The 55926-nt window shown below is 63.4% G+C and carries 55 protein-coding genes (2 of these 55 running past the window's edge); 27 read left to right on the top strand and 28 right to left on the bottom strand.

Going from position 1 to position 55926, the window contains the following annotated elements; genetic code table 11:
* Window positions 1-584, bottom strand: the 5' portion of a protein-coding gene (locus tag AC1D05_RS22455; RefSeq protein WP_477443942.1) for a LysR family transcriptional regulator. The gene continues 376 nt to the left of window position 1, outside the view; only the first 584 of its 960 coding nucleotides appear in the window; it begins with the start codon at window positions 582-584; the stop codon falls past the left edge of the window.
* 110 nt (window positions 585-694) lie between these two features.
* On the opposite strand from AC1D05_RS22455, the gene AC1D05_RS22460 reads away from it, so the two are divergent.
* A complete protein-coding gene (locus AC1D05_RS22460; protein ID WP_477443943.1) occupies window positions 695-1327 on the top strand; it encodes an FMN-dependent NADH-azoreductase in 633 nt (210 codons plus the stop codon).
* A 53-nt stretch (window positions 1328-1380) separates the two neighbouring features.
* Here AC1D05_RS22460 and AC1D05_RS22465 read toward each other — a convergent pair whose 3' ends face one another.
* The 3 genes from AC1D05_RS22465 to AC1D05_RS22475 form a co-directional block, all read right to left on the bottom strand.
* Entirely contained in the window at window positions 1381-2589 is a 1209-nt protein-coding gene (locus tag AC1D05_RS22465) for an ROK family transcriptional regulator (RefSeq protein WP_477443944.1), read from the bottom strand.
* A gap of 141 nt (window positions 2590-2730) precedes the next feature.
* Window positions 2731-3753: an SIS domain-containing protein gene (locus tag AC1D05_RS22470; RefSeq protein WP_477443945.1), complete on the bottom strand. Its 1023-nt coding sequence runs from the start codon at window positions 3751-3753 to the stop codon at window positions 2731-2733.
* Window positions 3754-4677: a BadF/BadG/BcrA/BcrD ATPase family protein gene (locus AC1D05_RS22475; RefSeq protein WP_477443946.1), complete on the bottom strand. Its 924-nt coding sequence runs from the start codon at window positions 4675-4677 to the stop codon at window positions 3754-3756.
* 152 nt (window positions 4678-4829) lie between these two features.
* On the opposite strand from AC1D05_RS22475, the gene AC1D05_RS22480 reads away from it, so the two are divergent.
* The 5 genes from AC1D05_RS22480 to AC1D05_RS22500 are packed head-to-tail and all read left to right on the top strand — an operon-like array spanning window position 4830 to window position 9897.
* A complete protein-coding gene (locus tag AC1D05_RS22480) occupies window positions 4830-6080 on the top strand; it encodes an extracellular solute-binding protein (RefSeq protein WP_477443947.1) in 1251 nt (416 codons plus the stop codon).
* A gap of 1 nt (window position 6081) precedes the next feature.
* A complete protein-coding gene (locus AC1D05_RS22485; RefSeq protein ID WP_477223424.1) occupies window positions 6082-7017 on the top strand; it encodes a carbohydrate ABC transporter permease in 936 nt (311 codons plus the stop codon).
* A complete protein-coding gene (locus AC1D05_RS22490; protein ID WP_477443948.1) occupies window positions 7014-7862 on the top strand; it encodes a carbohydrate ABC transporter permease in 849 nt (282 codons plus the stop codon). The genes AC1D05_RS22485 and AC1D05_RS22490 overlap by 4 nt, the downstream gene beginning before the upstream one ends.
* A 31-nt stretch (window positions 7863-7893) precedes the next feature.
* The gene (gene kce, locus AC1D05_RS22495; RefSeq protein ID WP_477443949.1) at window positions 7894-8826 is read left to right on the top strand and encodes a 3,5-dioxohexanoate:acetyl-CoA acetone transferase; all 933 of its coding nucleotides are present in this window, start codon (window positions 7894-7896) and stop codon (window positions 8824-8826) included.
* Window positions 8827-8838: 12 nt separating this feature from the next.
* A complete protein-coding gene (locus AC1D05_RS22500; RefSeq protein WP_477443950.1) occupies window positions 8839-9897 on the top strand; it encodes an ABC transporter ATP-binding protein in 1059 nt (352 codons plus the stop codon).
* A gap of 33 nt (window positions 9898-9930) precedes the next feature.
* Here the strand turns inward: AC1D05_RS22500 and AC1D05_RS22505 are convergent, their stop codons facing one another.
* Window positions 9931-10230, bottom strand: coding sequence for an AzlD family protein (locus AC1D05_RS22505; protein ID WP_477443951.1), 300 nt, complete (start codon window positions 10228-10230; stop codon window positions 9931-9933).
* Window positions 10227-10967, bottom strand: a complete 741-nt coding sequence (locus AC1D05_RS22510) for an AzlC family ABC transporter permease (RefSeq protein WP_477443952.1) — start codon at window positions 10965-10967, stop codon at window positions 10227-10229. Before AC1D05_RS22510 ends, AC1D05_RS22505 begins: the two co-directional genes overlap by 4 nt.
* A gap of 171 nt (window positions 10968-11138) precedes the next feature.
* Between AC1D05_RS22510 and AC1D05_RS22515 the strand changes: the two genes are divergently transcribed.
* Window positions 11139-11597, top strand: a complete 459-nt coding sequence (locus AC1D05_RS22515; protein ID WP_477443953.1) for an Lrp/AsnC family transcriptional regulator — start codon at window positions 11139-11141, stop codon at window positions 11595-11597.
* Between the two features lie 36 nt (window positions 11598-11633).
* On the opposite strand, the gene AC1D05_RS22520 is transcribed toward AC1D05_RS22515, so the two are convergent.
* Window positions 11634-12557 carry a hypothetical protein gene (locus tag AC1D05_RS22520; protein WP_477443954.1) on the bottom strand — a complete coding sequence of 308 codons (924 nt, stop codon included), beginning with the start codon at window positions 12555-12557 and terminating at the stop codon, window positions 11634-11636.
* 154 nt (window positions 12558-12711) lie between these two features.
* Between AC1D05_RS22520 and AC1D05_RS22525 the strand changes: the two genes are divergently transcribed.
* Window positions 12712-13914, top strand: coding sequence for an MFS transporter (locus AC1D05_RS22525; RefSeq protein WP_477443955.1), 1203 nt, complete (start codon window positions 12712-12714; stop codon window positions 13912-13914).
* Window positions 13915-14050: 136 nt separating this feature from the next.
* Here the strand turns inward: AC1D05_RS22525 and mocR are convergent, their stop codons facing one another.
* Window positions 14051-15520, bottom strand: coding sequence for a rhizopine catabolism transcriptional regulator MocR (gene mocR / locus AC1D05_RS22530; protein WP_477443956.1), 1470 nt, complete (start codon window positions 15518-15520; stop codon window positions 14051-14053).
* A gap of 97 nt (window positions 15521-15617) precedes the next feature.
* Between mocR and AC1D05_RS22535 the strand changes: the two genes are divergently transcribed.
* From AC1D05_RS22535 to AC1D05_RS22565, 7 genes are all read left to right on the top strand, one after another.
* Window positions 15618-16730, top strand: a complete 1113-nt coding sequence (locus tag AC1D05_RS22535; RefSeq protein WP_477443957.1) for a Gfo/Idh/MocA family protein — start codon at window positions 15618-15620, stop codon at window positions 16728-16730.
* Window positions 16727-17629 carry a myo-inosose-2 dehydratase gene (iolE, locus tag AC1D05_RS22540; RefSeq protein ID WP_477443958.1) on the top strand — a complete coding sequence of 301 codons (903 nt, stop codon included), beginning with the start codon at window positions 16727-16729 and terminating at the stop codon, window positions 17627-17629. Before AC1D05_RS22535 ends, iolE begins: the two co-directional genes overlap by 4 nt.
* Before the next feature lie 282 nt (window positions 17630-17911).
* Window positions 17912-18868 carry a rhizopine catabolism ABC transporter substrate-binding protein gene (locus AC1D05_RS22545; RefSeq protein WP_477223433.1) on the top strand — a complete coding sequence of 319 codons (957 nt, stop codon included), beginning with the start codon at window positions 17912-17914 and terminating at the stop codon, window positions 18866-18868.
* Between the two features lie 58 nt (window positions 18869-18926).
* Window positions 18927-20024, top strand: coding sequence for an ABC transporter permease (locus AC1D05_RS22550; protein WP_477443959.1), 1098 nt, complete (start codon window positions 18927-18929; stop codon window positions 20022-20024).
* Entirely contained in the window at window positions 20024-20818 is a 795-nt protein-coding gene (locus AC1D05_RS22555; RefSeq protein WP_477443960.1) for an ATP-binding cassette domain-containing protein, read from the top strand. Before AC1D05_RS22550 ends, AC1D05_RS22555 begins: the two co-directional genes overlap by 1 nt.
* Before the next feature lie 341 nt (window positions 20819-21159).
* Complete coding sequence (locus tag AC1D05_RS22560; protein WP_477443961.1) at window positions 21160-21750, top strand: ankyrin repeat domain-containing protein; 591 nt, start codon at window positions 21160-21162, stop codon at window positions 21748-21750.
* A 12-nt stretch (window positions 21751-21762) separates the two neighbouring features.
* A complete protein-coding gene (locus AC1D05_RS22565) occupies window positions 21763-22266 on the top strand; it encodes a YHS domain-containing (seleno)protein (protein WP_477443962.1) in 504 nt (167 codons plus the stop codon).
* A 12-nt stretch (window positions 22267-22278) separates the two neighbouring features.
* On the opposite strand, the gene AC1D05_RS22570 is transcribed toward AC1D05_RS22565, so the two are convergent.
* Window positions 22279-24456 (bottom strand): adenylate/guanylate cyclase domain-containing protein, encoded by a 2178-nt coding sequence (locus AC1D05_RS22570; protein WP_477443963.1) that lies wholly within the window; start codon window positions 24454-24456, stop codon window positions 22279-22281.
* A gap of 335 nt (window positions 24457-24791) precedes the next feature.
* Window positions 24792-24935, bottom strand: coding sequence for a hypothetical protein (locus AC1D05_RS22575; RefSeq protein WP_477443964.1), 144 nt, complete (start codon window positions 24933-24935; stop codon window positions 24792-24794).
* Between the two features lie 287 nt (window positions 24936-25222).
* On the opposite strand from AC1D05_RS22575, the gene AC1D05_RS22580 reads away from it, so the two are divergent.
* Window positions 25223-26806, top strand: coding sequence for a cation:proton antiporter (locus AC1D05_RS22580; protein WP_477443965.1), 1584 nt, complete (start codon window positions 25223-25225; stop codon window positions 26804-26806).
* Between the two features lie 475 nt (window positions 26807-27281).
* On the opposite strand, the gene AC1D05_RS22585 is transcribed toward AC1D05_RS22580, so the two are convergent.
* From AC1D05_RS22585 to AC1D05_RS22595, 3 genes are all read right to left on the bottom strand, one after another.
* Window positions 27282-29624, bottom strand: a complete 2343-nt coding sequence (locus AC1D05_RS22585; protein WP_477444022.1) for a GcvT family protein — start codon at window positions 29622-29624, stop codon at window positions 27282-27284.
* A gap of 226 nt (window positions 29625-29850) precedes the next feature.
* On the bottom strand, window positions 29851-30147 hold the full coding sequence (locus AC1D05_RS22590) for an HlyU family transcriptional regulator (RefSeq protein ID WP_477443966.1): 297 nt from the start codon (window positions 30145-30147) through the stop codon (window positions 29851-29853).
* 56 nt (window positions 30148-30203) lie between these two features.
* Window positions 30204-30845, bottom strand: coding sequence for a TetR/AcrR family transcriptional regulator (locus tag AC1D05_RS22595; protein ID WP_477443967.1), 642 nt, complete (start codon window positions 30843-30845; stop codon window positions 30204-30206).
* A gap of 184 nt (window positions 30846-31029) precedes the next feature.
* On the opposite strand from AC1D05_RS22595, the gene AC1D05_RS22600 reads away from it, so the two are divergent.
* Together AC1D05_RS22600 and AC1D05_RS22605 are read left to right on the top strand one after the other, a co-directional pair.
* Window positions 31030-31707, top strand: coding sequence for a PspA/IM30 family protein (locus AC1D05_RS22600; RefSeq protein ID WP_477443968.1), 678 nt, complete (start codon window positions 31030-31032; stop codon window positions 31705-31707).
* A 63-nt stretch (window positions 31708-31770) separates the two neighbouring features.
* A complete protein-coding gene (locus tag AC1D05_RS22605) occupies window positions 31771-32031 on the top strand; it encodes a YiaA/YiaB family inner membrane protein (RefSeq protein WP_027030482.1) in 261 nt (86 codons plus the stop codon).
* Window positions 32032-32104: 73 nt separating this feature from the next.
* Here the strand turns inward: AC1D05_RS22605 and AC1D05_RS22610 are convergent, their stop codons facing one another.
* The 5 genes from AC1D05_RS22610 to AC1D05_RS22630 all read right to left on the bottom strand — a co-directional run bounded on the left by AC1D05_RS22610 (window position 32105) and on the right by AC1D05_RS22630 (window position 35106).
* Entirely contained in the window at window positions 32105-32791 is a 687-nt protein-coding gene (locus AC1D05_RS22610; protein ID WP_477443969.1) for a PadR family transcriptional regulator, read from the bottom strand.
* Window positions 32792-32948: 157 nt separating this feature from the next.
* Complete coding sequence (locus tag AC1D05_RS22615) at window positions 32949-33341, bottom strand: thiol-disulfide oxidoreductase DCC family protein (RefSeq protein WP_477443970.1); 393 nt, start codon at window positions 33339-33341, stop codon at window positions 32949-32951.
* Between the two features lie 13 nt (window positions 33342-33354).
* Window positions 33355-34413 carry a DMT family transporter gene (locus AC1D05_RS22620; RefSeq protein ID WP_477443971.1) on the bottom strand — a complete coding sequence of 353 codons (1059 nt, stop codon included), beginning with the start codon at window positions 34411-34413 and terminating at the stop codon, window positions 33355-33357.
* A gap of 26 nt (window positions 34414-34439) precedes the next feature.
* Window positions 34440-34703, bottom strand: coding sequence for a putative hemolysin (locus tag AC1D05_RS22625; protein ID WP_477443972.1), 264 nt, complete (start codon window positions 34701-34703; stop codon window positions 34440-34442).
* A gap of 109 nt (window positions 34704-34812) precedes the next feature.
* Window positions 34813-35106 carry a GYD domain-containing protein gene (locus tag AC1D05_RS22630; protein ID WP_475458285.1) on the bottom strand — a complete coding sequence of 98 codons (294 nt, stop codon included), beginning with the start codon at window positions 35104-35106 and terminating at the stop codon, window positions 34813-34815.
* Window positions 35107-35381: 275 nt separating this feature from the next.
* On the opposite strand from AC1D05_RS22630, the gene AC1D05_RS22635 reads away from it, so the two are divergent.
* A complete protein-coding gene (locus tag AC1D05_RS22635; RefSeq protein WP_477443973.1) occupies window positions 35382-36437 on the top strand; it encodes a TauD/TfdA family dioxygenase in 1056 nt (351 codons plus the stop codon).
* Window positions 36438-36537: 100 nt separating this feature from the next.
* On the opposite strand, the gene rpoD is transcribed toward AC1D05_RS22635, so the two are convergent.
* The 3 genes from rpoD to AC1D05_RS22650 all read right to left on the bottom strand — a co-directional run bounded on the left by rpoD (window position 36538) and on the right by AC1D05_RS22650 (window position 41405).
* Window positions 36538-38562 (bottom strand): RNA polymerase sigma factor RpoD, encoded by a 2025-nt coding sequence (rpoD, locus tag AC1D05_RS22640; protein WP_477443974.1) that lies wholly within the window; start codon window positions 38560-38562, stop codon window positions 36538-36540.
* Window positions 38563-38929: 367 nt separating this feature from the next.
* Window positions 38930-40885, bottom strand: a complete 1956-nt coding sequence (gene dnaG, locus AC1D05_RS22645; protein ID WP_477443975.1) for a DNA primase — start codon at window positions 40883-40885, stop codon at window positions 38930-38932.
* A gap of 142 nt (window positions 40886-41027) precedes the next feature.
* A complete protein-coding gene (locus tag AC1D05_RS22650) occupies window positions 41028-41405 on the bottom strand; it encodes an RcnB family protein (RefSeq protein ID WP_477443976.1) in 378 nt (125 codons plus the stop codon).
* A gap of 388 nt (window positions 41406-41793) precedes the next feature.
* Between AC1D05_RS22650 and AC1D05_RS22655 the strand changes: the two genes are divergently transcribed.
* The 3 genes from AC1D05_RS22655 to AC1D05_RS22665 all read left to right on the top strand — a co-directional run bounded on the left by AC1D05_RS22655 (window position 41794) and on the right by AC1D05_RS22665 (window position 45042).
* On the top strand, window positions 41794-43458 hold the full coding sequence (locus AC1D05_RS22655; RefSeq protein WP_477443977.1) for a Na/Pi cotransporter family protein: 1665 nt from the start codon (window positions 41794-41796) through the stop codon (window positions 43456-43458).
* Between the two features lie 92 nt (window positions 43459-43550).
* Entirely contained in the window at window positions 43551-43760 is a 210-nt protein-coding gene (locus AC1D05_RS22660; RefSeq protein WP_096449072.1) for a DUF2061 domain-containing protein, read from the top strand.
* A gap of 97 nt (window positions 43761-43857) precedes the next feature.
* Window positions 43858-45042 carry an MFS transporter gene (locus AC1D05_RS22665; RefSeq protein ID WP_477443978.1) on the top strand — a complete coding sequence of 395 codons (1185 nt, stop codon included), beginning with the start codon at window positions 43858-43860 and terminating at the stop codon, window positions 45040-45042.
* Window positions 45043-45046: 4 nt separating this feature from the next.
* Here AC1D05_RS22665 and AC1D05_RS22670 read toward each other — a convergent pair whose 3' ends face one another.
* A complete protein-coding gene (locus AC1D05_RS22670) occupies window positions 45047-45943 on the bottom strand; it encodes a LysR family transcriptional regulator (protein WP_477443979.1) in 897 nt (298 codons plus the stop codon).
* A gap of 95 nt (window positions 45944-46038) precedes the next feature.
* On the opposite strand from AC1D05_RS22670, the gene AC1D05_RS22675 reads away from it, so the two are divergent.
* Window positions 46039-46869: an SDR family oxidoreductase gene (locus tag AC1D05_RS22675; RefSeq protein ID WP_477443980.1), complete on the top strand. Its 831-nt coding sequence runs from the start codon at window positions 46039-46041 to the stop codon at window positions 46867-46869.
* A gap of 32 nt (window positions 46870-46901) precedes the next feature.
* Here the strand turns inward: AC1D05_RS22675 and AC1D05_RS22680 are convergent, their stop codons facing one another.
* The gene (locus AC1D05_RS22680) at window positions 46902-49154 is read right to left on the bottom strand and encodes a heavy metal translocating P-type ATPase (protein ID WP_477443981.1); all 2253 of its coding nucleotides are present in this window, start codon (window positions 49152-49154) and stop codon (window positions 46902-46904) included.
* A gap of 107 nt (window positions 49155-49261) precedes the next feature.
* Here AC1D05_RS22680 and AC1D05_RS22685 point away from each other — a divergent pair, with 107 nt between their 5' ends.
* A complete protein-coding gene (locus AC1D05_RS22685) occupies window positions 49262-49678 on the top strand; it encodes a MerR family transcriptional regulator (protein ID WP_477443982.1) in 417 nt (138 codons plus the stop codon).
* 27 nt (window positions 49679-49705) lie between these two features.
* On the opposite strand, the gene AC1D05_RS22690 is transcribed toward AC1D05_RS22685, so the two are convergent.
* From AC1D05_RS22690 to AC1D05_RS22700, 3 genes are all read right to left on the bottom strand, one after another.
* Window positions 49706-50335: a LysE family translocator gene (locus AC1D05_RS22690; protein WP_477443983.1), complete on the bottom strand. Its 630-nt coding sequence runs from the start codon at window positions 50333-50335 to the stop codon at window positions 49706-49708.
* 121 nt (window positions 50336-50456) lie between these two features.
* Window positions 50457-51014, bottom strand: coding sequence for a GNAT family N-acetyltransferase (locus AC1D05_RS22695; RefSeq protein WP_477443984.1), 558 nt, complete (start codon window positions 51012-51014; stop codon window positions 50457-50459).
* Window positions 51015-51060: 46 nt separating this feature from the next.
* On the bottom strand, window positions 51061-51771 hold the full coding sequence (locus tag AC1D05_RS22700) for a DNA helicase (protein WP_477443985.1): 711 nt from the start codon (window positions 51769-51771) through the stop codon (window positions 51061-51063).
* Window positions 51772-52159: 388 nt separating this feature from the next.
* On the opposite strand from AC1D05_RS22700, the gene AC1D05_RS22705 reads away from it, so the two are divergent.
* Window positions 52160-53152: a hypothetical protein gene (locus tag AC1D05_RS22705; protein ID WP_477443986.1), complete on the top strand. Its 993-nt coding sequence runs from the start codon at window positions 52160-52162 to the stop codon at window positions 53150-53152.
* A 48-nt stretch (window positions 53153-53200) separates the two neighbouring features.
* On the opposite strand, the gene AC1D05_RS22710 is transcribed toward AC1D05_RS22705, so the two are convergent.
* On the bottom strand, window positions 53201-53992 hold the full coding sequence (locus tag AC1D05_RS22710) for an alpha/beta fold hydrolase (protein ID WP_477443987.1): 792 nt from the start codon (window positions 53990-53992) through the stop codon (window positions 53201-53203).
* Window positions 53993-54093: 101 nt separating this feature from the next.
* On the opposite strand from AC1D05_RS22710, the gene AC1D05_RS22715 reads away from it, so the two are divergent.
* Window positions 54094-55020, top strand: a complete 927-nt coding sequence (locus tag AC1D05_RS22715; RefSeq protein ID WP_477443988.1) for a LysR family transcriptional regulator — start codon at window positions 54094-54096, stop codon at window positions 55018-55020.
* 33 nt (window positions 55021-55053) lie between these two features.
* Here AC1D05_RS22715 and AC1D05_RS22720 read toward each other — a convergent pair whose 3' ends face one another.
* Window positions 55054-55503, bottom strand: a complete 450-nt coding sequence (locus AC1D05_RS22720) for a GatB/YqeY domain-containing protein (protein WP_477443989.1) — start codon at window positions 55501-55503, stop codon at window positions 55054-55056.
* Window positions 55504-55759: 256 nt separating this feature from the next.
* Between AC1D05_RS22720 and carA the strand changes: the two genes are divergently transcribed.
* A protein-coding gene (gene carA, locus AC1D05_RS22725; RefSeq protein WP_477443990.1) for a glutamine-hydrolyzing carbamoyl-phosphate synthase small subunit crosses the window boundary here: on the top strand, window positions 55760-55926 show its 5' end (the start). Its footprint extends 1039 nt past the window's final position; only the first 167 of its 1206 coding nucleotides appear in the window; the start codon lies at window positions 55760-55762; the stop codon falls past the right edge of the window.

Consider the following 55926-nt stretch of genomic DNA (forward strand, 5'->3'; position numbering starts at 1 on the left):
TGCTCGCGCGCGTCCTCGATCGCCACCGGTTTGGGCAGCAGCGCCAGCGGGTGGGTGGGCGCGGCAGCCAGAACGATCGACATGAAGCCGATGCGCACGAGGTGAATGTCGTTGACCTCGCCAAGCAGGCCGCCAATACCGAGATCGGCCTGGCCGCTGACGACATGATCGGGGATCAGCCCGAGCGTGCCGATATGCAGGCGCAGCATCACGGTCGGAAACTGCGCCTCGAACGCCTTCAGCACCCGCACCAGCACTGGCGAGGGCAGCGCCGAGTCGACCGACAGCGCGACCTCGGCCTCCAGCCCCTGATGGTGGCCGTCGACGCGCGAGCGGATGCGCTGCAGCACGCCGATCATGCGGCGCGCGTCCTCCAGCATCGCCCGGCCGATCTCGGTCAGCTGCGGCTCGCGCGTGCCCTCGCGCTCGAACAGCTTCAGCCCAAGCTGCGCCTCGAGATTGGCGATGCCGTAGCTGATGACGGACTGCGCCCGGTTGAGCTTGCGGCCCGCGGCCGAGAAACTCCCGGTATCGGCAACGGCGACAAATATCTGAAGCTGGTCGAGGGTCGGGTTGGGTTGCATCGGCGTATCTATTTTGTGGATGGATCCTATAGACAATATACCAGTTTATCTGATGGATCGATAGCCCCATATGTGGCGGGACAATTCAATTCCCATTGGAGAGACCCGCTATGTCCATTCTTCTCGTTACCTCGAGCCCGCGCGGCGCTGCCTCGCACTCGACCCGCATCGCCACCGAATTCGCCGAAAAGCTCGTCGCCGCCGACCCGTCGAACACGCTTGTCGTGCGCGACCTCGTCGCCAACCCGCTGCCGCATATCGATGCCGACTACTCGACCGGCATCTACACGCCGGCTGAAGCCCGCACCCCGCGCCAGGCTGAAGTCGTCGGCGTCTCCGACGTCGTGCTCGACGAGCTGTTCGCCGCCGACACCGTGATCCTCGCCACCGGCTTCATCAACTTCAACATCTCCTCGACGCTGAAGTCGTGGGTCGATCACATCGCCCGCTCCGGCAAGAGCTTTGCCTATGGCGAAGGCGGCCCCAAGGGCCTCGTCACCGGCAAGAAGGTCTATATCGTGCTGGCTTCGGGCGGCATCTATTCGGAAGGTGCGGCCGTGCAGTTCGATCACGCCATTCCCTATCTGCGCGGCGTGCTCGGCTTCCTCGGCATGACCGATGTCGACGTCATCCGCATCGAAGGCGTCGGCATGGGCCCTGACGCGGTGACCGCCGCACTCGCCAAGGCGACCGCCAAGGTCGACGCCGTGGTCGCCAGCCAACAGGTCGCTGCTGCCGCGTAAGGCTGCCGATCATCTGAACTTCAAAGGCAGGCGCCGCGCCTGCCTTTTTCTTATCAAGCGTCCCTTGCTTCGTCCTGCTGCGTCTCGGACAGCGGCGGCAACACAACAGCCGGATGGCGGCCTTCGCGCAGCATCAGCCCGAGACTGTAGTCGACGGCCAGCTTCATGGCACCGAGCGCCGTGCCGCCGTCTTCCAGCGAGCTGACGGCGATCCGTGTCGGCCAGGCGAGGTCCGCCGCGACGTGCTCGACCTTTTCCGTCATCAGCGGATTTCTGCCGACGCCGCCGCCAAGCACGATCAGACCGGGGTCAAGCATGCCGATGCAGCCGGCCGCCAGCCTGCCAATATCGGCGCCATGGCGCGCGACGGCCGCTACCGCCGGCGGCGAGCCCTCAAGCGCGCGCGCAAACAGATCCTTGGCCGAGTCGGGCGGCGCGCCTTCCCCGGCGGGCCAGTCGACACGGCAGCGCTCGATCAGCGCCCGCGAGCCGAGATAATGTTCGAGCCCTTCACGATAGGGCGTCTCGCTGGCCGACCACGGAAACGGCATGCGGCCGATTTCGCCGGCAGCACCGCCGGCGCCGCGAAACAAACGCCCCTCGGTGATGAAGCCGAGACCGACCCGCACGCCAACCTGCAGAAAAGCGAAGGTCTGGTGGCCTTGCGCGGCGCCAAAATGCATCTCGCCAATGGCCGCGCAGTTGACGTTGTTTTCCAGGATGATTGGTACGTCGATACTGCGGCGCAGCAGGCCAAGCACGGCGGACGGCCCACCGGGCCGGTCGAAGCGATCGTTGGCGACGATGCGCGGCACCGCCACCGCAATGGCGCGCAACGCGCGAAAACTCTTGGCCACCCTGGCCATGGTGGCACGCGCCACCGACAGCACGACGGCGCCGACCTCGTCGGCATCGCCGGCTATCGCTTCCGGTATCGGCTCTTCCGCCGACGCCAGCTTCTCAGCATCCATCGAATAGGCGACCGCGCGCACCTGGGCGGCGCCGACATCGATACCGATCGCGTAGCCGGCGCCAGGACCGATACCGTAGATCGTCGCCGTGCGGCCAATGGCGCCGCGTTCCAGCCCGCGCGAGGCAACGAGGCCGAGCGCGCTCAACTCCGACACCGCCGCCGACATCGTCGGCTTCGACAGGTCGAGCATGGCGCCGAGCTTCGGCCGTGTTATCGGCCCGTGCGAGGCGAGCAGGCGCAGAACCGCCCGGGCGCTGTCGGTCAGATTGGGGATTTCCGCAGCCGCCATCTCAGCCGTTCGACCTTTGCCCTGAAATCCTGTCTCCGGTCGGTGAAGCGCAAGCGCAGCCCCGACTCGAAAGCCGCATCCCGTCCTCAATGCCTCATTGCCGACCGGTTTGGCAATTTCCGCGATGTCCGGACAAGGACGTCAGACTTCGGTCGGCGACCACGGCTTCAGCTTGATGTCGGTCTGGCGGTAGCGAAACACGATGTCGGTGAGGCCGGCCGCGTCCTGCATGTCGCCGACAATGAGCTGGATGGCGATGATCTCCAGTATGGCGTCGGCGATGGCGTTGCCGAGCGCCGGAATGGAGATCACCACCAGGCCATCGGCTGGAGCGACATCGCTGCGCCGCGTCACCAGCACCGAGGGACAGCCGAGGGCGGCAACATCCTGCGCGATCTTGACCTCGCGGCCATCGCCGATGGCGATCAATCCGGTCGCCGCATCCTGCGATTCCATCGGCCCGTGCAGATAGTTCAGCGTGTCCCATCCCGATGCCGGCACCCGAACCGCCTCGCGGATCAGCATCACCGCCTCGCCGGCATTGGCGAAACCGACACCGGCGCCGACGATATCGATGGATGTTCTGCCTTGCAGCAGCCGCGCCGCCTGCCCGGCAGCCTGTTGCGCACCGGAAAGGACGGTGGCGGCAGCAGGTGGCAAACGCGTCCAGTCGAAGCTGTTGCCGGCAAGCCTGTCGATCAGCATGCCAAGCGCCAGCAAGGTCCCGGTATAGCCGGTGGAACTCGCGCCATTGTCGGCGCCCGAATCCGTGGCAAGCACCGCACCGGTGAGATCAGCCAGCGGATTGTCGCTGCCACGGCAGACCGCCAGGCGCGGCGACGCTGATGCCTCGCGCATGACGTCGGAGATCTCGCGGCTCTGCCCGGAGGCCGAGAGCGCGATAAAGGCATCTGCGGCTGCATCCGAGCGGCCGTAGAGATCGGTTGGCGTATAGGCAAAAGCCTTGATACCGGAGGCGCGCAGGTAAAGCGCGCCGGCCAGCGCCGCCTGATAGCTGGCGCCGATCCCGGCAAGCCCTATCGTCTTGCCGGCAAAGGCGCTGAGATCGAGGGCGTCGAGTGCCGCGGCCACCGAACGACGGCCGATCTCGAGGCTTTCCGTCTGGCGCGCCACCGCCGGGCGATAGCCGATACGCTTCATCATTCAAATGGCTCCAATTTCTGACGACAGCCCTTGGCCGACCAGCAGCCGCCTGGCCAAGGCGACCGCACCCAGCACCGGCGGCTCGCGCAGCAGCAGCACCTGGCTTGACGGCGACACTTTCGCCATGGCCTCGACAAATGCCGTCATCAGCATCGGCTGCTCCGAGATGACACCGCCGCCAGCCACGACAAGGGCGGGATTGGCGCCGCGTTCGATCAGGAGTTCGACCAGCGCGGCAAGCCCTGCGCCGCCTTCGCTGATGACGCGGATGGCGAGAGCCGAGCCGGCGATCGCCGCGTCGAACACGGCATTGGCATAGCGGCCCCAGACCGCCGCACCACGCGTTTCGTTGAGCAGGATGCCAAGCTTGGTCTGGTCGTCGGTATCGAGTTCGCGCATCAGCGCGGCAATCAGCGGATCGTCATCCTGGCCCCGGTCGAGGCTGTGCCGGATCGCCTTGGCCGCCTCGCGCACCAGGGCCGGCGCGCTGCCCTCATCACCGAGAATCCAGCCCCAGCCACCGGCTGCCAGCATCTTGCCATCGGCCGTGCGTGCCACCGCGATGGAACCGGTGCCTGCGACGACGCCGATGCCGTCGATGTAGCCAGCGGCGGGCACCATCAGTTCGGCATCGTTGACCACCTGCACCGCACCACCGGTCCTGCTGGCCAACAGCGCTTGGAAGCGCAGGCATTGTTCGCCTGTGTCGCAGCCATGCGCGCCGACGGCGAGCTCAGCGGGCGCGACGCCGCCGCACAATCCAGCGACGATCCCGACCAGCGTCTCGGCATCGGTCTCCATCTGCCGGATGCGCCAGCTCTCCGTCACCAGCACCTCGTCGGCGATCATGCGTTCGCCCTGGCACGCCATGATGCGTGTCTTGGTGCCGCCTATATCCACGCCTGCAATGATTTTCTGGGTCACCGATATCCACCGCGCAAGCCGGGACGAAGCCGGGTTGCCGCGTCCAATCCACATTAGTTAGGAAACTTTACAAACTATCTTCCCAGACGGCAAGAACTATGATTTGATAATCGTCGTAAAAAGCGCATCAAGCGCGATTGGGAGATTGCAACATGAGCAGGAGAAGGATTGGGCTGGCCCTCGCGGCCGCGTCTTTCGCATGGGGATTGGCAGCCACCGTGGCGCATGCCACCGACATCTCGTTCTGGACCTGGCGCCAGGAAGACAAGGCCGCCTACAACGAACTTTTCGCCGATTTCACCAAGGCCAACCCGGACATCCATGTGAAGTTCGAGTCGTTCCCGGACGAGAACTATCCGACCATCGTCTCGACGGCGCTGGCCGCCGGCAAGGGCGGCGACGTTATCCACACCCACGCCTATGGCTGGCTCGAGCAGTTCGTGAAGGCCGGCTATTTCGAGCCGCAGGATCTGACCACGGTGCCTTCACTCGCCAACCAGCCCGCTGATGCGCTGGTGGCCGGCACCTACCGCGCCGACAAGAAGGTTTATTCCCTGCCCTTCGCTTCACAGACGCTCGGCCTGTTCATCAACAAGGACGTCTTCACCAAGGCCGGGCTGACCCCGCCAACCACATGGGATGAGTTCATAACCGTCAGCAAGGCGCTGAAGGACAAGGGTATTTACCCCCTGGCCAACGGCATGGGCACCAGCTGGTTCAACGAGATGTTCGTCGCCATCTTCACCAACCCGTTCCTCGGCCAGGATTTTGTCGGCGACCTGACGTCGGGCAAGACCACCTTCAAGGACCCGCGCTATGTCGCGGCACTCGGCAAGCTGCTCGAACTGCGCGACTACATGCCGCCCGGCTTCGAAGGCATCGACTATGACACCGCCGGCCAGCTGTTCATCAGCGGCAAGGCGGCGATGCTGGCCGGCGGCAGCTTCGACATCGCCAGCTACCGCACCCAGAACCCGGCTATCAACATGGATTTCGTCGCCCCGCCAATGGCCAAGGCCGGCGATACGCCGCAGGTGACCAAGTTCTTCGACGGCGGCTATGCGGTCAACGCCAAGTCGGCCAACAAGGAGGCCGCGCTCAAGCTGGTCAACTGGATGGGCACCAAGGAGTTCGGCGACAAGTTCTCGGCGTTGCTCGGCAACATCTCGCCGATCAAGGGCGTCGTCATCAAGGACGAGCTGCTCGCCCACGTCGCCAAGTTGAACGAAACCGCCATGCCGCATATCAATGTCGTCTACTTCCGTTTCGAGAAGCCGACGGGATCGGAGCTGCTGCAGGGCGACATCACCAAGATGATGTCGGGTTCGATCACCCCGGACCAGCTGGCCGCCGACCTGACCAGCGGCCTCGCCAAATGGTACAAGCCTTTCCAGGGCAAGTGACATGAACATCGGCCGGCGCCACACCACAAAAGCCTTTCCGTGGCGCCGGTCCCTCTGGATCGCGTCCCTGCTGACACCGGCCCTGGTGGTCATGGTGCTGTTCGTGCTCTGGCCGCTGCTGTCGGCCTTCCGCCTTGCCTTCTATGAGTTCAACGGCTTGCAGCCGACCGGATTCATCGGCTTTGAAAACTTCCGCAAGGTGCTGTTTGAACAGCCTTATAGCGACTGGACCTACAATGCGTTGAAGCACAACATCATCGCCTTCGTGGCGCTGATGGTGTTCGAGAACGGCACCGCCTTCCTGCTCGCCTATGCCTTGTTGAAAGCCCTGCCCGGCCACCGCATCCACCAGGTCATCGTCTTTCTTCCTGTCGTGCTGTCGGCCGTCATCGTCGGCTTCCTGTGGAAACTGTTCCTGCATCCGTTGTTCGGGTTGGTGAACCAGACGCTGGCGCTGGTCGGCATCGGCGCCATTCCGTGGCTCGGCAATGAACACACAGCACTCGGCAGCGTCCTGTTCGCCAATGTCTGGCACTGGCTCGGCTTCCCCACCCTGGTGCTGCTGGCCGGCATGCAGCGTGTCAGCAAGGAAGTGATCGAGGCCGCCCGTCTCGACGGCGCTGGCGACTATGTGCTGATGACCAGGATTATCTGGCCGCTGATTGCGCCGAGTGTCACCATCGTCACCATCCTGACCTTCATTGGCAGCTTCAACTGGTTCGAAATCCCCTACGTCATGGCCGGCCTAACCGGCTCGCCCGGCGGCGCGACCGATGTCCTCGGCCTCTATTTCTACCGCACCGCCTTCGGCTCGACGACGACCGGCATCCAGGATTTCGGCCAGGGCAGCGCGCTGGCCGTGATGATGTTCATCATCGTTGCCGGCGTCACGGCAATCGCGCTTCGCTACCTGCGCCGTCGCGAGATCGAACTGTGAGCGCGACAGCAGGCACCGGGCAACCCCGCGAGATGTTGAAGAACGGCGCCATCCAGCTGATGCTGGCGATCAACGCCATCATCATGATCTATCCGCTGTTCGTCATGGTGATGTCGTCCTTCAAGACCAATGCCGAGATCTTCAGCTCGCCCTTCGCTTTGCCGGCGCACTTCTCGCTGGCCAATGCCGAGCGGGTGTGGAGCGAAACCAACTTCGTCCGCTACCTCGCCAATTCCGTCGGCATCACCATGGCCGCGGTGGCGCTGATCCTTCTGTTCAGCACCATGGCGGCTTACGCGATTGCCCGCTACCAGTTCAGGCTGAGCGCGCTGGTGCTGATGTTTTTCCTCAGCGGCATGACCGTGCCGCTGAAACTGGCGATCATTCCGCTGTTCATCCAGCTGGATTCGCTTGGGCTGGTCGACAGCTATGCCGGCCTGGTGCTGGTCTATGTCGCCATGGGCATCCCGTCGGCGGTGTTCATCATGACCGGCTTTCTCCGGACCTTGCCGCGCGAACTGGAAGAGTCCGCACGCATGGACGGCGCCAGCGAATTTCGCATCATGCGCTCGATCATGCTGCCGCTGGCGCGGCCGGCGCTGGTCATCGTCGCCATCCAGAACGCCGTGCCGATCTGGAACGACTTTTTCTTCCCGCTGGTGCTGATCACCTCGGACAATCTCAAGACGCTGCCGCAGGGCCTCACCGTCTTCGTCGGCGAATTCACCACCGACTGGGGCGTGCTGTTCACCGGGCTGACACTGGCGGCGCTGCCGATCACCCTGCTCTACATCGTGCTGTCGAAGCAGTTCATCTCCGGCATCACCCAAGGCGCGGTGAAATAAGCCGCGGTCAAACTGACGAGGATTCTTTCAAGTGGCGAACCAGAACAAGATCATCATCACCTGCGCGGTTACCGGCTCGATCCACACACCGTCAATGTCGCCGCATCTGCCGGTGAGCGCGCAGGAGATCGCCGATGCCGCGATCGGCGCGGCCGAGGCTGGTGCGGCGATCGTTCATCTGCATGCGCGCAATCCCGCCGATGGCCGGCCCGACCAGTCGACCGAGGCCTTCGCGCCGTTCCTGAAGGTGATCAAGCAGCGCTCGGACTGCGTCATCAACATCACCACCGGCGGTGCCGCGACGATGAGCGTCGAGGAGCGCGTCAAGCCGGCGGCGACCTTTGCGCCGGAAGTCGCCTCGCTCAACATGGGCTCGATGAATTTCGGCCTCTATCCGATGCTGGAGCGCTTCAAGACCTTCGAGCATGATTGGGAACGCCCCTATCTCGAAGGCTCACGCGACCGCATCTTCCGCAACACTTTTGGCGACATCGAGCACATCCTGCGCACCTGCGCGCAAAACGGCACGCGCTTTGAAATCGAGTGTTACGACATCGGCCATCTCTACACGCTCGCCCATTTCGTCGAGCGCGGCCTGGTCAAGGCGCCGTTCTTCGTCCAGAGCGTGTTCGGCATCCTCGGCGGCATCGGCACCCATCCGGAGGATGTTGCGCATATGAAGCGCACCGCCGACCACCTGTTCGGGCATGACTACCACTGGTCGGTGCTGGGCGCCGGCCGCAGCCAGTTGCCGATCGCCACCCAGGCGATTGCGCTCGGCGGCAATGTGCGCGTCGGGCTGGAGGACTCGCTGTGGATCGGCAAGGGCCAGTTGGCGAAATCCAACGCCGAGCAGGTGCGCAAGGTGCGCCAGATCATCGAAGGGCTCGGCGCCTCGGTGGCCACCCCTGACGAGGCGCGGCAGATCTTGCAGCTCAAGGGCGGCGACAAGGTCTCATTCTAAGGAAAAACGCCAATGAGTGCGCTCACCATATCAAGCGTCGAGAAAGCCTATGGCAAGGCCAGGGTTATCCGCGGCGTGTCCGTCGACATCGCGTCGGGTGAATTCGTCATCCTGGTCGGCCCGTCCGGTTGCGGCAAGTCGACTTTGCTGAGGATGATCGCCGGGCTGGAAGACATTAGCGCCGGCGAGATCGCGCTCGAAGGCAAGGTCATCAACGATGTCGCGCCGAAGTCGCGCGACATCGCCATGGTGTTTCAGAACTATGCGCTCTACCCGCACATGACGGTGCGCGAGAACATGGCCTTCGCACTGACGCTGAAGAAGACCGATAAAAGCGAGATCGACGCCAAGATCATGCGCGCCGCGATGATCCTGGGACTGCAGGACCTGCTGGACCGCTATCCGCGCCAGCTTTCCGGCGGCCAGCGCCAGCGCGTCGCCATGGGCCGCGCTATTGTGCGCGATCCCAAAGTCTTCCTGTTCGACGAGCCGCTCTCCAATCTCGACGCCAAGTTGCGCGTGCAGATGCGCTCCGAGATCAAGGCGCTGCACCAGCGCCTGGGAACAACCATCGTCTATGTCACCCACGACCAGGTCGAGGCCATGACCATGGCCGACAAGATCGTCGTCATGAATGGCGGCATCGTCGAACAGGTCGGCGCCCCGCTAGACCTCTACGACCGGCCGGCCAATCTGTTCGTTGCCCAGTTCATCGGCTCGCCGTCGATGAACATCCTGCAGGGCCGCACCACGGCGGACGGTTTTGCCGCCAGCGACGGCACGGTGTTTCCATTGCCGGTGCTGGAACAGGGCGAAAGCGCGCTTGCCTGGGGCATCCGGCCAGAGCATCTCAGGCTCTCCGACAGCGGCGTGCCGGCGGTGGTCGAAGTGGTCGAGCCGACCGGCGCGGAAACCCTTGTTCTGGCCAAAGCCGGCAACAACACGCTGAGCGCGCTGCTGCGCGAACGGATTTCCGTGATGCCGGGCCAGAAGGTTTTCCTGGCGCCGGACCTCACCCAGTTGCATCTGTTCAACGCCAAGGGTCAGCGCATTACGCCTAGGGTCCAGTAAACGCGGACGCCCCGCCTGACTTCCTGTTGCAGGCTATCCGAGGAAATGTCTGAGCAGGCCTGCCGCGCCGACGCCGATTAGCACGGTCGGCAGCATGGACAGCCGTGTCGCGGCGACGAAGGTGATGGCCAGCGCCAGCAGGTCGGCCGGATGTCTCGACACGAAAGCCGGCGCGATGACCGAGATCAGCACGCATCCCGGTGCCGCCTCCATGGCCGCCGTGGCGCGCGCGCTGAGCACGCGGTTGCGCAGCACGACATAACCGCCGATGCGCGTGAGATAGGTGACGCCGGCCATCAGCACGATGGTGAGAAGGGTTGCCATGTCGATCATGCATCACCTGCCATCAGCCAGGCCGCAACCAGCCCCGACACCGCGCCCGCCGCGACATACCAGGCCCCGGGGACGAAGAGATAGACCAATGCCGCAACGACCAGGCTGACCAGCCAGGGCCGCGCCGCCGCCATCCCCTTCCACATGCCGCGCATCAGCACCAGGAAGACGGCAGGAAACGCCATGTCGAAACCATAGTGCTGGACATCGCCGAGCATCGGGCCAAGCAGCGCGCCCGCCGCCGTGAAACCCACCCAGGCCAGGTACATCGCCAGGGCCGCGCCCATGTAGTAGCGCGGGCTGAGGGCCGGGGTGATGCCGGCGCTGGCACGCTGTTTGGCGTCGGCCAGGCCGAGCGCCCAGCTTTCGTCGCAGAGGAAGAACAGTGCCGGAAACACCTTGCGCTGCGGCAAATGCCCCAGGAATGGCGCAAGCGCCGCCCCCATCAGGAAGTGGCGGCTGTTGACCAGGAAGGTGATGGCGACGATCAGCGCGATGTGCGGCGGCGATGTCCAGAGCTGGATCGCCGCGAATTCCGAACCTCCGGCGAAATTCAATCCGGTCATGAGAGGCAGTTCGACGGCGCTGAGGCCTTTCTGGGTCGCCTGCGCGCCCAACACCAACGCATAGGGGATGGTGCCGAGCAGGACCGGCAGGCACGACATGACCCCGCGCCGGAACTCCGAGCCCGATCCGCCGTCAATAGCCTCGGGCAATGTTGCTTCAGAAACGCTCATGATTTTCCACAGGCTGGCTCGCGGCCACCGTTTCCGGTTACGCGTCAAATGGTGATGGTGTCGGCGCAACCATATAAAGTTGGCCTCGCAATTTGGTTGCGAAGATTGTTGTCTTTGCCATTATTTTGGCATTCAATGCCTCGATTCATTGAAAAGATGGAATTCTCAGCCGTGAAACTCGATGACATCGACAGGCGCATCCTGCGGGCGCTGCAACGTGACGGCCGCATGGCCAACAATGATCTGGCCAATGAGGTCGGCCTGTCGCCCTCGCCTTGCCTGCGGCGCGTGAAGCTTCTGGAGGAAGCTGGGGTCATCGACCGCTATGTCGCCGTGCTCAACCCGGCCAGCATCGGCAAGGGCCTCACCTTCTTCACCCGCATCTGGCTGAAGACGCAGGACGAGGACACGATCGAGCACTTCGCCACCGAAGTGGCCAAGCTGCCCCAGGTCATGGAATGCTATCTGATGCTGGGCGACTGTGACGCCATGGTGCGCATTGTGGCGGCCAGCATCGACGACTATCGCCGCTTCCAGTCGGAGTATCTCAGCCGCATCAAGGGTGTGCAGAACGTCAAGACCGACGTCCCCAGCCAGACGATCAAATACACGTCGGAACTGCCTATCTGATCCCTGTCACAGCACCTTGGCGTCTGCCTTCCGCTTTCAGGGTGAACCATTCTCGCGCGAGATGTTCGGGTTGAGCTGAGTGACAGCAACCGAAGCAATCAACGGAGTGGTCCCGACAAGAGGAGCGGCGCGTGTGCAGAGATAGATCGCACTGGTGGTTGCCATGCTCGCCAGCGTAGCGAACACATAGGCAAACGCTAGCGAGCGGTCGGACAGCGCCAAAGCCACGACCGTGAAGAAGGCCGCGAAAGAGAACGACCCGACGATAACGCCACGCAGCAGATTGGCGGCTGCCGGCGCTCCCCGCTGATGATGCGTGAACATCGCCAGGACAAGGACGAAGACGGGGAACGGCGCCACAAGCCCACTGAGCTGCGGCCCAAGGTACCTGGTCGACAAGGTGATCAAGAAGACGAAGCCTGTCGAAACGACCATCCTGGCGGGAAGGTCCCATTTCGGCGCTATCCCGGCAAGCGCTTCCATATTCACCGGTTTGGTGAGGAAGGTCAGAAGCAACAACGTCACCAGGAGCAGCCCGATGGCCTCAGCGAATGTCCAGCTGGCCAGGTTCCAGACAAAGGTGGCGAGAAAGAAGGCGCAGACTCCCGCGATCATGCTGATCCAGCAGTTGCAGCGCCTTGCCGCGCGGGCGTAGACGAAGCAGAAGATGCAGGTCGAGACCTGGCCGACCAGATTGCCAACCGCCGCGTGCCTAGCGAATGCCGCACCATTTTCCAACGCGGTGAAGACAGAAACGGGGCCGGTCACCAAGGGAATCCCCATCAGCAGCCCGCCCACCGCCGGCCCGAAACGCCGGCTCAGCAATGTGAGACAGAGGATGAGGAGCGGCGTGCTGAGAAGCTTGAAGACCAGGATCATGAAGCGGATGTCTTGGCCTTGTCCGGCCGCCTTGAAGAAGGATCGGCCGATCGAATACCGCAGCAAGTCAGCCAATGCCATACCGATCACGACAAGCGCCCACGAAAAGCGACAGGCGAAACGGTCCATTCCAGACTGGATAAAAAATGCAACCGGATTGTAGGACGGGCCTCGGTGCCAGCGTCCTTCGGACGCAAGCAGCGCTGAGCGCTGCCCTCTGGCATGGGAGATTTGCATGAACCTTTCCTATCGTTGGGTCATCGTCGCGGCAGGCGCGCTGATGTCCTGTGTCGCCATCGGCACGATGTTTTCGCTGGCGATTTTCCTTGAACCGATGGCGCTCGACACGCAGTGGTCGCGCGCCGGCATTTCGAGCGCCATGACGCTCAACTTCCTCGTGATGGGCCTTGGCGGCTTCGCCTGGGGCGCGCTTTCCGACCGCTTCGGCGCCCGCATCGTCGTGGCGATCGGTGCGGTGCTGCTCGGGCTGGCGCTGGTGGTGGCGAGCCGCGCCGGCTCACTGCTGACCTTCCAGATCAGCTATGGCGTGCTCGTTGGACTTGCGGCGAGCGCCTTCTTCGCGCCGATGATCGCGCTGACCACGGCCTGGTTCGAGACCAATCGCGGCCTTGCCGTGTCGTTGGTCTCGGCCGGCATGGGGGTTGCCCCGATGACGATATCGCCCTTCGCCCGCTGGCTGATCTCGGCCTATGGATGGCGCGCCGCCATGTTCGACATCGGCATCATGGCCTGGGTGCTGCTGTTGCCGGCGGTGCTCTTGGTCCGCCAGCCGCCTAAACCCGCTATTGCCGATGCGGCTTCCGCGCCGGTCGCCGAGGGCGCCGGCATGAGTGTGGCCCAGGCGTTGCGCTCGCCGCAGTTCATCGTGCTCGGGCTGACCTTTTTCGCCTGCTGTGCGGCGCATTCCGGGCCGATCTTCCACATGGTGAGCTATGCCATGCTGTGCGGCGTCGCACCGATGGCGGCGGTCACGATCTACAGCGTCGAGGGTCTCGCCGGCTTGGGCGGCAGGCTGCTCTACGGCGTGCTGGCTGACCGGCTCGGCGTCAAGCCGGTGCTGGTTGCGGGCCTGGCGATCCAGGCGATCGTCATTGCCGCCTATCTCTCGGTCAGCCAGCTCGACCAGTTCTATATGCTGGCCGTAATTTTCGGCGCCACCTATGGCGGCGTCATGCCGCTCTACGCGGTGCTGGCGCGCGACTATTTCGGCCAGCGCATCCTCGGCACCGTGTTCGGCGCCGCCACCATGCTGTCCAGTCTCGGCATGGCGCTCGGACCGCTCGCCGGCGGCATGATCTTCGATGCTTATGCCAGCTACCACTGGCTGTTCATCGGCTCGGCCCTCATCGGCCTGGGGGCCGCGGGCATAGCGATCGCCTTCCCGCCGCTGCCGCGAAGGGAATTGCAGGCAGCCTAGAGCAATTCCAGGAAAAGTGTGAAACGGTTTTCCGTCCGGAATTGCGTCAAAACAAAGGGTTAGAGCAGTTCACTGTTTCTGTGAAACGGTGAACTGCTCTAGCAGCACGCTTCACGACAACGAACGATCCCGGGATTTATCCGGGATCGTTCGTTGGCGAAAAATGGCTTTGCAGCACGGCGCGAAACTTTTGCATCGTCTTTTCGGTTGTCGGTGCATCGGCGGCCGCGAAGCCCATGACGAGGCCATTCTGCTCCGTGCCGTGACGGTATTGGATCGACAGCGCCGAGACGTTGATGCCCTGCTGGAGTGCTGCCTCGGCAACCGCCCTGTCGCTGCATCTCCCGCGAAAGATGCCGACGACCTGGATGCCGGATTCGGTGGCATGGAAATCCAGCCATTCCCCGAGATGCCGTTGCGCACTTTCCAGGAAGAAAAGCCGCCTCTCCGCATAGAGCCGCCGCATGCGTCTGAGATGGCGGGTGAAATGCCCCTCGTTCATGAAGTCCGCGAGCGCGGCCTGGGTCAGCAAGGGGGCGAACTGGCCGCTGACGCTCAGCGCCGAGACGATCGTATGGTCTATCGCCTTGGGCGCCACCATAAAGCCGAGGCGCATCGCCGGGAACAGGATCTTAGCGAAGGTGCCGACATAGACCACACGGTCTGACGCGCCGATGCCTTGCAGCGCCGGAATGGGCTGTCCCTGGAAACGGTACTCGCCGTCATAGTCGTCCTCGATGATCCAGGAGCGCCAGGTCTCGGCCATGTGCAAGAGATTGAGCCGCTGTTCCATCGGCATGGTGATGCCGAGCGGGTGATGGCAGGAGGGCGTCACGAAGATCAGGCGCGGGATGACAGGCGGCGGATCAAGGTTCCAGCCGGCATTGCTGACGCGCAGCGGTGCCAGTTTCGCCCCGGCCGAGACAAAGGCAGACCCCGCGCCGTAATAGCCCGGCTCCTCCATCCACACCGTGTCGCCGTCGTCGATCAGCAGCCGGGCCAGCAGATCGAACGCCGACTGCGCGCCATTGGTGACGACGATCTGCTCGGCGGTGCACTTCACGCCGCGCGAGGCGGTGAGATAGCGGGCTATCGCCTCGCAAAGCGGCGGATAGCCTTTGACGTGATAGGTGCCGAAAAGATCGATATGCGCGAATTTTGCGCGGCGGCTGAGCAGTTTCGACCAGGTGTTGAACGGAAAATTGTCCGGGTCCGGCATGCCGGGATGAAAGGCAAGCATGCCAGGCCGGCCATGATGATAGGGTTGGGCAAGCATCGTCTGCCCGCGCCGCGATATAGGATTGGCGTCTTCGACCGATACATCTTCCGCCGCCACCGAACGTGTCGGCAGGTCCATGACCACTGAGGGCCTGCGCGGCCATATCGCCAGATAGCCTTCCAGTGCCAGCTGGTCGCAGGCTGCAATCACGGTGTTGCGTCCCACATTCAGGTCCCGCGCCATGACCCGTGTCGAGGGCAGTGCGTGGCCGCTCGGCAGCACGCGCCGTTCGATCAGGCCGCGCAACTGGACATAGAGCTGCCGGTGCAGATTGGCGGGACTGTCGCGATCGAGCGCAATGCCGTCGACGGGAAAACTGGTCTTCATCTGGTTCCGAAAAATCAATCGAATCTGGCTCTCACAATGGAACCAAAGGCGGCCTAGGCTCAAGAAAAAAGCGTTCAGGTTCAGATGGGGCTGGCCGATGCAGTGCATAAGGGTGGGAGTGATCGGTGCGGGCGGCGTCGCCCAGGTCGAGCACATCCCGAACCTGCTCAAGCTGCACCGGCAGTTCAAGATCGTTGGCGTCTACGATCCGTCGCGAAAAGTTCGCGCCTTCGTCGGCGAGGAATTCGGCCTCGAAACATTCTCCGATCTCGACGCGCTGCTCGCCATGCCGCTTGACGCCGTGGTCATCGCCTCGCCCGATGCGCTGCATCGCGAGCAAAGCCTCGCCGCCTTCGCCAGGGGCCTGCATGTCTTCTGCGAAAAACCGCTTTGCTACAGCGCAGGCGACATTGACGAATTGATCGGCGCCAGGGATCGCGCCGGAAAGGTGCTGCAGGTCGGCTATATGAAGCGCTTCGATCCGAGCTACGAGGCGGCATTGAAAATGCTGCCGGGCACGGCGCGGACGCTTCGCTACATTTCGGTCGAGGTCAACGATCCCGACGCCTGGCCCTTCATCCGGCACGCCTCCACGTGCCGGGGTGACGATGTCGCGGCGGGGTTGATTGCCTCGACCGAAGCCAGGCAGCACGAGCAGGTGGCGCGCGCGGTGCCGGGGCTGGACAATCCCGACGCCTTTCGCGGCTTTGTCGGCGCATATTGTTCCTCGATCGTGCACGACGTGAACGCCGTCCATGGCTTGCTCGATGCGCTCGGTGTCGCCGATGGTGAAATCGTCGGCGCCTCGCTCTTCGCCAAAGGCGAAGGCGGCCAGGGCGCTGTGCGTCTGCTCGGCGGCCAGGCGCTGTGGAGCATGGCGCATGTCGCCACGCCGGGCGTGCCCGACTATCGCGAGCGCATCACGCTCTACTTCGACGACGCCGCGCTCGAGCTGGAATTCCCCTCGCCCTATCTCAACCATCAATCGACACGGCTGACGCTGCGCACCGGCGACGGCCACACGCTTTCCAGCCAGGATATCCGCTGCGGTTACGAAGAAGCATTTGTCGAGGAACTGAAAGGGTTCTGGTCGGCGATCGTCGAAGGTGCGCCGGTGCGCAACACCGCCGAGCATGCCCGCCGCGACATGACGCTGCTCGCCGGCCTCGCCCGCCATCACCTTGCCCAGCAATCAGGAGTTCACCCGTGACGGTCGTTCGCATCGGCATCAATCCGATCACCTGGTCAAACGATGACGTGCCGGAGCTCGGCGGCGATACGCCGCTTGAAGTCTGCCTCAGCGAAACCAGGCAGGCCGGCTATGCCGGCACGGAACTCGGCGGCAAGTTTCCGCGCCGATCGGCTGAGCTGAAGCCGATCATGCAGCGCTATGGCCTTGCCGTGATTTCCGGCTGGTATGACGGCCGCTGCGACGAGAAGGATGTCGACGCGGAGATGGATGCGATCATGCCGCATCTCCAGCTTCTGAAGGATATGGGCTCGACCCATGTCGTCTATGCCGACACCTCGCGCGGCCGCCACAACGCCATCTGGGGGCCGATCTCGCAACGCCCGGCCCTCAGTGAGGGAGAATGGCCGGCCTATGGCCGCAAGTTGACGGCGCTGGCGGAACGGATGGCGGATTTCGGCGTGCGCATGGCCTTTCACCACCATATGGGGACCATCGTCGAGACCGATGCCGAGGTCGGCCTGTTGATGCGCCACACCGGCGAAGCCGTCGGCCTGCTCTACGACACTGGCCATTCCATATTCTCGGGCGGCGACCCGCTCGCCCTGGTCAAGGCGCAGGTCAAACGCGTCGTGCATGTGCATTGCAAGGACGCCCGCAAGGCCGTGCTCGAGCGTGCGCGAGCCGAGGACATGAGTTTCATGGGTGCGGTCATGGAAGGGATCTTCACCGTCCCCGGTGACGGCTCCATCGACTATCCCGCCATTTTGCGCGTACTGGCCGACAATGGCTACAGCGGCTGGCTGGTCGTCGAGGCCGAGCAGGATCCCAGCAAGGCCAATCCGCTGACCTATGCGACAATGGGGTTCCAGAACCTGTCGCGCATGGCGCGGCAAGCCGGATTTGACGTCATCGAATGATCGAGACCGCGGTGCGGTCTCCAGGGAACCAGTGCTGAAGAATGAAACTGGACAAAGGAGTGTCGAGATTCAAGTCAGGCCGAGCCGAAAATGATGGCTTTCGAGACCCGGAGCGGAGCGTACTTTAAGTACCTGAGCTCAGTTCTACTGCGACGCAGTAGAACGGGGAAGCGCAGAAAGCCGCCATTTGCAGGCCGGCCTCACATGAATATCGGCACAGCTTGAAGGGGCAACTGGACTGCCGACCGTAATTGCGGCGGCGGAAAACAAACAGGAGGTTCTATGTTTTCGCTTGCGAAATTAGTAAAGCCTGCGCTCGGCCTGCTGGCCGGCTTCACGATGATGGCGGCGGCCACGACCCTTGCGGCCGCCGACGAAACGCGGGTGGTGTTCGTCACCCACGGCCAGAGCGGCGACCCCTACTGGTCGGTGGTCAAGAACGGCATGGACGACGCGGCCAAGACGCTCGGCGTCAAAGCTGAATATCTGGCACCCGAAACCTTCGACATGGCCAAGATGGCGCAGATGATCGACGCTATCGCCGCCTCGAAGCCTGACGGCATGGTCGTCTCGATCCCCGACGCGGCCGCCCTTTCGGCTCCAGTCAAGAATGCCATCGCTGCCGGCATCCCGGTCATCATCATCGATTCCGGCGGCTCGAAGCTCACGCACGATCTTGGCGGGCTGCTGTTCATGGGGCAGGATGAGTTCCAGGCGGGCGTCATGGCCGGCGAGCGCATCAAGGCGCTCGGCCTCACCAAGGCGGTCTGCGCCAACCACGAGGTCGGCAATTCGAGCCTCGACGACCGTTGCGCCGGCTTTGCCAAGGGTCTGGGCGTCGACGTGCCGGTGATGAACGGCGTCATCGACCCGACCGAAATGAAGAACCGCGTCATCGCCTACATGACCGCTCATGCCGATACACAGTTCATTCTCGCCGTCGGCGCCAGCGGTGCCGAACCGACGCTGGCCGCGCTTGATGAATTGGGCCTGTCGGGCAAGGTGAAGACCGGCACGTTCGATCTTTCGCCCACGATCCTGCAGGCCGTCGTCGCCGGCAAGATGGAATGGGGCATCGACGCCCAGCAATATGCCATGGGCTACATCCCGGTCGCGATGTTCGACCTCTGGAAGAAGTACAAGATCATGCCGATCGCCGACTATCCGACCGGTCCCGGCTTCGTCACCAAGGACACCGCCGCCTCGGTTATCGAGTTGTCGAAACTCGGCAAGCGCTAACACTGCCGGCCGGGGCCTCGCTCCGGCCGTTTTCACTGGGTGAAGGGCAAAAGCAGTCATGGTTTCAGAGATTCGCGACGAGCGGGTCCGGTCCGTCTCACGCCTGAGCCGCCTGTTGAGCAGGCCGGAACTTGGCGCGGCTGCCGGCACCGTTCTGGTCTTCGTGTTCTTCGCCATCACGGCGGGGGGCACGGGACTGTTCAGTGCCAAGGGCATCATCAACTTCCTCGAAGTCTCGGCCCAGCTTGGCATTCTCGCCGCCCCCGTGGCTCTGCTGATGATCGCCGGCGAGTTCGATCTGTCGGTCGGCTCGATGATCGGCTTTGCCGGCATCCTCATCGCCATCCCTGCCGTGTTCTGGGGCTGGCCGATCTGGCTTTCGCTGCTGTTCACCTTCGCCGTCTGCGGCGGCATCGGTGCGCTCAACGGGCTGGCCGTCGTCAGGACCGGACTGCCCTCCTTCATCGTCACGCTCGGCAGCCTGTTCATGCTGCGCGGCCTCACCCTTGGCCTCACACGCGGCATATCAGGGCGGACCCAGGTGTCGGGCGTGCACGAACTGGCGCAGAACGATCCCCTCAACAGCCTGTTTTCGGGACAGGTGTTTTCCGGCCTGATCGCCTGGCTTGCCGACATCGGCCTGATCGGCAAACGGGCCGACGGCCTGCCGTCGATATCAGGCATTCCGGTGTCGATCGTCTGGTGGATCGTGCTGACACTGGCCTGCACCTGGCTGCTGACGCGCAGCCGCTTCGGCAACTGGATCTTCGCCGCCGGCGGCGAAGCCAATGCCGCGCGCAATCTCGGCGTCCCGGTGGCGCGCACCAAGATCACGCTGTTCGTCATGACGGCACTCGCGGCCGCCCTGTTCGCGGCGATCCAGGTGCTGGTCACCGGCTCGGCCGACACGCTGCGCGGCACGCAGAAGGAATTCGAAGCCATCATCGCCGTCGTCATCGGCGGCACGCTGCTCACCGGCGGCTACGGATCGGCCATCGGCGCCATGTTCGGCGCCCTGATCTTCGGCGTCGTGCAGATGGGCATCTTCTATACCGGCATCGACACCGACTGGTTCAAGCTGTTCATGGGCGCCATGATGGTCATCGCGGTGCTGTTCAACAGCTATGTGCGCAACCGCGCCATGAGGAGCCGGTGATGGCCGAGCCCTATGTCGAACTGAAATCGGTCAGCAAATATTTCGGCTCGGTCGTCGCGCTCAAAGACGTGTCTTTCGACGTCTGCCCCGGCGAGGTGCATTGCCTGCTCGGCGACAATGGCGCGGGCAAGTCGACGCTGATCAAGACGCTGTCGGGCGTCTACACGCCGGACGAGGGTGAAATCCGCGTCCAGGGCAAGCCGACACGGTTTGCCTCGCCCGCCGATACGCGTAACAGCGGCATCGCGACCGTCTACCAGGATCTGGCGCTGGTGCCGCTGATGAGCGTGGCGCGCAACTTCTTCCTCGGGCGCGAGCCGATGCGCAAGTTCGGGCCGATCAGCCAGTTCGACGCCGACTTCGCCAACCGCACCGCCTATGACGAGATGTCGGCGATGGGTATCCAACTGCGCGATCCCGAACAGCCGGTCGGCACGCTGTCAGGCGGCGAACGGCAGTGCCTGGCCATTGCCCGTGCCGTCTATTTCGGCGCCAAGGTGCTGATCCTCGACGAGCCGACATCGGCGCTCGGGGTCCACCAAGCATCGGTGGTGCTGAAGCTCATCGTCCAATCCAAGGCGCGCGGCATCGGCGTCATCTTCATCTCCCACAACGTCCACCACGCCTATGTCGTCGGCGACCGCTTCACCCTGCTGAAACGCGGCAGAAGCACCGGCACCTACGCCAAGGGCGAAATCACCCGCGACCAGTTGCTCAATCTGATGGCGGGCGGCAAGGAACTGGTGGATTTGGAACAGGAGCTGGCGAAGTCAGTGAGGAATGGGCCGGCTTAAGGTACCGCGCGGGTCGGGAGCCCTTGTGGCTGACCAGCCTGGCCAGTGCGGCACATGCAGCGCAGGGGCGGCCAAGCAAGAGGAAGGCTGGTTTTGACCCAAAGCCGACGTGATCCTAAGTCGAACGGCAGCTTTGCGCATTTCGGCCACTACGACGGTTCCGTCCATTCACCAAAAGCGGACATCGATAGTGCAGAGGCAAAAGGCGGCAATGCGCCGATCCCGGTCGTTCGCGGGGCAATCCGAGGCTGGCTCGCAGGCGGGCAACGCCACAGCGTCATGTCGCGTGGCATCGTCGTGTGCGAACTTGTACGCCATCCTCGCGCGTGATATCGATACTGATGCGTGGACTGCTGATACTTGTCGTATTGGCGTTTGCCGCGACCAGTGCAGCGGCGGGCGATGTATTGTTCGACGCCATAGCTGCCGGTGACAAAGTGGGTGTCGAGCAAGCTCTCGCGAGTGGTGCCGACGTCGACAGCCGGGCACGCGACCGGGCAACTCTCCTCATCGCTGCAGCGCTCGACAACCAGCTGGAAATCGCTGAATTCCTGCTGGGCAAGGGTGCTGACGTCATGGCGCGTAACTCGGGCGGCTTCACCCCGCTTCATGCGGCGGCCTTCTCTGGCAGCCTGCCGATCGCCAAGCTGCTGCTGGAAAAAGGCGCGGTGCTCGACGATGCCGCCAACAAGGCGGGTGCTACGCCGTTGTTGGTGGCCGGCGAGGAAAACCACGTTGAACTGGCCGAATTCCTTATTGCGAAAGGTGCCGACGTAAACCATCCCGAGGGTCATGGCTACATGCCGACAACGCGCGCATTCTGGAAGGGCAACACGGATATCATACGACTGTTCAAACGCCATGGTGCTACCTGCCAAGCCAAAATCCTTGGCGAGGCGAACGCGGCGAAGTGCGCCGAGATCCACGATTAACGGAGGATGCAGATGAGCACGATGATCAAGTCACGACTGGTTCGGAATTTGGGGGCGGCCGCCCTGGTCGCGGTAGCTGCGGTCGCCGGTGCGGGATCGGCCTGGGCCGACGGTTCGGTAAACACCGGCTATTTCGGCGGTGTGGCGATCATGGGCTACGACACGGTCGCTTACTTCACCGACGGCAAGGCCGTGAAGGGCTCCGAAGAATTCACCTATGACTGGCTGGGGACACCCTGGCATTTCGCCAGCAAGAAACACCAGGAAATGTTCATGAGTGAGCCGGTCAAATACGCTCCTCAATATGGCGGCTACTGTGCTGGCGAAGTCGTGGGCGGAGGGGTCACGATCAATGTCGATCCGGAAGCATTCAAGATTATCGACGGCAAGCTCTACCTGATCTACGACGTCGGCAATGCCGACAAATTTGCCGCGCATGCGGATGAAAATATACCGAAAGCCGATGCCAACTGGCCGAAGGTCGCGGCCAACCTGAAGCTCGATCAGTATCACTGAGACCAGGTCCGCCTACTGGACGACGGTGAAGTGAAACACCTTGCTTGAATTGACAAAGGAATAGCCGTTGCCGGCATTGTCGCGACGTTTGTAGACAGGTCCGCAGTCGGGGCGCCCGAACATATTCTCGCTCAGCTCGCACAAGAGGTCGCCATCGAGACGGACGGTCTCGGTGACCAGCCGCGTAGTAGAGCGGAAAGCCGCCTTGCCGTCGCTCTCGATCTGGAGGAAGGCTGGTTGGAGACCGGGTTCAAGCTGGCCCTGAAGCGTATGGCCCAGCACCAGCGAGGCGATCTCCTCGCCCTTCAAGCGGTTGTGCTCGTCGCCGGTGAAGCCGAACGGCCATTCGGGCAATCCCGCCTGCTGCAACGCGTCGATGATGAGAGCCAAATCCTGCCGATTACGGTATTGGGCACCGTTGAGCCGGTATGCCGACAATGAAGCGAACCCCGGGGTCGACATGGACCCCAGCCCCTCGGCGACCGCGGCCCTCGCATCCTGCTGGCGGCCGGCGCGGGCGTAAACGGCGCCAAGCGTGATCGTGAAATCTCCAACTGACGGCGCATCGTGGTGGGTGCGTTCGAGCGCCTCGATCGCCTTGTCGTTGCTACCTTGAATGAGAAAGACCAGACCGGCAATTTGCCGGTTGATGGGTGAAAGGTTGGGATCGAGCCTGAGCGCCGTCTCGACCGCCGCGGCTGCCTCGGCATGATTGCCGGCGAACAGTTGCACGTACCCTAGGGCTATTTGCGTTTCCGCATCTCCGGGGCCGAGTACGACGGCTCGCTTGGCCGAAGCGATGGCTTCCTCATAGCGGCGATCCACGGCCTGCATGATGCCAAGAATCGCATAAGGCGACGAAAGGTCCGGGGCGAGTTGCAGCGCACGGCTTGCCTTCTCGTAGGCGCGCTTGCGCGCGGGCGCGCTCTGCATGATGTCGTTGAAGGATTCGCGCCAGATATAGACTGTCGTGCCTGCATCCGCCGCGAAGGCTTCGGCAAAAGCGGGGTCGAGCTCCTCCGCCTTGTCGTAGAGTGTGAGCGCCTCCCGCAGCCCGGCCCGTCCGCCGGTGCGTACCGCCTGCTCGGCCCGAAGGTAGAAGTCGTAGGCTTCGAGGTTTTCGGTCGGCGGGCGCGCCATGCGCTCGCTTTCCGCCACCGAAGGTTGCATGCCAAGCGCCTTGGCGATTTCCCGGCTCATCTCGTCCTGGACGGCAAACACGCCGGCCATGCCACGGTCGAACCGGTTGGCCCACAGATTGTCGCCCGTTGCCGTATCGATGAGCTGGGCATTGAGGCGGATCTGCTCGCCGGTGCGGCGGACGCTCCCCTCGACGACGAAGCGGACGCCAAGGTCGCGCGCGACGTCCGTCAGCGCTGCGGGCTTGTCCTTGTAGGCGAACACCGAGTTGCGCGCGATGACGTCCAGACCGGAAAGCTTGGTCAGATCGGTGATCAAATCTTCGGTGATACCATCAGCGAAATAGTCCTGGCCTGGATCGCCGCCGAGGTTTGCAAACGGCAGCACGGCAACCGATGGCCGCGATGGCACCGAGAATTTCTGCCATGCGAAAATGCCGGCAATCGCGGCAATCGCCAGGACGGCGGCGCCTGCCAGGATCATGACGCGCGAGCCTGGCCGGTGGGGCGCGGCCGTGACCTTTCCCGATGCCGCGGGATCGAGCAAGAGCCTATAGGCGCGAACCGGATCGGCGATATTCTTGAGGCGCTGCTCCCCCAGACCCGCAAAGCCGACGTCCACCTTGTGGACGGCATGATCGAATGCGGTTCCGGAGATGCAGACTCCGCCTGGCTCGGCCATAGCCTCAAGGCGAGCGGCGATGTTCACGCCATCTCCGTAGATGTCGTTTTCGTCCACGATGACGTCGCCGAGATTGACGCCGATGCGAAACCGGATCTGCCGGGCATCGGTGGCGCCCTTGTTGCGATTGGCCATCCGGCGCTGGATCATGGCAGCACACTGGACGGCATCGACGACGCTGGCGAACTCGACGAGCGCGCCGTCGCCCATGAGCTTGATAATGCGGCCATGGAATTCCTCGATCGCGGGGTCGACCAGTTCGCGACGGCAACCCTTCAATCGTTCGAGCGTGCCTACCTCGTCCTCGCCCATGAGGCGGCTGTAGCCAACCACATCGGCAGCAAGAATCGCGGTAAGCCTTCGCTCCATACTTGCCTGCGCCCTCCCCGGTCGATCAAGCAGCTTCGCTGCAGCCTATTCTAGTCCTGCGTCGGACGCGACCGCTATCCCTAGGGATGTCGGGGTTGCTCAGTAGGTGCAACGCGCCGATCCTTCTTCCGCGAGGTCTGAACGGAATGCTCCTCGACAAGATGTCCGCTTGGGTGAATAGCGCCGGCTTGGCTGGGTGTCTGCTTCGGAGACGCCGAAATGCGGTGGGGAATGACCGGATCGGTCAGCTCACGACATCGGACCTTGGAGGTACAACCTCCGCTATCGTCCTTCTCCACACAACAAGCAGACCTACTGCTTCCGGCCCGTTGCGGTCATTCCGGATCGAAGTTTGGGCGAAGCCGCTTGGCGGTCAACCAGCCGCTGGCCGCCATCGTCACGAACGGCAATGCCTGTGCGCGCCGGCTGGAGGCCGATCCACCGAACTTAGCGCGAGAGAAAAGCACGATCGGGAACATCGTCGAGGACGCCATGCGGGCAAGTCAGGTGGTGGCCCGCATCCGGGCACTAGTGACGCGGGCGCCCTCGGCGAAGGCACGAGCTGGTCGGCTGGGCGTGGAACCCGGGAGGAAAGCGGCGTCCAGCCCCCGGTTCCCAGCAGCAGTTCGGGCAACCGATCGCCGCGTGGCTAGAAACCGGAGGAAAGTGTCCTCCCTGATCCTTCCCAACGAGTGCTCTTCTGCCTAAGGCCGCCTATAACTCCCTAAGTGGGATCAGTTGGTCGTCATTCGCCAGAGGGGTAGGCATGCATCCAGTTGAAGTTTTCGAACTGATCGTCGGAATGTTCCTGGCTGTGCTGGTCCTGTACTACCTGGCGCTGCGCCTCTCTCTGCCGCCGTCCGTTACATTGCTCGCCGGCGGCGGCGCGCTCGCCCTCATCCCCGGCCTGCCGGTGATCGAACTCGATCCCGGACTGATGCTGGTAATCTTTTTGCCGCCCCTCTTGGCGGACAGTGCGTGGTTCACAGCGTTCGCGTCGTTTCGTCGGCATCTCGCAGGCATACTCTCGCTCGCAATCGGCGCCGTTCTGTTCACGACGATGGTCGCGGCGGTCGTCACGAAACTGCTAGTGCCAGCTCTGCCCTGGGCGGCCTGCGCCGCGCTCGGCGCGATCGTCTCGCCACCCGACGCGGTATCGGCCAGGGCGGTCCTGCAGCGTGTCAGGTTGCCCCGCAGACTGAGCACCCTGCTCGAAGGCGAAAGCCTGTTGAACGACGCAACGGGTCTCGTGCTCGTCCGGTTCGCGGTGGCCGCCGTCGTGACCGGCGCGTTCAGCATTCAGGCGGCCGTTGCCAGTTTTGCGGTGCTTATCGCTGGGGGGATCGCCGTCGGCTGCGTCATCGCTGCGGCGTGGGTTCTGCTGGTGCGACGGCTTGGCGATGAACGCCTGATTATCGCCGCCTCGACCATGGTTTGCTGGGTCGCCTACCTGACCGGCGAAAGGCTGCACGTCTCCGGCGTGATCGCGACGGTGACGGCGGGTCTGATCTGCGGCTGGTACCAGCACGTCATCTTCCGAGGGAGCACCCGGATCAGCGGGACGGCTTCCTGGCAGGCGATGATCTTCCTGCTCGAAGCCGCGGTCTTTATCCTGATCGGCTTCTCGCTGCGAGGTGTCCTTGATCGCGCTGGCGGGTTTGCAGTCGTGGTCGAGAGCATGGGCCCCGTCGTCCTCATGATCGTCGTGGCCGTCACGGTCGCTCGCTTCGCCTGGATCTTCGGGTCGGATTTGCTAATCGGTCTGTTCAGGCGGGCGGGCGTGAGCCGTATCGATCCGCTGGGACCGCGCGCTGCCACCGTGCTGAGTTGGGCCGGGATGCGCGGCGTCGTCACCTTGGCGGTCGCCCTGACGCTGCCCGACGCGATGCCGGGACGCGACCTGATGCTGGTGACCGCCTTCGCCGTCATCCTCGTCACCGTCCTCATTCAGGGCACAACGCTTGGTCTGGTGATCCGTCTGACCCAACCCAGCGAGGACGAGCGGACGCGCCCGCCGTTGGATCTTTCCGCGGCCGAAGCGCTTGTAGTTAAGGCGCAGTACGGGGCGGTCGAGCGCCTCGCCTATGCGAGCGATGGAACCCTGATCCATCCCCGGCTGCTGGACACTTATCGCCGGCGATCGACGAACCCGGCCGCTTTCACGGGCACAGTCTCCGAACGCGACCAGCACATCGCCGCTCATTTCGACGTGATTCTTGCCGGCGTCGCCGCGGGCCGTGCCGAACTGGTCAGGCTGCATCGCCTGGATCAGATCGACGACGAGACGCTTCACGATCTTGAGCGCGATCTCGACCTCGAAGAGTTCAGTGCAATTTCCGCCAAGGGGTAGCCCCAAGTCTCATCTGGCGGCTTGCTTTGAACTCCGTCCTCGCAATGCTGGCAATGGCCGCGATCGTCAATGTCGGACTTGCGTTTGTCTGGCCTCGATAGTGAGGTGATAAGCAGGAATGTTGCCCGGCAAGCTCTACAATCTGGTCAAAGATCTGCTTTGGGTCATGACGATGCCCACACCGACCAAAATTGTCCGCTCTTGAAGATTCGCAGCCTGAAGCTGCCAGTCCGCTGTCGGCCCACCACAGCCATCCGAGAAACTTCCGGCGAGTGACCGCTTTTGGCGCAACGCAGCCTATCGTCACCTCGACTGGTTGGCTCTGCTCGATCGAGATGTCGTCGAACGATCGGCGCGGAATTTCTGTTCCCTCATCATCCGCCGCTCCCTGGAGACGCAGAGTTCCGCCAGTGCCCGGTTCAACGACCGTTGCGGGCTATGCTCCAGATACCTGCTGCCGGACGTCCGTGGCGCGTCACATCCGCGCCCTGGCCGAGCTGGGATCATAGGGCGAATCCGCGATAACCTCGGCTGTCTTCCATTCCCCCAGTATGGCGACGTCGAGCTTCGTGCCGGGCGTACCGAGACGTTCGGGCAACAGCGCCAGCGCCAGATCATGTCCGAGCGTGTAGCCATAGCCGCCGGACGTGATGCGCCCGACCAGTTGGCCATCGATGTAGAGCCCCTCGAAAGCGAGCGTGCTGGCGCCGTCGGTTTCGATCTTGAGCGTCACCGACCGGCGCTGGTCGTTTTTGTCCTTGTATTTCAGCACCGCGTCGCGGCCGATGAAATCGCCCTTGTCGAGGCGGATGAAGCGTTCGAGCCCGCTCTCCAGCGCGTTGAGTTCGGGATTCATGTCGCGGTACATGGCGCGATAGGATTTCTCCAGCCGCAGCGATTCCAGCGCATGCAGCCCGACGAGCCGCAGGCCGTGGTTCTCGCCCTCTCTCAGGATCGCGTCGAGCAATTGCCGCTGGTAGGCCATGGGATGATAGAGTTCCCATCCAAGCTCGCCTTCATAGTTGACGCGCAGCAGCCGCACGTCGCTGGCAAGCGCCACGCTGCCGGTCTTCACGCCGAACCAGGGAAAGCCCGCATTCGACAGGTCGATCTCGGTCAGCGGCTGCAGCACGTCTCGCGCCTTCGGCCCGACGACCGTGAAGCAGCCGCGCTCGTTGGTGACGTTCTTCAGGCTGACGCTGCCGTCGGCGGGAAGCAGCTTTGAGAGATCGTCGAAGTTCCAGCGCTCGGCGCGCGGCGTCGATATGAGGTAGAAGCTGTCTTCGCCAAGGCGCGCCACCATGTATTCCGCCTGCACGCCGCCGGCAGGGGTAAGGTGATGCGCCAGCACAGCCCGGCCGGTCGCCGGCAGCCGGTTGGCGAGGATCCTGTCGAGCCAGGCCGCCGCGCCTGGCCCCGACACCTCGAACTTCGTCATTGGCGTCATCTCGACCAGGCCGACGGCGTTGCGCACGGCCTGCACCTCCTCGCCGACGAACACGCCCTTGGCGGTCCAGCGCCAGCTATACTGGTCCTTGGCCTCGACACCCCTAGGCGCGAACCAGTTGGGCATCTCCCAGCCGTTGAGCACGCCCCAGACGGCGCCCAGTTCAGTCAGCCGCGCATAGGACGGCGCCGTCTTCTGCGGGCGGGCGGCTGGCATGTCCTGCCCCGGATATTTCTGCTCCGCATGCGTGCCCCAGGCCTCGCGGACCTTCTCGCGCGTCCAGGCCTTGTTGGCATAGTCGCCGAAGCGGCGCGGGTCGAGATCGGAGGTGTCGAGGCTGTTGCCGCCCTCAACAATCCGCTCCGACAGATAATAGCCGATCGTGCCACCCCACAGGATGCCGCCCGGCACGCCCTCGGCCAGCCAGACATTGGGCAGGCCCCAGGCCGGTCCCATCAGGGGAAGCTCGTCCGCCGTCATCTGGAAAGGTCCGCGGACATTGGCCTTGATCCCGGCGCGTCCCAGCGTCGGCACAAGTTGCGTTGCCTGCTCCCAGTTCCACGACACCGCCTCGAAATCCTCCTCGACGAGGTCGGCGCCGAACCAGGCGGGAACGCCGTCCTCGGCGAACAGTTTTAAGTGTTCGGTGCGCTCATAGGGACCGAACATGAAGCCGTCGCCTTCCTCGCGCAAATAACCTTCAAACCCCTCGTCACGCAGGATAGGCATTTCCGCACGTCCCTGCTTTTTGCGCTCCACGATTTCCGGCACCGGCTCGGTGATCCAGTACTGGTGCAGGATCGGGATGGCGGGGATATCGAGGCCGAGCAGCGCGCCGGTCTGGCGCGCGTAATTGCCGGTCGCGCAGACCACATGCTCGCAAATGATGTCGCCCTTGTTCGTCGCGACCCGCCATTCGCCGCTGGCAGTCCGCTGAAAGCCGGTGACCTCGGTGTTGAGATGGATCTTGGCGCCCAGATCCCGCGCGCCCTTGGCCATGGCATGGGTCACGTCGGCCGGTGCGATATGGCCGTCATCGGGATGATAGAGCGCGCCCAGCATATGCTTGTTGTCGAGCAGCGGGCACAGCGCCCTCGCCTCACCCGGCGACAGCAAATGCGCCCGCATGGCCTGAACATCGGCCACGCTCATATAGCTCTTGTATTCGTCGAGCCGGTCCCTGGAATTGGCGATGCGCAACTGGCCGCATTTGTGCCATCCGACAGGCTGGCCGGTCTCGGCCTCGAGCCCTTCATAGATCTCGATGGTCTTGTTGATCATCCGGCCGATATTGATGTTGCGGGCATAGGATGGGACGAGGCCCGCCGCATGCCAGGTCGAGCCGGCCGTCAGCTGCGTGCGTTCGAGCAGCGCGACGTCGCTCTAGCCGCGCTTCGCCAAACCGTAAAGGATACCCGCGCCGACACACCCGCCGCCAACAACCACCACCCGCGCATGTGTCTGCATCGACCCACCAAATCCCAGTCATTTCCACTATGTAGCGTCGAAGCTACAGGCGGCGAAAGGCCGTGTAACGTCTTCAAAAATCAGGGGTGATGATAAGCTGGATTTATGCAGGCGGACTGCCGACACCACCCTACCCGAAAATCCGCTCGCCCTGCTCATCGACCAGCTGCATCCCCTTCTTGATCGAGATGTCGACGGCGTCGTCGAGCCCGGCGAAGCGGTCGGCGCGGATGAATTTGTGCTCCTTCACCACGCCGTCGATCTCCTTGGAGACGATGCCGCAGGTCTGGTACTGGCCCTCGGCCTTGTAGGGCGTGGCGCTGATCAGGAAGCCCTTGTGCTCGACCTGCTTGGCGGGCGCCGCACTTTTGGGCTCGGCCGTTTCACCGCCGCCGCCACCGCCGAAAAGACGTTTCAGAAAAGACATCGCTCAAATCTCCTTGTTCGCCTTGCAATCGCGGCTTGCCCTGCCTTGTTTGCGATTCACGACGCTGTTGTCCCAGCATGCGCGAATGTGCCGCCGCGTTCCAGCCCCCTGATGAAGACGGCGACCAGGAGCTCAATCTGCTGGTCGATCTCGTCGGCCTGCCGGCGAACGGATCTCGCCGCATAGCCGCTGGTGACGATGCCATGCACGCTTGACCACAGCGTGCGCGCGGCGATGCGGCGCGTATCATCGTCGAGGTCGAAATTGCCGCCGGCAAGCACCTCGGCGATGATCTCGAACAGCTGGTCGAGCCTCGCTTCATAGGCGTCCGGCTCGGCCAGCGTCGGGCGCCGCCTGTTGAAGGCGAGCAGCGCCGGCCAACTGCCCGGATGCGCCTCGACAAAGCGGACATAGGCGCCGGCCAGCGCCAGCAGGCGCTGGCGCACATCGGTGATGCCGCGTGTGCCGAGATCGACCATCGCCGCCGCCCCTGCCGCACCCAGCCGGTCGAGCAGCCGCATGTTGACGGTACGGTGGACCCCGTCGAGATCGGAAAACAGATTGTAGACCGAGCCGACCGAGATGCCCGCTTGCTCGGCGATGGTCCTGGCCTTCAGATTGTCCATGCCGCCCTCGTTGAGCAGCACCTCGGCAATCGCCAGCACCCGCTCGCTTATTTCTTCCCTGTCCAGTGCCATGCTTGTCCTTGTAGATGCCCGTGCCCCAGCCCAGGCTGCAAGTGTTTCGAACCACGATCGTCCTTTCGTTTACCATATAAGGGATTTCGTGAACAGCGTTCAAAAACCTCTTGAACAACGTTCATTTCCTGTTATGTTGGCTTCGTGAACATTGTTCATGCAACAATTCGAAGGGAGAAGAACCATGCTTAGCCTGATCAGAACATTGCTCGACGGCGCCAGCGCACGGGCCGAGGACGGCCTCAAGGATCGCTTCGCCATCGACCTTCTGGCGCAGCGCATCCGCGACGCCGAGGCGGGTCTTGCCGCCGCCAAGCAGACGCTTGCTTCGCTGATTGTCCGTCAGCGTGCCGAGCAGGCCGGTCTCGACCAGCTTGAGCGTCGCCACGCCGATCTGGAGAGCCGCACCGTCAGCGCGCTCGCCGCCGGCAATAACGGGCTTGCCGAAAGCGGTGCCGCGGCCGTCGCCGAACTGGAGAATGAACGCGAAGTCCGCCGCGCCACCGTGCAGAGCCTCGGCGAAAAGACGTTGCGGATGCGCGTTTCGGTGGAGCGGGCGCATCGCCGCATCATCGACTTGAACCAGGGCATGATCTCGGCGCGGGCCATCGATGCCGAGCGCAAGGCGCAGTCACGCCTCGTCAGGTCGATCGGCAATTCTGGAAGTCTCAACGACGCCGAGGAGCTCTTGGCCCGCATCAAGGGAGCCAGCGACCCGTTCGAGGAGGCCGGCATTCTCGACGAGATCGACGGCGAGTTGCGTCACGAAGCGATCCGCGACCGCCTGGCCGACGCCGGTCACGGCCCGACGGTGAAGGTGCGCGCCAAGGACGTGCTCGAGCGCCTGAAGACCGTCAACTGAAAACCAGCATCCTCAAACTGACTGCCATCAAATCCAACGTCATCTAACCAACGGAGAATTCCCATGAACGCCAACCAAACCTACATCATGTTCAACACCGCCTCGGTCGGTGCCGCCTATTTCATGCTCGGCCTGTCGCTGTGGCTGGCGCCGGTCGACCTGGCGACCAAGGGCTACTGGGCCATGGGCATCCTGCTGCTCACCGGCAGCCTGGTGAACCTGGTCAAGTACCGCACCGACGAGCGCCTGTCGTCCGAGATGACCGCCAAGATCGAAAAGGCGCGCAACGAAAAGCTGATCAGCGAATATGTCGGCAAGGAATGATGCCATCCGCATCAGCGCCAACAAAAAAAAGCCCGGGTCTCCCCGGGCTTTTTTTGCGTCCGTCGCGACGAGATCAGCGATGCGTCAGGGCTTCCAGCGCTTCCGCCGCGGCTTCGAGGATGGCGATCGCCTCGGCCTGCTTTTCAGCCGGGGCATCGACGATCTCGCCCAGCGCCGCGCGCAGGCGATGGCGGATGGCGCGGAATTCGTCGCGCGTTTCCGAGCGCTCGCCACGGCCGCCGCGGCCACCGCGTCGTTCGTCGCCATCGTCGTTCCAGCCGAACCAATCGCGCGCCTTGGCCATCTTGCGGCCGAAGCGTTCGAGATGGTCGAGCACACCGTCGATCATCTCGCGATTGTCGGCCAGATGCGCCTGACCGGCCTCGGTGATGGAAAACACCTTCTTGTTGCCGTCCGCCGCAGAGGCAGCATAGCCGGCCTCTTCCAGGAAGGTCAGCGTCGGGTAAACCACGCCCGGGCTCGGGCTGTAGGTGCCGCTGGTGCGCTCCTCCAGCGCCTTGATGATGTCGTAGCCGTGGCGCGGCGCCTCGGCCAGCAGCGACAGCGTGATCAGCTTGAGGTCGCCGTCGGCCAGCATGCGGCCGGCGCGGAACATGTCGCCCGGGCCACCGCGTCCGCCGCCGCGACCGCCATGTCCGAACGGACCAAAGCCGCCGCCCCCTCTGCCGAACTTGCCGGCCATGTGCATGAACATGCGCTCGCCGAAGTGACCGCGCCCGAAATGATTGTCTTTGTGCATTGATTGCTCCTTGAGTTCTATCTTACGATATATCTTAATTAGGCGCACGCTCCCGTGGAGTCAAGATATATCTTACGATGTATCTGATCGCACGCCAAGTGGGTCGGTTTTCCGATCCGGGCCTGTCATCTCAGACCAATGCAATGGATAAATTTGACTACCAGCGGCCTTTGCGGCGGTTCCAGGCGTAGAGCAGGTCTGCGAAACGATCATAGGCAAAACGCGTCAGCGGCAAGGCAACCGGATTGCCGAAAAGCGTGGCCAGCCAGCCCTCGCCCGGCGTTGCCGCCCACACGGCAATCGCGACGTCGGCGCCGACCAGCAAGCGGTCATTCGCATCGGTGGCATGCAGCCGGCGGCGGATGTCCTCGAGTGAGGCGCCGTGTCCGGCAAGCGCTGCCGGCTCCAGATTGATGTCGCGAAACGCGATCCGTCCGGCTTTGACTGCTTCGATCAGCCGCCGCTTCTGCCGGCTGATGCCGGCATCGCAGACCGGGCACCGCGTGTTGTACCAGACGGTCAGTTCAGGCCTGGGTGTTTGCTTGAGCATGATCTTGGCATGCTCAGCCGTGGCTATGCCGGTGATGCAGGTCGGGATAATGCGGATGCCAGTGGCGCATCGGCGCATGCCGGTGCCAGTGCGAATGCGGCTCGCTCACCGGCCCGTCATGATCGTGCTGGTGGTGTTCGTCATGCACATGGCTGTGTTCATGTTCCAGTTCCTCATGGTCGTGCTCATGCTCATGGCGCTCCGACAGGTGCAGCCACAGGCCGACGCCCATCAAAAGCCCGGCGATCGCCAGCTTGAGCGTGACGGCATCGCCCAGCATGGCGATGGCCAGCAGCGCACCGATGAATGGCGCCAGCGAATAATAGGCGCCGGTCCGCGCGGTGCCGAGATGGCGCAACGCCACGATGAACATCACCAGGCTGACGCCGATACCGAAGAAGCCGACGGCGGCCGTTGCCGCGACAACGGACACCGCAGGAAACGAAGCCCCGGCGGCAAGCGCCAGCCCGACATTGACGACACCCGCCACCAACCCCTTGAGCATGGCGATCACCACCGGATCGGTGGCCGAGATCTTGCGGGTGAAATTGTTGTCCAGCCCCCACGCCAGGCATGCCCCGGCGACCAGGATGGCGCCAAGGTTGAAGGCGACACCGTCGCCTTGCCACGACAGCAGAACGGCGCCGGCAAGGATGGCGAAGGCACCCAGAAGCAGACGCCGGTCGACATTCTCGCGGTAGACGAGCCAGGCGATCGCCATTGTCGCCAACCCTTCGAGATTGAGCAGCAGCGCCGAACTGGACGCGGTGTTCAACGTCAGGCCGAACATCAACAGCACCGGCGCGACGATGCCGCCCATGCCGATTGCCAGCGCCAGCCATGGAATATCCCCGGCAGCCAGTTGCGCCTCGCCGGCGGCGGCCTGTTTGCCGCGAAGCAGCCTATAGAGAGCGAGGCCGACACCGGCGCCGAGATAGAGCAGACCGGCCAGCATGAAGGGGTTCACGGCATCGAGCAGCAGCTTGGAAAGTGGCGGCGTCGCGCCGAACAGGACAGCCGAGCCAAGGGCGAGCGGCACACCGGGCCAGAGATGCGAATGTGTTTCGGACATGATCTCACTCTCTGTCGCGTTGCGGGTCACTTGCCGCGCATGGCCGCCTTCGGCCCGATGCATTTGTTGTCGCGAAACAGCGCCCACTCCTCGCACAGGCGCCCTTTGGGCAGCCGGCAAAACCCGTATTCGTTGCCGGCCTTGTCCTTCCTGATCGCCTGGCGCCCGCCGATCTCGCTGCAATGGACGGATGCCGGATTGGCCATGCCGACCGGTTTTTGCGCGCCGGCGGCGAACGGCATCAACGATATCAAGGCAAGGCCGGTAGCCAATATCGAGACTTTCTTCATCGCGATCTCCCCTGGCCGTAGTCTATCACGGCCAGCCGTCCCGTCCTGCGGCAAAGCGCCGTCAGGCCGGCACGCGACCATCGACTCCCAAAAAACCCAGCCGCTTGCTTCATCCAAGCGACGAGATGATCTCGCGGTAGGCGAATTCCGGGAAAGCCTTCAGCGTCCGTGACTTGAGGTTTCCGTTCGCGGCCAGCATCAGCGCGAAACGCGCCAGCACCGCATCGTCGGGCGCTTCGACCACCGCCACCATGTCGAACTCGCCCATGGTCAGGTAGAACGCCTTGAACGATCCGCCCATGTCGCCCAGCTGCTTCCTGGCGGCGTCGAGGCGCTTGGGCGAATCGCGCACGTTCTTCGCGCCCTGCTCGGTCCAGTTCATCAGCATGATGTAGGTCGTCATGGTACGCCTCCTTCCGGAGCCACGGAGCACGGCGGCTTCGCCGGGGCGGGCATCCGGGTTGTCGCCCAGAAAATGCATCCGACGCGAAATTATCCTCCCGCGGCGAACATCCCGCAAGGACGCATCCAAGTCATCATTTGCGGGCTCGAGGTGACACTCGGCGGCGACCAGGGAAGGCCGGTTTAAAAACCCGCCTGATTGCGGCAATCTCAGCCGTGGCCATGGCGGAAATCCCAGGCTGACGTCCGAGACCGATCGCCCCGCGGGAGAACTTCATGCGCGAGACAACAGACCTGCCGCCGGACCGGATCGACATTGCCGCCGCATGGATCGGCGAGGACATGGCGAAGCATCCCCAGAATTGGCTGGTCGAATTGGACCCTCGGGACATCGTCGAGCTGGAAGCGGCGGCAACCGGTTTTCTCGCCGGCTCGCAGGATATCGGCAGCTTGACCAAGGCCGATTTCCCTCTGCCCCGGCTCGCCGGCCATCTTGCCGCCCTTCGCCAGAAACTGATCGCAGGCATAGGCTTCGAGGTGCTTCGCGGTCTCCCGGTCGACAGATATTCCGCTGAAATGGCGGCAACGATCTTCTGCGGTATCGGCGCGCATCTGGGAAGCGCACGGTCGCAGAATGCCCAGGGCCATATACTCGGCCATGTCCGCGACATCGGCGCCGACGCCAGGGACGCCACGACACGCATCTACCAGACGGCGGAACGCCAGACGTTTCACACCGACTCCGCCGATGTCGTCGGCCTGCTCTGCCTGCGCGATGCCATACACGGCGGCGAGTCCTTGCTGGTCAGCACGGTGACGATCTACAACGAGATGCGCAAAAGGCGGCCCGATCTGGTCCGCCTGTTGTTTGATCCGATCGCCACCGACCGGCGCGGCGAGATACCGGAAGGCGAAAAACCCTATTTCGAGATTCCGGTCCTGAACTGGCATGCGGGATTGCTGACCGGCATCTATCAGCGCCAGTACATCGACAGCGCCCAGCGTTTTCCGGATGCCATGCGGCTGAGCGCCGCGCATGTCGAAGCGCTGGATCTCTTCGACAGCCTCGCCAATGATCCGAAGCTGAACCTGTCGATGCGGCTGCGGCCCGGCGACATGCAGTTCGTCTACAATCATTCGCTGCTGCACGACCGCATGGGTTTTCGCGATTGGCCAGACCCGGACAAGCGGCGCCATATGCTGCGCCTGTGGCTGTCGGTTCCCGGCGACCGTCCGCTGCCCCAATGCTTCAGGCAGCGCTATGGCTCGATCGAGATCGGCGACCGGGGCGGCATCATCGTCAAGGGAGCACGACTGAACGTGCCGTTGTAGGCAATTCCCGGAAAGGTCTGAAACGGCTTCCCGTTTGATGCTTAAAACGAAAAAGGGCGCCTATCGGCGCCCTCAATTCTTCGCAAAGATAAAGCTCAACTCAGCTGTCGAGGAAGCTGCGCAGCTTTCTGCTCCGGCTCGGATGCTTGAGCTTGCGCAGCGCCTTGGCTTCGATCTGGCGGATACGCTCGCGGGTCACCGAGAACTGCTGGCCGACTTCTTCCAGCGTATGATCGGTGTTCATGCCGATGCCGAAGCGCATGCGCAGAACACGCTCCTCGCGCGGTGTCAGCGAAGCCAGCACGCGCGTCGTGGTCTCGCGCAGATTGGCCTGGATCGCCGCGTCGATCGGCAGGATCGCCATCTTGTCCTCGATGAAATCGCCCAGATGCGAATCCTCCTCGTCGCCGACCGGCGTTTCGAGCGAGATCGGCTCCTTGGCGATCTTCAAGACCTTGCGCACCTTTTCGAGCGGCATGGCGAGCTTTTCGGCCAGTTCCTCCGGCGTCGGCTCGCGGCCGATCTCGTGCAGCATCTGGCGCGAGGTGCGCACGATCTTGTTGATCGTCTCGATCATGTGCACCGGAATGCGGATGGTGCGCGCCTGGTCGGCGATCGAACGCGTGATCGCCTGCCGGATCCACCATGTCGCGTAGGTCGAGAACTTGTAGCCGCGGCGGTATTCGAATTTGTCGACCGCCTTCATCAGGCCGATATTGCCTTCCTGGATCAGGTCGAGGAACTGCAGGCCGCGATTGGTGTATTTCTTGGCGATGGAGATGACGAGGCGCAGATTGGCCTCGACCATTTCCTTCTTGGCGATCGCGGCTTCGCGCTCGCCCTTCTGCACCTGGTTGACGATCTTGCGGAATTCCAGGATCGAGATCGCCGTTTCGGTGGCGAGGTTCTGGATCTCGGCACGCAGCTCCTTGATCGAATCCTTCTCGTTCTTGGTGAATTCCTTCCAGCCGCGCGACGTAAGATTGCCGATCGCGCGCGTCCAGTTCGGGTCGAGTTCGGAACCCTGATATTCCTTCAGGAACTCCTCACGGCGCACGCCATAGCTTTCGGCCAGCCGCAGCAGCTTGCCTTCGTTCTGCACCAGGCGCTTGTTGATGTCGTAGAGCTGCTCGACCAGCGCCTCGATGCGCGCGGTGTTGAGCGACAGCGACTTCACCGCCTTGATCAGCTGGTCCTTCAGTTCCTTCAGCCGGCGGTCCTGGCTGGGCGACAGCGTGCCGGCGGCGGCCAGACGGTTCTCGACCTGCTGGTCCTGCAGCTTGCGCAGCTTCTTGTAGGTGTCGGCGATGACGTCGAGCGTCTCCATCACCTGTGGGCGCAGTTCGGCTTCCATCGCCGCCAGCGAGAGGCTCGCCTCGTCCTCGTCTTCCTCGTCGTCGTCCCCGATGCCGCGCGTGTCGACGCCGACATTGGTGATGTCTTCTTCCTCGTCGCGGCCGCGGCGCGGCTTTTCCTCGACCTTGGGCGCTTCCTCGATGCGCTCGACCACCGGTGCCTGCTTGGCTTCGGGGCCGGCATAGGTCGCTTCGAGGTCGATGATCTCGCGCAGCAGAATCTTGGATTCGTTGAGTTCGTCGCGCCAGATGATGATGGCCTGGAAGGTCAGCGGGCTTTCGCACAGGCCCGCGATCATCGTCTCGCGGCCGGCCTCGATGCGCTTGGCGATGGCGATTTCGCCTTCGCGCGACAGAAGCTCCACCGAGCCCATTTCGCGCAGATACATGCGCACCGGATCGTCGGTGCGGTCGGTCGGCTCTTTCTTGGTGGTGGTGGCGGCGACCGCCGTGCCGGTCTGCTCGGCCAGCTCGTTGGCGTCTTCCTCGGCGTCCGCCGCGGTGTCGCCGGCCTCGGCCTCTTCACCCTGCTCGTCATCCTCGACGACGTTGATGCCCATGTCGGACAGCATCGCCATCGTGTCCTCGATCTGCTCGGAGGTCACTTCCTCGGAAGGCAGCACCGAATTCAGCTCGTCCATCGTGACATAGCCGCGCTTCTTGGCGGCCTTGATCATCTTCTTGACAGCATCATCGGAAAGGTCGAGCAGAGGGCCATCGGTGGCGCCTTCGCGTTCGGTCTCGACCTCTTCCTTTTCCTTAGTCGCCATAATTTTTTTCTTCTCCAAGCGGCTGCCATCGAAGCCGCGTAAGCTGTCGGACCAGTCGAAACCGGATGTGCTCGCTTATGAAACGCGCTTCACCGGGCCAGTAACCGCATCTACCGTTAAGTCCAGATTAACCCTGATATCTGTGGCAGGCGGCCTGCCTGTCCAGTGACCAGTACCTCAGATCGCTCATTTCCCGTCGGCGCGGGTGCGGGTTAACGTTTCGAATCGTCCTGATTCCGCCATTCTGTCGGAAGGTCAAGCGCCTCTCGCATGATTCGCATGAAAAAAGCGAATCAATTACCCGACTTAGCGCGCCCTGCCCCCTGGGGAAGCCTGGCCACGCTCTCATTCCTGTATTCAGCTGCACTTAGGCTCGCCCAGCCCTACCCGACGAAACGCCGAATCCTTCGATCAGCGCTTCCGTCGCCTGTACATCCTGAAATTGCGCCTGAATTTCGATCAGATGGCGGAAGTTTTCGTCCGAGGGATCTGCTTCGAGCGCCGCTTCCGCCTGTTTCAGCTCCTTATGTAAGGTGCGCGCGCTGCGCTGCAAGTGCAGCGCCTGGTTCAGAGCGTCGCGGGCATCATCCAGCGCTGCCGTCTCCAGCGCAGGCCATTGCCGCGCCCGCTTGATCAGTTCGACGGCACGCCCCCAGATCTCAGTGCAGCCGGCGCGATCGATCGTCGCCACCACGGCATGGCGGTCATTGGCCGTGTCATGCGCCATCGCGTCGAGGATGGCGGCATGCAGCCGCTGCAGATCGGAATTGGCGAGATCGAGAAACTCGACATGGGCGAAATTCTCGTCGATCAGCGGTGGATGGTTGACCAGGGCCACGATGATCGTCGCCTCGCGCACCGACATTCCCTCGCTGCCGCGCTTGACCAGCGCCGACTGGCCGAGGCTTTCGGTGATCGCCATGCGGCCGCCGCCAGGTTTGGCGAATTGTCCGCCGGGTGCAGCGGCTGCCTTGCCTTGCCCCGGTTTCCACTCCTGGCGGTTCTGCCGCGCAGGGCGCTGAGAGCTGAAGAAGCTTTGCACCCGCTCGCGCATCTCCTGTTGGTAGTGATAGCGCAGGCTTTCGTCGCGGATGCGGCTGGTCAGTTCGCGCAGCCGTGTCTGCAGTTCCGCCCGCCGCTCCGGCGTGTCGAAGACACCGCCCGACGTCTCGCGCATCCACAACAGGTCGACCAGCGGCCGCGCCTCGGCGAGCACCATGCGAAAAGCGTCCGGCCCCTCGGCCTTGACCAGATCGTCGGGATCCTTGCCTTCCGGCAGCAACGCGAAGCGCGCCGAGCGCCCGGCCTGCGCCGAGCTCTTGGCCTGCACCAACGGCAGCACCATGTCAGCGGCACGCCATGCGGCCTTCAGACCGGCCTTGTCGCCGTCGAAGCACAGCATCGGTTCCGGCGCCATGCGCCACAACAATTCGAGTTGGTTTTCGGTGAGCGCGGTGCCGAGCGGCGCCACGGCATTCTCGAAACCGGCCTGCGCCAGCGCGATCACGTCCATATAGCCTTCGACGGCAATGACCGTGCCGCCCTTGGCCAGCGCCTTGCGGGCGCGGGCGAAATTGTAGAGCACATTGCCCTTGTGAAAGAGCTCGGTGTCAGGCGAGTTCATGTATTTGGCCAGCGCATCGGGGGCCAGCGCGCGTCCGCCAAAGGCAATGATCTTGCCGCGCGAATCCGGGATCGGGAACATGATGCGGTCGCGGAACCAGTCATAGGAGACCGGGATATCGTCGCCATGACGCACCAGCCCGCAGGCTTCGATATCGGCTTTCGGCACGCCTTTTGCCGCGAGATGCTCCTTCAGCGCGTTGCGGCTATCGGGCGCGAAGCCAAGCCGGAACGACTGCTGCGTCGCCGGCGTCAGCCCACGATCACGCAGATACGCGCGGGCTTTGGCTCCCTCAGGTCCCTGCAACCGCTCCTGGAAGAAGGCGGTCGCCATCTCCATGACATCGGTCAGGCTGGCGCGTTCCTGCTCGCGCCGTTCTTCCCGTTCGTCGCGCACCGGCATCGGTACGCCGGCCATGTCGGCGATCTTCTCGACGGCCTCGGGAAAACTCAATCCTTCGAGTTCGGTGAGGAATTTGAAATGGTCGCCCGAGACCGAGCAGCCGAAACAATGGTAACGCCCCTTCTTGTCCTCGCAATGGAAGGACGGGCTCTTCTCGCCATGGAACGGGCAACAGGCCCAATAGTCGCCTCGCGACGTATTGGTCTTCTTGCGATCCCACGCGACGCGCTGGCCGATGACCTGTGAAATCGGCACGCGGTCACGGATCTCGTCAAGGAAGGCGGGCGGAAAGCGCATCGGGGGAACTCGTTTCCCCACCATATAAGCATGCGCGCGAAATCCGACGACCCCCAATACGGGCCATACCCGGTTTCCACAGGGCAAAAAGAAAGGCGGCCGTTGCGGGCCGCCTTCCTCCTCAGTCCCGTTGTGCGGGAATTTACTGCGCGGCAAGCGCGCCGAAGATGACGCCCGACAGGATGCCGACCAGCACATAGTCGTTGCCGACGCGGATCCATTCCTGGCCGCGGCCGGGACGATGCAGGCCGTAGCGGCCGTAGTCGCGGACCGGCTGATGCTGGCGCCAGCCGGAATATTTCTGGCCGTTGCGCCAGTTGTTCCGCTTCACGACGACCTTCCTCTCGAAGCGCTTCTGGATGACACGCTTCTTGACATCCCGGTGGGTGGGCTGCTGCCAGTCGACCTTGGTGTAATTCGACTGCGGCGCGACCGGCGCATTCATCGGCGCGGCCTGGCCGGTGAGCGACGTAGCCGCCAGCATCGAGACGGCGAGGACAGAAAGAACAATGCGTTTCATGAGAAGTCTCCTTGGTTGTCGATGCCAGAGGAGTAGCCGCCGGGGGATGAACCGAAACTGAACAGCAGCATTACAATTGTGCAATGAAATCCTCAGCTTATTCCGAATATTTGAACATCATCGCAAAGTTGATAACGCGATGCGTGGCAAACGCCGCTGATCCGCGTTGGTACCGTAGACCGGCAATGCAACCATTTGCGCACCCGTCCCTTTCCCGACACGGCCTGTCGCACCGCGACAGCCCCTTGAAATCGACAAAATTTTATTATCCGGCTAAAATATTCCGGTTATTATCGAACACTGCCATGACCATGATTCGTATCCTCGTTCTCTCTCCTGATCGCCGCGATGTCCGCATCGTGCGCGCCCTTCGCATGCAGGCGCCTCGATGAGCGGTTCCGTCGTCCTTCTGCATCTGGCCGGTGCCGTCGCGCTGATGCTGTTTGCCACTCGCATGGTGAAGACCGGCGTCGAACGCGCCTATGGCGACGTGCTGCGCCACAGGCTGCGCGCCACCATGCGCAATCCGATCATGGCGGTGCTGGCCGGCACCGGCCTCGCCATCGCGCTGCAAAGCTCGACAGCGGTCACCCTGCTGGTCGGCTCCTTCGCCGGTTCCGGCATCGTCTCGGGTGCGGCCGGCCAGTTGGCCGTGCGCGGCGCCGAAATCGGCTCGGCGCTCGTGGTCAAGCTCTTGACCTTCGATCTCACGCTCTTGGTGCCGCTCTGCCTGATCACCGGCACGGTGATGTTCATGGCCACCGAGCGGCGCGACTGGCGCCAGACCGGCCGCATTCTGGTCGGCATCGGGCTTCTGATCCTGTCGCTGGAAATGATCGGCCAGGCCTCCGAGCCGCTGCGCAACAGCCAGCTGATGCCGGTCATCATCAATTACTTCTCCAGCGATTCCATCACCGCCTATCTCCTGGCGGCGCTGATCACCTGGCTGTTCCAGTCGAGCATCGCGGCGGTGCTGCTGATGGCGACGCTCGCCGGCCGCGGCCTGATCAGCCCGGAACTCGGTGTCGTCCTCATCCTCGGCGTCAATCTCGGCTCATCGATCATCGCGCCGATGCTCACCCGCTCGGCCGGACCCGCCGTGCGCGTCGTGCCGATCGGCAATCTCCTGATGCGCGGGCTGGGCTCGCTGGTCATGCTGATCCTGTTCATGATTGTCCGGCCGCATGTCGGCTTCCTCGGCACGACGGCGGCGGACCAGATCGTCAACGCCCACATCCTGTTCAACGTCATCATCCTGCTGGCCGGCCTGCCTCTGGCCCGTTTCGTCTACCGCGCCTCGGAAAAGATCGTGGCGCTCGGCACCAAGCCGGCGCCTGCCGCCTCCCTCGACATTGTAGAGCTGTCCGCGCTCAACGAGAGCGCGCTCGATGTGCCGAGCCAGGCGCTGGGCAATGCGACGCGCGAGGTGGTGCGGGTCTGTGAAACCGTCGAGATCATGCTGAAGCGCATCATGGAACTCTACGAGAGCGCCGACGCCGACAAGATCAAGGCGCTGGCCGCCCTCGACGACCGTGTCGACCGCAAGCACGCGGCGATCAAACTCTATCTCGCCAAGCTCACGAAGAACCAGCTGACCGAGGACGAGGCCCTGCGCTGCCAGGAGCTGATTGGCGCCTGCATCAAGCTGGAGCAGGTCGGCGACATCATTGTGCGCAACATGCTGGTGCATGTGAAGAAGAAGTTCGAGCGCGGGCTGGAATTCACCGACGAGGGCTGGAGCGAACTGTGCGCCTTCCACAGCTCGGTGCTGGCCAATGCAAGGCTTGCCTTCAACGTCCTGGTCTCCCGCGACCCCGAAACGGCCCGCCAGTTGGTGCTGGAGAAGGACCAGTTGCGCGACCGCGAGAAGGAAACCAGCGCCAGCCATTTCCTGCGGCTGCGCGAAGGCACCGCCAAAAGCGTCGAAACCAGCTCGATTCACCTCGACACCATCCGCGACCTGAAGCAAATCAACTCGCTGCTGGCGTCGATGGCCTATCCGGTGCTGGAAGAGCGCGGCCTGCTCACCGGGTCGAGGCTGAAGGCGAGCTGAAGGCACCTTACCTGCTTCGACGGCAAAATACTTTGCTCCGTTTCCATCAGTCAGGGTAAGGATCGATTAGCCCAGGCTTTCGGAGGAAATCGATGGACACCCATTCACGCAGTTTCGCCAAGGCGCTGTCCTGGCGTGTGACCGGCACCATCGACACGCTGATCATTTCCCTGGTCGTGACAGGAAGCGTCAAGCTCGCCGCGGCCATCGGCATAACCGAGGTCTTCACCAAGTCCCTGCTCTACTATTTCCATGAGCGGGCGTGGTTGAAGATTCCCTATGGCCGCAAGACTCCGGCCTAAAGCTGCCGGTCAAGAAAACCTAAACTCGCGACAAAAATTTCTGGATTGCCCAAACCGCCCATCCGTGGTTTGAGGCCGTTCCAGCCAAGGCTTGCCTATGTCGCTTCCGCTTATCGCCCTGTTCATCGCCGCCTTCGCCTTCGGCACCACCGAATTCGTCATTGCCGGCGTGCTGCCGCAAGTGGCGGAGGGGCTTGGCGTCTCGGTTCCCTCCGCCGGCTATCTCGTCTCCGGCTATGCCTGCGGCATCGCCATCGGCGGCCCGTTGCTGGCGCTCGCAACCAAATCCTTGCCGCGCAAGACCTTGCTGCTCGGCCTCGCCGTCGCCTTCACCATCGGCCAGGCGGCCTGTGCGCTGGCGCCCGACTTCACCTCCATGCTGGTTCTGCGCATCGCCGTTGCGGTCGCGCATGGCGCCTATTTCGGCGTTGCCATGGTGGTCGCCGTCGGCCTCGTTCCCGAGGACAAACGCGGCATGGCGGTGGCGGTCATCCTGTCCGGCCTCACCGTCTCCAACGTCATCGGCGTGCCGGCCGGCACCGCCATCGGCAACATCTGGGGCTGGCGCGCCACCTTCTGGGTGATGTGCGCGCTCGGCGTCGCGGCAACGCTCGCGATGGCGGCCCTTCTGCCGCGCACCACCGGATACCACGCCAAGCCCGCCGGGCTCGCCCGTGAGGTTCGCGTCCTGGCGCGCCAGCAGGTCTGGACCTCGCTGATCCTGATGCTGATGCTGATGCTCGGCCAGTTCTGCCTGTTCACCTACATCACCCCGACTTTGCTGGAGGTCACCGGGCTCGACGAGAACCTGGTGCCCTGGGTGCTGCTGCTCAACGGCGTCGGCGCCACGCTTGGCGTCTTCCTCGGCGGCAAGCTGTCCGACTGGAAGCTGATGCCCTCGCTGATCACCATGCTTGGCCTACAAGCGGTCACGCTGGCGGTCATCTACGCCGTCAGTCCCTATCCCCTGCCGATGGTTGTCGCGATCGTCATCTGGGGCGGCCTCAACTTCGCCATCGGTACCCCAATCCAGACCCGCATCCTGGCCTGGACGGCCGACGCCTCCAACCTCGCCTCCTCGCTGATCCCGTCCGGCTTCAACGTCGGCATCGCGCTGGCGGCCTCGCTCGGTGCAGCCATGCTCAACGCCGGCTACGGCTATCGCAGCCTGCCGGTGGTCGGCGCTATCGCCATGCTGGTTGCCGTGGTGGTCGCAGTCGTCTCCCAGGTCTGGGAAGGGCGCAGCAACGCCACGCCGCCACTGACGGCGCCCGCCGAGTAGCGGCTCAGTCCTTCGTCTCCTTCAGCACGTCGATGAAGGCGCGCAGGGCCGGCGGCACCAGCCGGTGGCCTGGATAATAGAGGAACAGGCCGGGAATGGGCGGACACCAATCGTCCAGCACCACGACGAGCGCTCTTCGATCGAGATAAGGCTTGGCGTATTTGTCCGAGATATAAGCGATACCCATGCCGCTGGCGGCAGCCTCAGCCATCAGCTCCATATTGTCGAGCGTCAGGACGCCCTGGACATCGATGGCGATTTCCTGGCCATGCTTCTCGAACTCCCAACGATAGGGTTTGCCGCTCGGCAGGCGGAACCGGATGCAGGTTTGATCCCGCAGATCATCCGGCACTTTCGGAACCGGGTGGCCGGCGAGATAGGTCGGCGATGCGACGGCGATGAAGCGTGTCGGCCCGCCGAAACGCACCGCGACCATATCCCGTGGTACCGCCTCGCCCAGGCGGATGCCGGCATCGAAGCCCTCGGCGACGATATCGACCAACTTTCCCTCGGTGACGAGATCGAGCGAAACCTGGGGGTAGCGCTGAAGAAAGGCCGGTACCGCCGATCGAAGCAGCAAGCGGGCCGCGATCTCGCTGGTGTTTATCCGAAGTGTCCCTGACGTAAGACCGCGGAAATTATCGACCTCGGCCAGTGCCGCATCGATATCCGACAAAAGCGGCCGCAAGCGCGCTACGAGCCGCTCTCCTGCCTCTGTCGGTGCAACGCTGCGGGTTGTGCGGTTGAGCAGGCGGACGCCCATGCCTCGCTCCAGCGTCCGCATCATGTGACTGAGAGTCGAGGGCGAAAGGCCGAGTTCGTCGGCCGCTTTGCGGAAGCTGCGATGCGAGACAATCGCTGCGAGCGCGGTCAATTCCGGAAGTCCAGGCTTGGCATTCATGGGAAATTTTCATCAAGCTATATGAAATTGAACGGATAGTATCATGAGTTTGATGACGTAGTCTTGGTCGAAGTCAGCAATGAAAGGACATTCCCATGAACAAGACATGGTTCATCACCGGTACCTCATCCGGCTTCGGTCTACTTCTGACGGAAAGGCTTCTGGCCCGTGGCGACCGTGTCGCCGCGACGCTGCGGAAGCCGCTGGCGCTCGCCGATTTGAAGGCGCGATATGGCGATCACCTCTGGATCGCTTCGCTTGAAATGACCGACAGCAATGCGATCCGGGCAGCAATCGACAAGGCCTTTGACGATCTGGGGCGGATCGACGTCATTGTCAGCAATGCCGGCTACGGCCTGTTCGGCGCGGCGGAGGAGTTGGACGATAGCCAGATTCGCGACCTGATCGACACAAATCTCATCGGCTCCATCCAGTTGCTCCGGGCAGCACTGCCGCATCTGAGGAAACAGGGGGGCGGCCGGATCCTGCAAGTCTCTTCGGAGGGCGGACAGATGGCCTATCCCGGCTTCAGCCTCTATCACGCCACCAAATGGGGCATCGAAGGCTTTGTCGAATCCGTTCGGCAGGAGGTCGCGCCTTTCGGCATCGGTCTGACGCTCATCGAGCCGGGCCCGACGCAGACCAACTTCGGCGCCAGCCTGATCAGTTCCGAGCCGGCCGACACCTACAAAGACACGCCGATCGGCGAGCTGCGCCGGGCTTTTTCCGAGGGCTCCTTCGACATCAAGGGCGATCCCAACAAGATGGTCGAAGCGATGATCGCCTCGGTGGAACAGGATCCCGCGCCAAGACGATTGACCTTCGGCGCCGCCGCCTACACCTCGATCCACGGCGCGCTCACGGGCAGGCTCAGGGAGTTGGAAAACCAGAAGGAGGCAGCACTCGCGATGGATATCGACCCATGACGGCAGGTGGCACGCGTCCGCCGAAGACCGCCTTACCCGCGCCAGCGCAGCAAGCGCATGGCGTTGGCTGTCACCAGCACGGTGGCGCCGGTGTCGGCCAGGATCGCCGGCCACAGGCCGGTGATGCCCAAAATGGTGGTGACCAGGAACACCGCCTTCAGCCCCAGCGCCACGGTGATGTTCTGGCCGATATTGGCCATCACCGCCCGCGACAAGCGCACCATGCGGGCAACGTCCATGACCCGGCCATGCAGGATCGCGGCGTCCGCCGTCTCCAGCGCCACATCGGTGCCACCGCCCATGGCGATGCCGATGTCGGCGGCGGCCAGCGCCGGCGCGTCGTTGATGCCGTCGCCGACCTTGGCCACCTTGAGCCCTTCGCGCTGCAATTCGCCGACGATGCACTGCTTGTCCTGCGGCAGCAGTTCCGCCCGCGCCTCGATGCCGAGCGAGGCCGCGATGGCTTCAGCCGTGCGGCGGTTGTCGCCGGTCAGCATCACCGTGCGGATGCCCTCGGCCTTGAGTGCCGTGATGCCGGCCGCCGCATCCGGCCGCGGCTCGTCGCGCATGGCGATCAGCCCGGCCACCACGCCATTGACCACCAGCACCGACACGGTCTTGCCCTGGCCGTTGAGGCTGTCCACGGCCAGGCGCTGTGCTTGCGTCATCTCAGCACGCTCGCCCGCCGCCGAGCCGGAACCCAGGAAGACGGCGACGCCGCCGACGCTGCCCTCGACGCCCTTGCCGGAGATCGCCTTCGCCGCCAGCGCCGGCGGCACCGGTGCCTTGTCGGCTTTGGCCCTGTCCAGGATCGCCACCGCCAGCGGATGGCTGGAGCCCTGCTCGAGTGCTGCCGCCAGCGCCAGCACGCTGCGCTCATCGCGGCCATAGGCGACAATGTCGGTCACGACAGGTTTGCCCGCGGTCAGCGTGCCGGTCTTGTCGAAGGCGACAGCCGTGATCCGGCGAAAGCCTTCCAGCACCGCACCGCCCTTCATCAGCAGGCCGCGCCGGGCGCCGTTCGCCAGACCAGCTGCAATCGCCGCTGGCGTCGAGATAACCAGCGCGCAGGGGCAGCCGATCAACAGGATCGCCAGACCCTTGTAGATCCATTCGTTCCAGTCGCCGCCGGCGACCAGCGGCGGCAGCAGCGCCACCAACGCGCCGACCACCAGCACGCCGGGCGTATAGATGCGAGAGAAACGGTCGATGAAGCGCTCGGTCGGCGCCTTGGCTTCCTGCGCCTCCTCCACCAGCCGCACCACGCGGGCGATGGTGTTGTCGGAAGCGGCCGCAGTCACCCGCACCTTGAGCACGCCATCGCTGTTGATCGTGCCGGCAAAGACGGGCTCTGTGACAGTCTTGCGCTTCGGCGTGCTTTCGCCGGTCACCGGCGCCTCGTCAATCTCGCTCGACCCCTCCACAATCTCGCCATCGGCCGGAATGCGATCGCCCGGTCGCACCAGGATGACGTCGCCGACGCCGAGTTGTTCGGCGGGAACTTCAACCGTGCCGCTTCCCCGCTCGACCAGCGCTGTCTTCGGCACCAGATCGGCCAGGCCCTGGATGCTGGCCCGCGCCCGGCCGGCGGCGACACCTTCCAGAAGCTCACCGATCAGGAACAGCACCACCACGGCGGCCGCTTCCTCCGTGGCGCCGATCATCACGGCGCCAACAGCGGCGATGGTCATCAGCATCTCGATCGAAAACGGCGTGCCGGCCAGCGCCGCCATCAGCGCCCGCCGCGCGATCGGCACCAGGCCGACCAACAATGCAGCCAGGAAGACCCAGCGCTCGGCCGCGGGAAAAACATGACCAATGCCGTAAGCAGCGACAAGCGCCGCGGCACAAGCCAGCGTCAGCGCCGCACGGTGGCTGCGCCACCACGCCTGCCCGGGCTCGGCGTGGCTGTGGAGATGCGATGACCCTGCGGCCTCCTTGGCTACCTGTCCGTCGCCATGGTCATGATCATGGCCCGCGTGGTCCTGACCTCCATGGTCATGGCCTTCGTGGTCATGATCGGCATGGTCCTGCACCTTGGCTGCTGGCCCGTGGGCCCTGGCTTCGGCCTTGACGATGCCGTAGCCCAGCCGCGCCACTTGCTGCAGCACCTTGTCGTCATTGAGCCGGCCACCGTGGCTAACGGTCATGCTGGCGCCGGTCACCGAAACCGAGACATCGGCGACGCCGTCGAGGCGGCGCACCGCCGTATCGATCTTGGCCGCGCAGGAAGCGCAATCCATGCCGCCGATCTTGAACCGTGTCTGCCTTAGAGGAGCCGTCATTTGCATCACCTGTCTGCTCTCGCGCGTCGTGCCGCCGCATGGGCCTTGAACCCTGATGCCAGGCACTGTAATTGCTCTAGTCACTAGAGCTTCAAGAGGCAAAATGCATGTTTTCGATCGGTGATCTCTCCCGCCGCACCGGGGTCAAGGTGCCGACCATCCGCTACTACGAGCAGATGGGTCTGGTCGCCGCGCCAGAACGCTCGGAAGGCAACCAGCGCCGCTATTCCAAGCAGGAGCTGGAACGGCTGGCCTTCATCCGCCACGCCCGCGACCTCGGCTTCGCCGTCGAGGACATCCGCGCGCTGATCGACCTCAGCGGCCACCCCGAGCAGCCTTGCGGCCATGCCGACAAGATCGCCGGGGAGCAACTGATCTCCGTGCGCGAAAAGATCGCCCAGTTGAAGCGGCTGGAAACCGAGCTTGAGCGCATCGCCTCGTGCTGCGACGGCAAGACGGTCGGCGACTGCTACGTCATCCGCGCGCTGTCCGACCACGCATTGTGTGCCGACGAGCACGGGTGAGGCACGGCTACGATCGGCGCGACTGGCTCAGGCCCGCGAAAACAGCAGGCTGAGACCGGCAAAGCCGAAGAAGGCAGCCAAGACGCCTTCGATACCGCGCCGCGTCCGGCGATACATGCGCACCATCGGCGGGGTCGAAAAGGCCAAGGCATAGCCGCAAAATATCGTCACGCTCAGCACCGCGCAGCCGGCCAGGATGAGAACGACATCTTGCCTCGAGGCGCCGGGGCCGAGCCCGAGCGTAACCAGGGCGATCCAGCCGAGAATGGATTTCGGGTTGCTGAGGTGCATCAGCAGGCCGCGCCTGTAGAGGGCGAAGCCAGAAACGGGCCGATCAACGAAGTGCCCGGCATCACCATCCCTGGTCAAAGCGCCCCTGGCTGCCTTGACAGCCAGAAAGAGCAGATAGAGGCCACCCAGTATCTTCAGGACAATGAGGGCCTGCGCATAGCGCGTCAGCAAAGCGGAGATACCGGTCGCGGCCATGAGCCCCCAGAAGACCGAGCCGGTGATGACGCCGGCGGCGAGCAGTAGGGCGGCATTGCGGCCCTGATGCATCGCGGTTCCCATGATCCGCATATTGCTCGGCCCGGGACTGGCCGCCGCGATGATGTAAGCGGTGTAGACGAGAAGCAGGTGATGCAGGTCGACGGACACGAGGGAGCCTTTGCAAGCCGGGTTGAGCCAAGGTGGGTCCTTGGCACTGAGTATTGATACTATTCCCTTCGCGGTTTCCGATAGGCGGCAGACCGGGACGCGGTATGATCCAAGAAAGGCCCTACAGCTCGATCCGGAACCGCAAACTCTCCACCCCGCCATAGGCGGCGTCCTCGAAGAAGCGCTCGACGAGCTTGCCGCCATTGGCCAGGATCACCTTGTGTGAGGCCGGATTGCCCGGCTTGGCGGTGACCTCGACATAGGGCAGGCCAACCGCCCTCGCTTCATCGAGCATCAGCCGCAAGGCCTCGGTCGCGTAGCCGCGACGCCGCTTCCACGGCACCACCGCATAGCCGATATGACCAAGCACATGCGATGGCAGTTCCGCCGTGCCCCTCTGCCAGCGAAAGCCGATCGAGCCCGATGCTTCGCCGTCCCAGATCCAGCGGCGGAAGCCCGGCAGGCGCGGCACTTGTGTGCCGTCGGGCAAGGTGATCGGATCACCCCTGGCTTCGGGGTCATCGAGGCTGGCCAGGAATGCCACCGGATTCTCTTCTATCGCCGCGAGCTGCTCGCGCGTCGCCTCCATCAGCCGCACATTGTCCGGCGACCAGCCGCGCTCGAGCGCCGCCTTGTAGGACGGCAGATGTTCAAGTGCGGGTTTGACGATCTCGATCATGATCCATGCTCCCTGGCCGCAGGAATAACCGTGGCCGGCAGAAGGCTCAAGCTGCCTGGAAGCGGATCTCGCCCTTGTTCAGGAAGCAGGCCTTGTTGAACAGCGACAGATCCAGCGGGTTCGGCAACCTGATGTCGCTGATATCGGGAAAAGGCTTGGTTGCGGGATCGTAGGATCGGTCGATCTGCGAGATGAACACCAGGATCACGCCGCTGGCGCGCGCAAAAGCCTTCAGCGTGCGGACCTGGTCCATCAGGGCCGGATTTTCCCGCTTCTGGTCGAGCAGTTGCAGATAGTCGACGACCGCCAACGTACCGCGCGGCACCGATCCCAACCTTCTGACGATGTAGTCGGCGCTGATGGCATCGGAATTGTCGAACTCGAACAATTCGTTGAACCGGGCCGGCTCGACCCCGATGGCATGGAACCGCTCCAGCACATCCCGTTGCGTATATTCCAGCGTGAAGAACACGCTGCGATGGCCTGATTTCATCGCTTCGATCGCGAGTTCGAGGCTCATCAGCGTCTTGCCGTGGCCCGGCCGTGCGCCGACAAGAACCAGATCACCCGGCGCCAGCTGCGCGAACAATCTGCTGGCAGGCGCCGTCTCGGAAAGCTTCGCCGCAAGCAGGCTCCAGCTGGCAAAACCTTGCCGCACTGCAATACGGTCAAGCGCCTGGTGGAGCGGGATTTTTGCCTCGCGCGACAACAGCCTGGCTTGACGCTTCAGATGATAGACGGGCTGGGATAGCCTCATCGCAAAACCTCCTGGTGCGAGCCGTTTTCGCAACCCCTCCTTATGCCTGGCGCTCGAACAGTCGGTTCGGTGATGAGAATGCCCCGCATGAACGAATGCTTCCCGGTGGAGGGAGGAGGCGTGGGCCGCGCCAGAATCAGATCATAGCGCAATCCCCTTGGGTCGAAAATCGGACGGATCGAAAATCACGCATGTCCACGGAGACATCAGCCGCAAGCCTTGGACCAGCTCCCGGTCTATGGGCGGTTTGCGCACCGGCTCGGTTCGTGTGAACTTGCGGGCGCGCTAAACAAGATGTGTTTCGCCGATCAGCGCGAGACATTTTATGATTGGTTGCGTGTGGCAACACCGCAAGGATTCGTATGGCTTCGGCAGGAGAATTGAACCGGTGCGGTTGAGATCTGTTCCTCTGGGTATTGTCGTCACACTCGGCCTTCTCGTCATAGCCCTGACGGCGACGGTACGATCCTTCGCCGCGCCCTCGGTCATCCCGGCCTGGCTGCAGGCCCATGTCGGCGATAGCGATGGCCAAATCTCACAGGTGGTGCTGGAGCGGGCGCGCGCGCTTTACCTGAAGAAGGTGGCGCAAGGCGCGGTCAGGAACCCCTGCTATTTCGCCATGGATGCAACGCGACCGGGCGATCTCGGCAATGGCGTGCTCGGGCGCCGCTACTACGTTGTCTGCGAAGCCAGCCAGTCGTTTCGCGCCATCGCATCGGGTCACGGGGCCGGCAAGAACCTGAAAGGCACGATCGATTTTTCAAACGGCAGGCGGTGCTCCAAGAATTTTGGCAATGCCATGGATTCGGAACTAACGGCTGGCGGCGTATACATGACCCGGGAGTCGAAAACGTCGTTCAAGGGTTTTTATCGCACCGGCGCCAAACAGGACGCGGCTTTCCTGCGCACCTTCATACAGTTCGACGGCGAAGGCGAAGCCGCCAATGCCAGGCAGCGCGTGATCGGCGGCCACGCGGCGCAGGTGCTGCGGGCCATGTGCATGCGCAAGAGCCCCAACAGCTCCTATGCCGACCATGATGGTCTGGTGCCGTTCGGCAAGCTGGTGGACTATGCCGGCGGCCGCAGCAATGGCTGCACCAGCTGGTCGCCGGCGGATGCGCAGCAGATCATCGCGATGGTCAAGGACAACCCGACGACGCTCTACATCTACCCGGAATCGCGCGACATCGCCGCTGTCGCGCAGGCGGCAAAGGGCCATTCGCCATCTGGGGAAGCACCCTACTGGAACGCATCCTGCCTGAAGGAAATCGGCGCCCCGAAATTCTGGCCGAAGAAAACCCTCGAACCGATGATCGCCCAGTACAGGAAGGATCATCCAGCACTGCCAGCCCAGCCGCTGCCGATGTGCAAGGAGCCGTGAGGTCCGCTCCACCTCTGGATAGCGGACCCCAAGGGATTAAATGCCGGCTCAGCGCAGAAAATCGAGCACGGCCTTTATGAATTCGGCCGGATATTCCACGTTCGACAGGTGAACCGCGGGCAGGACAACCAGCTTCGCCCCGAGCACCGCCGCCGCGATCAATTCACTATGGCTGGCCGCTGTCACCGTGTCGTGCTCGCCGGCGATCACCAGCGTCGGCCGGTTGATCAGCGCAACGGTACGCCGAAGATCGGCATCGCGCACCGCCGCGAACAGGCCGGCCAGGCCATGCCGGTCGATCGTCAACAGCATGGCGCGGAAGTCCTTGATGACCGGTTCGTTGGCCGTCACCATCTGCGCCGGGAACCAGTTGTTGAGGAACATTTCGGCGGTTTCCGACATGTCCGGCGCCTGCTGGACAACGGCAATCCGCTCGTCGAAATAGCTTGCCGGCGAAAGATGGGACGAGGTGTTGCTCAGGATCAGCCGGTCGATCCGCTCGGGGGCATGGATGCCGAGCCACTGCCCGACGAAACCGCCGAGCGACAGACCGAGGAAATTCACGCGTCCAAGGCCGAGCGCATCGAGCAGCTCGATCACGTCGCGGCCGAGCCGGTCGAGCGAATAGGCGCCGGCTGGCGCGCTTGACCCGCCATGGCCGCGAAAGTCGTAGCGCAGAACACGGAAATGCCTGGACAGTTCACCGACCTGCCCGTCCCACATATGCAGCGTGGTGCCGATGGAGTTCGACAGCACCAGCACCGGCTTTGCGGCATCGCCGTCGAAGCGATAGGCGATGCACGTGCCGTCGCCGACAATCGCGAAATTCAGCTCACTCATGATGAAAATTCCTTCTGGAACGTTGAATGAGGCAAAGCGTAGTCGCGACGCGTTTTTGTTGATATTACAAAGATAGGATAATCTCTGTAGATAAAGCTGACATGGTCGAATTCACGTTGCACGATTTGCAGTGCTTCGATGCGGTGATCCGCACCGGCGGTTTCCAGCCGGCGGCGGCCGTGCTGCACCGCTCGCACCCGGCGGTGTTCGCCGCTGTCGCCAAGCTCGAACGGCAACTCGACCTCGTCCTCCTGGATCGCGGCGGCTATCGCGTGCGACCGACCGAGGCAGGGCTGTCGTTCCACCGGCGCGCGCAAGCGCTGCTGCGCGAGCTGGAAGGCCTGCGCGTCCATGCCGCCCAGCTCTCGATGGGCGAGGAAAGCGAAATCCATGTCGTGATCGGCGATCTCTGCCCTCGCCCGCAGGTGCTCGGCATGCTTGGCCGTTTCTTCGCCCAATGCCCGGGCACGCGCCTGCATCTGCATTTCGAGGCCGTCGGCGGTCCGTGGGAGCGCCTCTTCGATGACGAAGCCGATCTGATCCTGCACTGGGTCGACAAGGGCGATGCGCGGGTGGAATGGGTCGATCTGTGCAAGGTGCCGTTCATTCCCGTGGTAGCGCCTGGCTTTCTGCCGGAACGCATCAAAGAGCCGATCACGCCCGATCAGATGCAGGCACTCACCCAGTGCGTGATGCGCGACAGCGCCCACCATTCGCCACAACAAGACTATTCGCTGATCGAAGGCGCGCCGCAATGCCTGGTGGCCGACCAGGGCATGAAGAAGGAGATCATCCTGCAGGGCCTCGGCTGGGGCCACCTGCCCCGCTTCCTGATCGAGGAGGAATTGCACGACGGACGCCTTCACTCCATTGCCGGCCGTCATATGCCGGGCCGCATCGACGAGCTGGTGGTGGCGCGCCGCCGCGACAGGCCGCACGGGCCGGTCGCCAGCCGATTATGGGATCACGTTCAGCAGGAAGCGCCTGCGTTGCGCCTCGCATTGGAGCCGCCAAAAACCGCGTCGTAGGGCAAGGCCAGACTTGGCGGTTGCCCCCTAACCCTACTGCAGCAGGCCCTTGACGATGCCGCTGGCCTTGCCGAAATCCATCTGGCCGGCATATTTCTGCTTCAGCGCGGCGATCACCTTACCCATGTCCTTCTGGCTGGCAGCACCGGTTGCCGCGATCGCTTCGCGTGCGGCAGCCGCGACCGCCGCATCGTCGAGCTGCGTCGGCAGGAAGCCGCGGATGATCTCCATCTCGCCACGCTCCTGCGCCGCCAGTTCCGGCCGCTTGCCGTCTTCGAATGCCTTCGCCGATTCCTCGCGCTGCTTCACCATCTTGGCCAGGATCTGCAGGATCTCCTCGTCGCTGGCGGGGTCCTTGGCCGACCCGCGATTGGCGATGTCGCGATCATGAATGGCGGCCTGGATCAGCCGCAATGTCGGCAGCCGGTGCTTGTCCTGCGCCTTCATCGCGCTCTTCAGGGATTCGGCGATTTTTCCGCGCATTGTGCTTTCTCCTTCGAACGGCGCGGACAATAACCGCGGCGAACTCGCAAAGCAAATCTCATCAAGCCACTGATATTGTTCAACGAAATAAAACATCATGGTTTTGGCGCGGCATCATTGACCGTTCTGGCACCTTCCCCTATGTACTCGGCCTTGCATAAGACAATGAACTGACACGCGCAGGCTCGAGAAATCGCTGCCGCGCCGTTTGCTGCGCAGACGCCCGCGAAGCGCGCAGCCTGATAGGAGTGCCGCCATGGCCGAGATGACGCCCGCCTGGACCACTGAAAAGCCGACCGCCCTGCTGGTGCTGGCTGACGGCACCGTCATCGAAGGTCGCGGCCTGGGCGCCACCGGTTCCGCCGTCGCCGAAGTCTGCTTCAACACCGCACTCACCGGCTACCAGGAAATCCTCACCGATCC

It is taken from the genome of Mesorhizobium sp. P2_E9 (assembly GCF_056403815.1).

What these genes read in the sequence shown, in the direction of transcription:
- AC1D05_RS22460 (WP_477443943.1), top strand. Translation starts at nt 695, where the DNA reads ATGTCCATTCTTCTCGTTACCTCGAGCCCGCGCGGCGCTGCCTCGCAC.
- AC1D05_RS22465 (WP_477443944.1), bottom strand. Translation starts at nt 2,589, where the DNA reads ATGGCGGCTGCGGAAATCCCCAATCTGACCGACAGCGCCCGGGCGGTT.
- AC1D05_RS22470 (WP_477443945.1), bottom strand. Translation starts at nt 3,753, where the DNA reads ATGATGAAGCGTATCGGCTATCGCCCGGCGGTGGCGCGCCAGACGGAA.
- AC1D05_RS22480 (WP_477443947.1), top strand. Translation starts at nt 4,830, where the DNA reads ATGAGCAGGAGAAGGATTGGGCTGGCCCTCGCGGCCGCGTCTTTCGCA.
- AC1D05_RS22485 (WP_477223424.1), top strand. Translation starts at nt 6,082, where the DNA reads ATGAACATCGGCCGGCGCCACACCACAAAAGCCTTTCCGTGGCGCCGG.
- AC1D05_RS22500 (WP_477443950.1), top strand. Translation starts at nt 8,839, where the DNA reads ATGAGTGCGCTCACCATATCAAGCGTCGAGAAAGCCTATGGCAAGGCC.
- AC1D05_RS22505 (WP_477443951.1), bottom strand. Translation starts at nt 10,230, where the DNA reads ATGATCGACATGGCAACCCTTCTCACCATCGTGCTGATGGCCGGCGTC.
- AC1D05_RS22510 (WP_477443952.1), bottom strand. Translation starts at nt 10,967, where the DNA reads ATGAGCGTTTCTGAAGCAACATTGCCCGAGGCTATTGACGGCGGATCG.
- AC1D05_RS22520 (WP_477443954.1), bottom strand. Translation starts at nt 12,557, where the DNA reads ATGGCATTGGCTGACTTGCTGCGGTATTCGATCGGCCGATCCTTCTTC.
- AC1D05_RS22525 (WP_477443955.1), top strand. Translation starts at nt 12,712, where the DNA reads ATGAACCTTTCCTATCGTTGGGTCATCGTCGCGGCAGGCGCGCTGATG.
- mocR (WP_477443956.1), bottom strand. Translation starts at nt 15,520, where the DNA reads ATGAAGACCAGTTTTCCCGTCGACGGCATTGCGCTCGATCGCGACAGT.
- AC1D05_RS22535 (WP_477443957.1), top strand. Translation starts at nt 15,618, where the DNA reads ATGCAGTGCATAAGGGTGGGAGTGATCGGTGCGGGCGGCGTCGCCCAG.
- AC1D05_RS22545 (WP_477223433.1), top strand. Translation starts at nt 17,912, where the DNA reads ATGTTTTCGCTTGCGAAATTAGTAAAGCCTGCGCTCGGCCTGCTGGCC.
- AC1D05_RS22550 (WP_477443959.1), top strand. Translation starts at nt 18,927, where the DNA reads ATGGTTTCAGAGATTCGCGACGAGCGGGTCCGGTCCGTCTCACGCCTG.
- AC1D05_RS22555 (WP_477443960.1), top strand. Translation starts at nt 20,024, where the DNA reads ATGGCCGAGCCCTATGTCGAACTGAAATCGGTCAGCAAATATTTCGGC.
- AC1D05_RS22560 (WP_477443961.1), top strand. Translation starts at nt 21,160, where the DNA reads ATGCGTGGACTGCTGATACTTGTCGTATTGGCGTTTGCCGCGACCAGT.
- AC1D05_RS22565 (WP_477443962.1), top strand. Translation starts at nt 21,763, where the DNA reads ATGAGCACGATGATCAAGTCACGACTGGTTCGGAATTTGGGGGCGGCC.
- AC1D05_RS22570 (WP_477443963.1), bottom strand. Translation starts at nt 24,456, where the DNA reads ATGGAGCGAAGGCTTACCGCGATTCTTGCTGCCGATGTGGTTGGCTAC.
- AC1D05_RS22575 (WP_477443964.1), bottom strand. Translation starts at nt 24,935, where the DNA reads ATGTTCCCGATCGTGCTTTTCTCTCGCGCTAAGTTCGGTGGATCGGCC.
- AC1D05_RS22580 (WP_477443965.1), top strand. Translation starts at nt 25,223, where the DNA reads ATGCATCCAGTTGAAGTTTTCGAACTGATCGTCGGAATGTTCCTGGCT.
- AC1D05_RS22590 (WP_477443966.1), bottom strand. Translation starts at nt 30,147, where the DNA reads ATGTCTTTTCTGAAACGTCTTTTCGGCGGTGGCGGCGGCGGTGAAACG.
- AC1D05_RS22595 (WP_477443967.1), bottom strand. Translation starts at nt 30,845, where the DNA reads ATGGCACTGGACAGGGAAGAAATAAGCGAGCGGGTGCTGGCGATTGCC.
- AC1D05_RS22600 (WP_477443968.1), top strand. Translation starts at nt 31,030, where the DNA reads ATGCTTAGCCTGATCAGAACATTGCTCGACGGCGCCAGCGCACGGGCC.
- AC1D05_RS22605 (WP_027030482.1), top strand. Translation starts at nt 31,771, where the DNA reads ATGAACGCCAACCAAACCTACATCATGTTCAACACCGCCTCGGTCGGT.
- AC1D05_RS22610 (WP_477443969.1), bottom strand. Translation starts at nt 32,791, where the DNA reads ATGCACAAAGACAATCATTTCGGGCGCGGTCACTTCGGCGAGCGCATG.
- AC1D05_RS22615 (WP_477443970.1), bottom strand. Translation starts at nt 33,341, where the DNA reads ATGCTCAAGCAAACACCCAGGCCTGAACTGACCGTCTGGTACAACACG.
- AC1D05_RS22620 (WP_477443971.1), bottom strand. Translation starts at nt 34,413, where the DNA reads ATGTCCGAAACACATTCGCATCTCTGGCCCGGTGTGCCGCTCGCCCTT.
- AC1D05_RS22625 (WP_477443972.1), bottom strand. Translation starts at nt 34,703, where the DNA reads ATGAAGAAAGTCTCGATATTGGCTACCGGCCTTGCCTTGATATCGTTG.
- AC1D05_RS22630 (WP_475458285.1), bottom strand. Translation starts at nt 35,106, where the DNA reads ATGACGACCTACATCATGCTGATGAACTGGACCGAGCAGGGCGCGAAG.
- AC1D05_RS22635 (WP_477443973.1), top strand. Translation starts at nt 35,382, where the DNA reads ATGCGCGAGACAACAGACCTGCCGCCGGACCGGATCGACATTGCCGCC.
- rpoD (WP_477443974.1), bottom strand. Translation starts at nt 38,562, where the DNA reads ATGGCGACTAAGGAAAAGGAAGAGGTCGAGACCGAACGCGAAGGCGCC.
- dnaG (WP_477443975.1), bottom strand. Translation starts at nt 40,885, where the DNA reads ATGCGCTTTCCGCCCGCCTTCCTTGACGAGATCCGTGACCGCGTGCCG.
- AC1D05_RS22650 (WP_477443976.1), bottom strand. Translation starts at nt 41,405, where the DNA reads ATGAAACGCATTGTTCTTTCTGTCCTCGCCGTCTCGATGCTGGCGGCT.
- AC1D05_RS22655 (WP_477443977.1), top strand. Translation starts at nt 41,794, where the DNA reads ATGAGCGGTTCCGTCGTCCTTCTGCATCTGGCCGGTGCCGTCGCGCTG.
- AC1D05_RS22660 (WP_096449072.1), top strand. Translation starts at nt 43,551, where the DNA reads ATGGACACCCATTCACGCAGTTTCGCCAAGGCGCTGTCCTGGCGTGTG.
- AC1D05_RS22665 (WP_477443978.1), top strand. Translation starts at nt 43,858, where the DNA reads ATGTCGCTTCCGCTTATCGCCCTGTTCATCGCCGCCTTCGCCTTCGGC.
- AC1D05_RS22670 (WP_477443979.1), bottom strand. Translation starts at nt 45,943, where the DNA reads ATGAATGCCAAGCCTGGACTTCCGGAATTGACCGCGCTCGCAGCGATT.
- AC1D05_RS22675 (WP_477443980.1), top strand. Translation starts at nt 46,039, where the DNA reads ATGAACAAGACATGGTTCATCACCGGTACCTCATCCGGCTTCGGTCTA.
- AC1D05_RS22680 (WP_477443981.1), bottom strand. Translation starts at nt 49,154, where the DNA reads ATGACGGCTCCTCTAAGGCAGACACGGTTCAAGATCGGCGGCATGGAT.
- AC1D05_RS22685 (WP_477443982.1), top strand. Translation starts at nt 49,262, where the DNA reads ATGTTTTCGATCGGTGATCTCTCCCGCCGCACCGGGGTCAAGGTGCCG.
- AC1D05_RS22695 (WP_477443984.1), bottom strand. Translation starts at nt 51,014, where the DNA reads ATGATCGAGATCGTCAAACCCGCACTTGAACATCTGCCGTCCTACAAG.
- AC1D05_RS22700 (WP_477443985.1), bottom strand. Translation starts at nt 51,771, where the DNA reads ATGAGGCTATCCCAGCCCGTCTATCATCTGAAGCGTCAAGCCAGGCTG.
- AC1D05_RS22710 (WP_477443987.1), bottom strand. Translation starts at nt 53,992, where the DNA reads ATGAGTGAGCTGAATTTCGCGATTGTCGGCGACGGCACGTGCATCGCC.
- AC1D05_RS22715 (WP_477443988.1), top strand. Translation starts at nt 54,094, where the DNA reads ATGGTCGAATTCACGTTGCACGATTTGCAGTGCTTCGATGCGGTGATC.
- AC1D05_RS22720 (WP_477443989.1), bottom strand. Translation starts at nt 55,503, where the DNA reads ATGCGCGGAAAAATCGCCGAATCCCTGAAGAGCGCGATGAAGGCGCAG.